The 57,671-nt window shown below is 69.9% G+C and carries 45 protein-coding genes, 8 tRNA genes, 1 other RNA gene and 1 pseudogene (2 of these 55 running past the window's edge); 32 read left to right on the top strand and 23 right to left on the bottom strand.

Translation table 11 applies throughout. From position 1 onward, the window contains the following. Together ACIGHB_RS10985 and ACIGHB_RS10980 are read right to left on the bottom strand one after the other, a co-directional pair. Window positions 1-95, bottom strand: the beginning of a protein-coding gene (locus ACIGHB_RS10985; RefSeq protein WP_399911554.1) for a hypothetical protein. Its footprint begins 592 nt before the window's first position; the window shows 95 of its 687 coding nt (coding positions 1-95); it begins with the start codon at window positions 93-95; the stop codon falls past the left edge of the window. Between the two features lie 248 nt (window positions 96-343). Then, window positions 344-694, bottom strand: coding sequence for a metallopeptidase family protein (locus ACIGHB_RS10980; RefSeq protein ID WP_189852474.1), 351 nt, complete (start codon window positions 692-694; stop codon window positions 344-346). 105 nt (window positions 695-799) lie between these two features. Between ACIGHB_RS10980 and ACIGHB_RS10975 the strand changes: the two genes are divergently transcribed. From ACIGHB_RS10975 to ACIGHB_RS10965, 3 genes are all read left to right on the top strand, one after another. Next, window positions 800-872, top strand: a tRNA-Glu gene (locus tag ACIGHB_RS10975). A gap of 40 nt (window positions 873-912) precedes the next feature. Then, window positions 913-986, top strand: a tRNA-Asp gene (locus tag ACIGHB_RS10970). Window positions 987-1,008: 22 nt separating this feature from the next. Continuing rightward, window positions 1,009-1,082, top strand: a tRNA-Phe gene (locus tag ACIGHB_RS10965). Between the two features lie 38 nt (window positions 1,083-1,120). On the opposite strand, the gene ACIGHB_RS10960 is transcribed toward ACIGHB_RS10965, so the two are convergent. Together ACIGHB_RS10960 and ACIGHB_RS10955 are read right to left on the bottom strand one after the other, a co-directional pair. Further along, window positions 1,121-1,963 (bottom strand): cytochrome c biogenesis CcdA family protein, encoded by an 843-nt coding sequence (locus ACIGHB_RS10960; RefSeq protein WP_399911551.1) that lies wholly within the window; start codon window positions 1,961-1,963, stop codon window positions 1,121-1,123. Next, on the bottom strand, window positions 1,960-2,712 hold the full coding sequence (locus ACIGHB_RS10955; RefSeq protein WP_399911548.1) for a DsbA family protein: 753 nt from the start codon (window positions 2,710-2,712) through the stop codon (window positions 1,960-1,962). Before ACIGHB_RS10955 ends, ACIGHB_RS10960 begins: the two co-directional genes overlap by 4 nt. Window positions 2,713-2,841: 129 nt before the next feature. Here ACIGHB_RS10955 and hrpA point away from each other — a divergent pair, with 129 nt between their 5' ends. Beyond that, complete coding sequence (gene hrpA / locus ACIGHB_RS10950) at window positions 2,842-6,831, top strand: ATP-dependent RNA helicase HrpA (RefSeq protein WP_360319088.1); 3,990 nt, start codon at window positions 2,842-2,844, stop codon at window positions 6,829-6,831. A gap of 85 nt (window positions 6,832-6,916) precedes the next feature. Beyond that, a tRNA-Asp gene (locus tag ACIGHB_RS10945) sits at window positions 6,917-6,990 on the top strand. A 436-nt stretch (window positions 6,991-7,426) separates the two neighbouring features. Here ACIGHB_RS10945 and bldC read toward each other — a convergent pair. Both bldC and ACIGHB_RS10935 read right to left on the bottom strand, forming a co-directional pair. After that, window positions 7,427-7,633, bottom strand: a complete 207-nt coding sequence (bldC, locus tag ACIGHB_RS10940; protein ID WP_003949541.1) for a developmental transcriptional regulator BldC — start codon at window positions 7,631-7,633, stop codon at window positions 7,427-7,429. 546 nt (window positions 7,634-8,179) lie between these two features. Beyond that, on the bottom strand, window positions 8,180-9,034 hold the full coding sequence (locus tag ACIGHB_RS10935; RefSeq protein ID WP_388875110.1) for a hypothetical protein: 855 nt from the start codon (window positions 9,032-9,034) through the stop codon (window positions 8,180-8,182). A 139-nt stretch (window positions 9,035-9,173) separates the two neighbouring features. On the opposite strand from ACIGHB_RS10935, the gene ACIGHB_RS10930 reads away from it, so the two are divergent. Both ACIGHB_RS10930 and ACIGHB_RS10925 read left to right on the top strand, forming a co-directional pair. After that, window positions 9,174-10,283 carry a Glu/Leu/Phe/Val dehydrogenase dimerization domain-containing protein gene (locus ACIGHB_RS10930; RefSeq protein WP_360319084.1) on the top strand — a complete coding sequence of 370 codons (1,110 nt, stop codon included), beginning with the start codon at window positions 9,174-9,176 and terminating at the stop codon, window positions 10,281-10,283. Between the two features lie 294 nt (window positions 10,284-10,577). Beyond that, window positions 10,578-10,829 carry a DUF3073 domain-containing protein gene (locus tag ACIGHB_RS10925; RefSeq protein WP_360319082.1) on the top strand — a complete coding sequence of 84 codons (252 nt, stop codon included), beginning with the start codon at window positions 10,578-10,580 and terminating at the stop codon, window positions 10,827-10,829. Between the two features lie 174 nt (window positions 10,830-11,003). On the opposite strand, the gene purM is transcribed toward ACIGHB_RS10925, so the two are convergent. Both purM and purF read right to left on the bottom strand, forming a co-directional pair. Then, window positions 11,004-12,071 (bottom strand): phosphoribosylformylglycinamidine cyclo-ligase, encoded by a 1,068-nt coding sequence (gene purM / locus ACIGHB_RS10920; protein ID WP_360319080.1) that lies wholly within the window; start codon window positions 12,069-12,071, stop codon window positions 11,004-11,006. A 45-nt stretch (window positions 12,072-12,116) separates the two neighbouring features. Then, window positions 12,117-13,643 (bottom strand): amidophosphoribosyltransferase, encoded by a 1,527-nt coding sequence (gene purF / locus ACIGHB_RS10915; RefSeq protein ID WP_360319078.1) that lies wholly within the window; start codon window positions 13,641-13,643, stop codon window positions 12,117-12,119. Between the two features lie 307 nt (window positions 13,644-13,950). On the opposite strand from purF, the gene ACIGHB_RS10910 reads away from it, so the two are divergent. Beyond that, a complete protein-coding gene (locus tag ACIGHB_RS10910; protein ID WP_360319076.1) occupies window positions 13,951-14,046 on the top strand; it encodes a putative leader peptide in 96 nt (31 codons plus the stop codon). 182 nt (window positions 14,047-14,228) lie between these two features. After that, window positions 14,229-15,644 carry a sulfatase-like hydrolase/transferase gene (locus ACIGHB_RS10905; protein ID WP_360319074.1) on the top strand — a complete coding sequence of 472 codons (1,416 nt, stop codon included), beginning with the start codon at window positions 14,229-14,231 and terminating at the stop codon, window positions 15,642-15,644. On the opposite strand, the gene ACIGHB_RS10900 is transcribed toward ACIGHB_RS10905, so the two are convergent. Continuing rightward, the gene (locus ACIGHB_RS10900) at window positions 15,638-16,456 is read right to left on the bottom strand and encodes an META domain-containing protein (protein ID WP_399911540.1); all 819 of its coding nucleotides are present in this window, start codon (window positions 16,454-16,456) and stop codon (window positions 15,638-15,640) included. The genes ACIGHB_RS10905 and ACIGHB_RS10900 overlap by 7 nt on opposite strands. Before the next feature lie 131 nt (window positions 16,457-16,587). Beyond that, entirely contained in the window at window positions 16,588-17,376 is a 789-nt protein-coding gene (locus ACIGHB_RS10895) for a sterol carrier family protein (protein WP_399911537.1), read from the bottom strand. 66 nt (window positions 17,377-17,442) lie between these two features. Here ACIGHB_RS10895 and ACIGHB_RS10890 point away from each other — a divergent pair, with 66 nt between their 5' ends. Beyond that, window positions 17,443-17,850 (top strand): nuclear transport factor 2 family protein, encoded by a 408-nt coding sequence (locus tag ACIGHB_RS10890; protein ID WP_360319068.1) that lies wholly within the window; start codon window positions 17,443-17,445, stop codon window positions 17,848-17,850. Between the two features lie 35 nt (window positions 17,851-17,885). Here ACIGHB_RS10890 and ACIGHB_RS10885 read toward each other — a convergent pair whose 3' ends face one another. From ACIGHB_RS10885 to purS, 5 genes are all read right to left on the bottom strand, one after another. Further along, window positions 17,886-18,737 (bottom strand): M23 family metallopeptidase, encoded by an 852-nt coding sequence (locus ACIGHB_RS10885; protein ID WP_399911534.1) that lies wholly within the window; start codon window positions 18,735-18,737, stop codon window positions 17,886-17,888. 20 nt (window positions 18,738-18,757) lie between these two features. Then, on the bottom strand, window positions 18,758-19,261 hold the full coding sequence (locus ACIGHB_RS10880) for a winged helix-turn-helix domain-containing protein (RefSeq protein ID WP_360319064.1): 504 nt from the start codon (window positions 19,259-19,261) through the stop codon (window positions 18,758-18,760). A 93-nt stretch (window positions 19,262-19,354) separates the two neighbouring features. Beyond that, the gene (gene purL, locus ACIGHB_RS10875; protein ID WP_360319062.1) at window positions 19,355-21,604 is read right to left on the bottom strand and encodes a phosphoribosylformylglycinamidine synthase subunit PurL; all 2,250 of its coding nucleotides are present in this window, start codon (window positions 21,602-21,604) and stop codon (window positions 19,355-19,357) included. Next, window positions 21,604-22,284: a phosphoribosylformylglycinamidine synthase subunit PurQ gene (gene purQ, locus ACIGHB_RS10870; protein ID WP_360319060.1), complete on the bottom strand. Its 681-nt coding sequence runs from the start codon at window positions 22,282-22,284 to the stop codon at window positions 21,604-21,606. The genes purL and purQ overlap by 1 nt, the downstream gene beginning before the upstream one ends. Beyond that, the gene (gene purS, locus ACIGHB_RS10865) at window positions 22,281-22,526 is read right to left on the bottom strand and encodes a phosphoribosylformylglycinamidine synthase subunit PurS (RefSeq protein WP_015035032.1); all 246 of its coding nucleotides are present in this window, start codon (window positions 22,524-22,526) and stop codon (window positions 22,281-22,283) included. The genes purQ and purS overlap by 4 nt, the downstream gene beginning before the upstream one ends. 367 nt (window positions 22,527-22,893) lie before the next feature. On the opposite strand from purS, the gene ACIGHB_RS10860 reads away from it, so the two are divergent. The 8 genes from ACIGHB_RS10860 to ACIGHB_RS10825 all read left to right on the top strand — a co-directional run bounded on the left by ACIGHB_RS10860 (window position 22,894) and on the right by ACIGHB_RS10825 (window position 27,483). Then, window positions 22,894-23,235: an Lsr2 family protein gene (locus ACIGHB_RS10860; RefSeq protein WP_360319058.1), complete on the top strand. Its 342-nt coding sequence runs from the start codon at window positions 22,894-22,896 to the stop codon at window positions 23,233-23,235. 148 nt (window positions 23,236-23,383) lie between these two features. After that, window positions 23,384-23,455: transfer RNA gene (locus ACIGHB_RS10855), tRNA-Gly, on the top strand. A gap of 81 nt (window positions 23,456-23,536) precedes the next feature. Continuing rightward, window positions 23,537-23,609 (top strand) — tRNA-Gly (locus tag ACIGHB_RS10850). Window positions 23,610-23,746: 137 nt separating this feature from the next. After that, window positions 23,747-24,697 (top strand): ABC transporter ATP-binding protein, encoded by a 951-nt coding sequence (locus tag ACIGHB_RS10845; protein ID WP_388875082.1) that lies wholly within the window; start codon window positions 23,747-23,749, stop codon window positions 24,695-24,697. Next, window positions 24,694-25,488, top strand: a complete 795-nt coding sequence (locus ACIGHB_RS10840; protein ID WP_399911528.1) for an ABC transporter permease — start codon at window positions 24,694-24,696, stop codon at window positions 25,486-25,488. Before ACIGHB_RS10845 ends, ACIGHB_RS10840 begins: the two co-directional genes overlap by 4 nt. Before the next feature lie 23 nt (window positions 25,489-25,511). Next, on the top strand, window positions 25,512-26,777 hold the full coding sequence (locus ACIGHB_RS10835; protein ID WP_360319052.1) for a histidine kinase: 1,266 nt from the start codon (window positions 25,512-25,514) through the stop codon (window positions 26,775-26,777). Continuing rightward, window positions 26,774-27,388, top strand: a complete 615-nt coding sequence (locus ACIGHB_RS10830; RefSeq protein ID WP_031011447.1) for a response regulator transcription factor — start codon at window positions 26,774-26,776, stop codon at window positions 27,386-27,388. The genes ACIGHB_RS10835 and ACIGHB_RS10830 overlap by 4 nt, the downstream gene beginning before the upstream one ends. Window positions 27,389-27,410: 22 nt before the next feature. Then, window positions 27,411-27,483, top strand: a tRNA-Gly gene (locus ACIGHB_RS10825). Window positions 27,484-27,596: 113 nt separating this feature from the next. Here the strand turns inward: ACIGHB_RS10825 and ACIGHB_RS10820 are convergent. From ACIGHB_RS10820 to ffs, 6 genes are all read right to left on the bottom strand, one after another. Next, complete coding sequence (locus ACIGHB_RS10820; protein WP_399911524.1) at window positions 27,597-28,505, bottom strand: phosphoribosylaminoimidazolesuccinocarboxamide synthase; 909 nt, start codon at window positions 28,503-28,505, stop codon at window positions 27,597-27,599. A gap of 85 nt (window positions 28,506-28,590) precedes the next feature. Then, on the bottom strand, window positions 28,591-30,051 hold the full coding sequence (locus ACIGHB_RS10815) for a N,N-dimethylformamidase beta subunit family domain-containing protein (protein ID WP_360319048.1): 1,461 nt from the start codon (window positions 30,049-30,051) through the stop codon (window positions 28,591-28,593). Window positions 30,052-30,291: 240 nt separating this feature from the next. Beyond that, window positions 30,292-32,142: a hypothetical protein gene (locus tag ACIGHB_RS10810; protein WP_399911521.1), complete on the bottom strand. Its 1,851-nt coding sequence runs from the start codon at window positions 32,140-32,142 to the stop codon at window positions 30,292-30,294. Window positions 32,143-32,393: 251 nt separating this feature from the next. Beyond that, window positions 32,394-33,644, bottom strand: a complete 1,251-nt coding sequence (gene purD, locus ACIGHB_RS10805; protein ID WP_399911518.1) for a phosphoribosylamine--glycine ligase — start codon at window positions 33,642-33,644, stop codon at window positions 32,394-32,396. Between the two features lie 61 nt (window positions 33,645-33,705). Further along, a complete protein-coding gene (locus tag ACIGHB_RS10800) occupies window positions 33,706-35,796 on the bottom strand; it encodes a DNA polymerase III subunit gamma and tau (RefSeq protein WP_399911515.1) in 2,091 nt (696 codons plus the stop codon). 160 nt (window positions 35,797-35,956) lie between these two features. Next, window positions 35,957-36,055, bottom strand: an RNA gene (gene ffs, locus ACIGHB_RS10795) — signal recognition particle sRNA small type. Between the two features lie 119 nt (window positions 36,056-36,174). Between ffs and ACIGHB_RS10790 the strand changes: the two genes are divergently transcribed. From ACIGHB_RS10790 to ACIGHB_RS10775, 4 genes are all read left to right on the top strand, one after another. Next, a tRNA-Ser gene (locus ACIGHB_RS10790) sits at window positions 36,175-36,262 on the top strand. A gap of 331 nt (window positions 36,263-36,593) precedes the next feature. Next, window positions 36,594-38,561: an N-6 DNA methylase gene (locus tag ACIGHB_RS10785; protein WP_399911512.1), complete on the top strand. Its 1,968-nt coding sequence runs from the start codon at window positions 36,594-36,596 to the stop codon at window positions 38,559-38,561. Then, window positions 38,558-39,814, top strand: coding sequence for a restriction endonuclease subunit S (locus tag ACIGHB_RS10780; RefSeq protein ID WP_399911509.1), 1,257 nt, complete (start codon window positions 38,558-38,560; stop codon window positions 39,812-39,814). Before ACIGHB_RS10785 ends, ACIGHB_RS10780 begins: the two co-directional genes overlap by 4 nt. 39 nt (window positions 39,815-39,853) lie before the next feature. Then, window positions 39,854-42,997, top strand: coding sequence for a type I restriction endonuclease subunit R (locus ACIGHB_RS10775; protein ID WP_399911506.1), 3,144 nt, complete (start codon window positions 39,854-39,856; stop codon window positions 42,995-42,997). A 119-nt stretch (window positions 42,998-43,116) separates the two neighbouring features. Here the strand turns inward: ACIGHB_RS10775 and ACIGHB_RS10770 are convergent. Further along, a pseudogene (locus ACIGHB_RS10770) lies at window positions 43,117-44,384 on the bottom strand (tyrosine-type recombinase/integrase); the annotation flags it as partial. Between the two features lie 484 nt (window positions 44,385-44,868). Beyond that, on the bottom strand, window positions 44,869-45,711 hold the full coding sequence (locus ACIGHB_RS10765; protein WP_399911503.1) for a PE-PGRS family protein: 843 nt from the start codon (window positions 45,709-45,711) through the stop codon (window positions 44,869-44,871). Between the two features lie 401 nt (window positions 45,712-46,112). On the opposite strand from ACIGHB_RS10765, the gene ACIGHB_RS10760 reads away from it, so the two are divergent. The 10 genes from ACIGHB_RS10760 to ACIGHB_RS10715 all read left to right on the top strand — a co-directional run. After that, complete coding sequence (locus ACIGHB_RS10760) at window positions 46,113-48,137, top strand: HNH endonuclease (protein WP_399911500.1); 2,025 nt, start codon at window positions 46,113-46,115, stop codon at window positions 48,135-48,137. Between the two features lie 8 nt (window positions 48,138-48,145). Next, the gene (locus tag ACIGHB_RS10755) at window positions 48,146-49,531 is read left to right on the top strand and encodes a hypothetical protein (protein ID WP_399911497.1); all 1,386 of its coding nucleotides are present in this window, start codon (window positions 48,146-48,148) and stop codon (window positions 49,529-49,531) included. Window positions 49,532-49,672: 141 nt separating this feature from the next. Next, window positions 49,673-49,900: a YozE family protein gene (locus ACIGHB_RS10750; RefSeq protein ID WP_399911495.1), complete on the top strand. Its 228-nt coding sequence runs from the start codon at window positions 49,673-49,675 to the stop codon at window positions 49,898-49,900. 138 nt (window positions 49,901-50,038) lie between these two features. Then, the gene (locus ACIGHB_RS10745) at window positions 50,039-50,842 is read left to right on the top strand and encodes a hypothetical protein (RefSeq protein WP_399911492.1); all 804 of its coding nucleotides are present in this window, start codon (window positions 50,039-50,041) and stop codon (window positions 50,840-50,842) included. Next, a complete protein-coding gene (locus ACIGHB_RS10740) occupies window positions 50,832-51,257 on the top strand; it encodes a hypothetical protein (RefSeq protein ID WP_399911490.1) in 426 nt (141 codons plus the stop codon). Before ACIGHB_RS10745 ends, ACIGHB_RS10740 begins: the two co-directional genes overlap by 11 nt. A gap of 91 nt (window positions 51,258-51,348) precedes the next feature. Beyond that, window positions 51,349-52,305 carry a hypothetical protein gene (locus ACIGHB_RS10735; RefSeq protein ID WP_399911487.1) on the top strand — a complete coding sequence of 319 codons (957 nt, stop codon included), beginning with the start codon at window positions 51,349-51,351 and terminating at the stop codon, window positions 52,303-52,305. A 342-nt stretch (window positions 52,306-52,647) separates the two neighbouring features. Continuing rightward, window positions 52,648-53,409 (top strand): hypothetical protein, encoded by a 762-nt coding sequence (locus ACIGHB_RS10730; RefSeq protein WP_360315767.1) that lies wholly within the window; start codon window positions 52,648-52,650, stop codon window positions 53,407-53,409. 130 nt (window positions 53,410-53,539) lie between these two features. Continuing rightward, complete coding sequence (locus ACIGHB_RS10725) at window positions 53,540-56,554, top strand: phosphotransferase (protein WP_399911482.1); 3,015 nt, start codon at window positions 53,540-53,542, stop codon at window positions 56,552-56,554. A gap of 436 nt (window positions 56,555-56,990) precedes the next feature. Then, window positions 56,991-57,404, top strand: coding sequence for a hypothetical protein (locus ACIGHB_RS10720; protein ID WP_388875052.1), 414 nt, complete (start codon window positions 56,991-56,993; stop codon window positions 57,402-57,404). Window positions 57,405-57,463: 59 nt separating this feature from the next. After that, window positions 57,464-57,671, top strand: partial view of an ABC transporter ATP-binding protein gene (locus ACIGHB_RS10715; RefSeq protein WP_399911478.1) — the beginning only. It continues 467 nt past the right edge of the window; the window shows 208 of its 675 coding nt (coding positions 1-208); it begins with the start codon at window positions 57,464-57,466; its stop codon lies off the right edge, out of view.

Genomic DNA, 57,671 nt, shown 5'->3' with positions numbered 1-57,671 from the left:
GGAGCCCCGGAGCCGCCGTCCGGCCGGGCCGACGCGCCCGGCTTCCCCCCGCTCGCACCCGGCGCCGGCCTGGCGCCCTCGTCGCTCACACTCATACAGCCGCTCAAGGAGGCGCACGCGGCGACCGCGAGAGCGGCGGCGGCCCATCGAACGCGGGTGGGGAAATGGCGCACGGAGGCACCTCCAGGACACAGAAGGCGGGGAAGAAAAGCGTCCCCCTGCCCAACTCCCCAGGCGTCACAAGGGACACGGCGCGACGGCCTCCTGTTCGACAGCGATCTCCGGCCACGGCCCGTCCCGCCGACCCCCCGCCCAGGCCCGCCACCCTCGCCCCGCCGGTCGCTCAGCCGTAACCCAGCGCGTGTAGCCGTTCGTCGTCGATGCCGAAGTGGTGGGCGATCTCGTGCACCACGGTGATCTCGGTCTCCGCCACGACGTCCTCGCGGGACTCGCACATCCGCAGCGTCGGCCCCCGGTAGATGGTGATCCGGTCGGGCAGCACCCCCGCGTACCACTCGCCCCGCTCGGTCAGCGGTGTCCCCTCGTAGAGCCCGAGCAGGTCGGGATCGTCCGGAGACGGCTCGTCCTCCACGAACACCGCCACGTTGTCCATCAGCCGCGTCAGCTCCGGCGGGATCCGGTCCAGGGCCTCGGCGACAAGCTCCTCGAACTCCTCGCGCGTCATCTCCAGCACGAGCCCATTCTCCCCTCCCCGGAAACCGTTTTGGCGATAGCGCCCGCCATCCCATATGCTTCAGACGTCCCCGAGGCGCTGAGAAGCGCCCAGGTGGGGCCGTTAGCCCTCATCGTCTAGTGGCCCAGGACGCCGCCCTTTCAAGGCGGTAGCACGGGTTCGAATCCCGTTGGGGGCACGCACCACCGTGTGCGAGACTGGTTCTCGTACACAAGCAAGGCTCTGTGGAGCAGTTGGTTAGCTCGCCACCCTGTCAAGGTGGAGGTCGCGGGTTCAAGTCCCGTCAGAGTCGCCGAAGCTGGAAACAGCTTCGTGGCTGGGTAGCTCAGTTGGTACGAGCGATCGCCTGAAAAGCGATAGGTCGCCGGTTCGACCCCGGCCCCAGCCACAGGAAAAGGGCCCCGTTCGCGAGAACGGGGCCCTTCCTCATTCCGGCTCCCCCTCCCGCTCCCGGCCCCGGCCACGGCTCCGCGCCGCCGCCACCAGACCGGCCACCGCGACCACCGCCACGAGCAGCGCCCAGTCCGGCACCGCCCGGCCCCACTCGGCCACCCGCTGCTCGACGGCGAAGGAGTCGTCCACCGACAGCAGCCCCGGCAGCGCCGTCGTCCCGTCGAAGACCAGGAACAGCGCGCCCAGGCCCACGAAGAAGAGGCCCGACACCAGCGAGGTCGAATGGACCTCGAACCGCCCGGCCCGCAGCGGCCGGCCCCGCAGCCAGCGCCGCCGCCCCAGGTCGTACCGCTCCCACAGCAGCGCGAGCACGAAGAGCGGCACCGCCATCCCGAGCGCGTACACCGCGAGGAGCAGGCCGCCGTAGGCCGCGCTGCCGCTCAGCGCCGCCACCGTCAGGACACCGCCGAGGATCGGGCCCGCGCAGAACCCGGCCAGGCCGTAGACCAGGCCGAGGGCGTAGACCGAGAACGCCGAGGTCGGACGGATCCGGCCGCTCGCCTCCGCCATCCGGCGGGAGGCGAACCCCAGGCCCAGGATCTGGAGGACGCCGAGCCCGATGATCAGCCAGCCGCCGACGGCCACCAGCAGGTCCCGGTGACCGTAGAAGAACCGTCCCGCCAGCGAGCCGGCCGCGCCCAGCGGCACGAGGGTGGTGGCGAGGCCCGCGTAGAGGATCGCGGTCCGCGCCACCAGCCTCGCCCGGCTCTCGATCGAGTACGCGAAGAAGGCCGGCAACAACAGGGCGCTGCACGGACTGAGCAGGGCGAGGAGACCGCCGAGGAAGGCCGCGAAATAGCCGATCCCGGACGTCACCGGCCGGCCTTCCCCGAGGTACGGGCCGCGTCGGCCGCCGCCTCGATCGCCTCCGTGAAGGTCTCCAGGGGCTGGGCGCCGGCGATCGGCCGCCCGTTGACCAGGAACGACGGGGTGGAGGTGGCGCCGAGGGCGTACCCCTGCTCCTGGTCCTTCCGGACCGCCTCGCGGGCCGCCTCGCCCTCGCTGTCCTTCGCGAACCGGGCGAGGTCCGGGACGCCGGCCTCCGCCGCGAGGGCGCGCAGCCGCTCCTTGCCGAAGCCCTTCTCCTTGGCCCCGTCCGCGTACGCCGCCTTGTGGAACTGCCAGAAGCGGCCCTGCTCCCCGGCGGCCCAGGAGGCGCGCGCCACGGCCTCCGACTCCTCGCCGAAGATCGGGAAGTTCCGCCACTCGATGCGCAGGGTGCCGTTCTCGACGTACTTCTTCACCAGGACGGGCTCGGTGTCCCGGGCGAACTTCCCGCAGTAGCCGCACTTGAAGTCGGCGTACTCGACGAGGACCACCGGCGCGTCCGCGCGCCCCAGGGCGAGCCGGTCGGACGCGTCCCTGCGGGCGTACTTCTCCAGCTCCGGATAGACCCCGGAGGCCGGGTCGGCGCTGACCCCGGCGACGGCGGAGGAACCGGCGGCGGACGGGCCGGCCGGCCGGGTGGCGGTGTACGAGGCGAGGGCGGCCAGCGCGGCGGCGACGGCCACGCCGGCGACGATCAGCGCGGGACGGGTCTTGGAGGAGGTCTTGGGGCTGGACATGAGGTGCACTCTAGACACGGGCCCGGAACACTCCGTGAGCAAGGTGCCCAATCCACCGCAATCCGGCCACGGAGAGACTCGTAAATCGGTTCGCCGCTTCTCGGCCGCAGGTGCGATCCTGGATTCCGTATGTCTACTTCCTTCGCCGCCCTCCAGTCCGTCCTGGCCGAGGTCTCGCTGCGGGACTCCCACCGGCTCGGCCGCCGTCTCGAAGGCGCCCGCCGCATCCGCAAGCCCGAGGCCCGCGCCGCCGTCCTGGACGAGATCGCCGCAGAGGCGGCCAAGGCCAAGGAGCGCGTCGACGGGCGCGCCGCCCGCGTGCCCGCCGTCACCTATCCCGAGCAGCTCCCGGTCTCACAGAAGAAGGACGAGATCCTGGAGGCGATACGCGACCACCAGGTCGTGATCGTCGCCGGTGAGACCGGTTCCGGAAAGACCACCCAGATCCCGAAGATCTGTCTGGAGCTGGGCCGGGGCGTCCGGGGCATGATCGGGCACACCCAGCCCCGCCGGATCGCCGCCCGCACGGTCGCCGAGCGCGTCGCCGAGGAGCTGCGGACCCCGCTGGGCGAGGCCGTCGGCTGGAAGGTCCGCTTCACCGACCAGGTGAACCCGGACGCCACCTTCGTGAAGCTGATGACGGACGGCATCCTGCTCGCCGAGATCCAGACGGACCGCGAGCTGCGCGCGTACGACACGATCATCATCGACGAGGCCCACGAGCGGTCCCTCAACATCGACTTCCTGCTCGGCTACCTGGCCCAGCTGCTGCCCCGGCGCCCCGACCTCAAGGTCGTGATCACCTCCGCGACCATCGACCCGGAGCGCTTCTCCCGCCACTTCGGCGACGCGCCGATCGTCGAGGTCAGCGGGCGTACGTATCCGGTCGAGGTCCGCTACCGGCCGCTCCTGGAGGAGGACTCCGAGGAGTCCGACCGGGACCAGATCACCGCCATCTGCGACGCCGTCGACGAGCTCCGGAAGGAGGGGCCGGGCGATGTCCTGGTCTTCCTCTCCGGCGAGCGCGAGATCCGCGACACGGCGGACGCCCTGACGAAGAAGAAGCTCCTCGGCACCGAGATCCTGCCGCTGTACGCCCGGCTCTCGCACGCCGAGCAGCACCGCGTCTTCCAGGCGCACTCCGGCCGCCGGATCGTCCTCGCGACCAACGTCGCCGAGACCTCGCTGACCGTCCCCGGCATCAAGTACGTGATCGACCCGGGCACCGCCCGCATCTCGCGCTACTCCCACCGCACCAAGGTCCAGCGGCTCCCGATCGAGGCGATCTCGCAGGCCAGCGCCAACCAGCGCAAGGGCCGCTGCGGCCGTACGAGCGACGGCATCTGCATCCGGCTCTACTCCGAGGACGACTTCCTCACCCGGCCGGAGTTCACCGACGCCGAGATCCTCCGGACCAACCTGGCGTCCGTCATCCTCCAGATGACCGCGGCCGGCCTCGGCGACATCGAGAAGTTCCCCTTCATCGACCCGCCGGACCACCGCAACATCCGGGACGGCGTCCAGCTCCTCCAGGAGCTCGGCGCGCTGAACCCGGCCGAGAAGGATCCCAAGAAGCGCCTCACCGAGCAGGGCCGGAAGCTCTCCCAGCTGCCCGTCGACCCCCGGCTCGCCCGGATGGTCCTGGAGGCCGACAAGAACGGCTGCGTCCGCGAGGTCATGGTGATCGCCGCCGCGCTCTCCATCCAGGACCCGCGCGAGCGGCCCTCCGACAAGCAGGCCCAGGCCGACCAGCAGCACGCCCGGTTCAAGGACGAGACCAGCGACTTCCTCGCCTTCCTCAACCTGTGGCGGTACGTGCGCGAGCAGCAGAAGGAGCGCGGCTCGTCGTCCTTCCGCCGGATGTGCAAGCAGGAGTACCTGAACTTCCTCCGCATCCGCGAGTGGCAGGACATCTACTCCCAGCTCCGCACGGTCGCCAAGCAGATGGGCATCCACCTCAACGAGGAGGACGCGCCGGAGCACTCCGTCCACGTCTCCCTCCTCTCCGGCCTCCTCTCGCACATCGGCCTGAAGGACGTGAAGGAGTCCAAGGACGGCGCCCCGAAGGAGGGATCCCGCCGCGAGGGCGGCCGGGGCGAGTACCTGGGCGCGCGGAACGCCAAGTTCGCGATCTTCCCCGGCTCCGCGCTCTTCAAGAAGCCCCCGCGGATGGTCATGTCCGCCGAGCTGGTGGAGACCTCCCGGCTCTGGGCGCGGGTGAACGCCCGGATCGAGCCCGAGTGGATCGAGCCGCTCGCCCAGCACCTGGTGAAGAAGACGTACAGCGAGCCGCACTGGGAGAAGGACCAGGCGGCCGTCATGGCGTACGAGAAGGTGACGCTGTACGGCGTCCCGATCGTCGCCGACCGCAAGGTGAACTACGGGCGGATCGACCCCGAGGTCTCCCGCGAGCTGTTCATCCGCAACGCCCTCGTGGAGGGCGACTGGCGCACCCACCACAAGTTCTTCGCCGACAACCGCAAGCTGCTCACCGAGGTCGAGGAGCTGGAGCACCGCGCCCGGCGCCGGGACATCCTCGTCGACGACGAGACGCTCTTCGACTTCTACGACAAGCGGGTCCCCGAACACGTCGTGTCCGGCGCCCACTTCGACTCGTGGTGGAAGCACAAGCGCCACGAGGCACCGGAGTTCCTCGACTTCGAGCGCGAGATGCTCATCAACGAGAAGGCCGGGGCCGTCACCAAGGACGACTACCCGGACTCGTGGCGGCAGGGCGCGCTCAAGTTCCGGGTGACGTACCAGTTCGAGCCCGGCGCGGACGCGGACGGCGTGACCGTCCACGTGCCGCTCCAGGTGCTGAACCAGGTGACGGACGACGGCTTCGACTGGCAGATCCCGGGCCTGCGGGAAGAGGTCGTGACGGAGCTGATCCGTTCCCTCCCCAAGCCCATCCGCCGCCACTACGTGCCCGCGCCGAACTACGCCGGCCGGTTCCTGGACGCGGTCGTGCCGGTCCAGGAGCCGCTGACGACGGCGCTGGCGCGCGAGCTCCAGCGAATGGTCGGCGTCCCGCTCACCCCGGAGGACTTCGACTGGGCGAAGGTCCCCGAGCACCTCAAGATCACCTTCCGGATCGTCGACGAGCGGCGCCGGAAGCTGGCCGAGGACAAGGACCTGGAGACGCTGCGCCTGAAGCTGCGCCCCAAGGCCCGCCAGGCGCTCTCCAAGGCCGCCCAGGCGGCGACGGCGGGCCCGGACGGCTCCGGGCCCTCCCTGGAGCGCTCGGGGCTGAAGGACTGGACGATCGGGACGCTGACGAAGGTCTTCGAGACCAAGCGCGGCGGGCAGCCGGTGAAGGCGTACCCGGCGCTGGTCGACGAGGGCGAGAGCGTGGCCGTACGGCTCTTCGACTCGGAGGCCGAGCAGGCGCAGGCGATGTGGCGGGGCACCCGGAAGCTGATCATGCTGAACATCCCGGTGAACCCGGCGAAGTTCGCCTCGGAGAAGCTGACCAACCAGCAGAAGCTGGCCCTGTCGGCCAACCCCCACGGCTCGATCCAGGCGCTCTTCGACGACTGCGCCACCGCCGCCGCCGACCGGCTGATCGCCGACCACGGCGGCCCGGCGTGGGACGAGGAGTCCTTCAGGAAGCTGTACGACAAGGTCCGCGCCGACCTGGTGGAGCTGACCATCCGCACGGTGGGCCAGGTCCAGCAGGTCCTGGCGGCCTGGCAGGCGTGCGAGCGGCGCCTGAAGGCCACCACGAGCCCCGCGCTGCTGCCGAACCTCCAGGACGTGCGGACGCAGCTCTCGTGGCTCGTGCCGGCCGGTTTCGTGACCCGTACGGGGCTGAAGCGGCTGCCGGACCTGATGCGCTACCTGGTGGCGGTGGACCGGCGGCTCCAGCAGATGCCGACCGGGGTCCAGCGGGACACCACCCGGATGGAGAAGGTCCACGAGATGCTCGACGAGTACGCGTGGCTCCTGGAGCAGTTGCCGAAGGGGCGGCCGGTGCCGGCCGAGGTCACCGACATCCGCTGGATGATCGAGGAGCTGCGGGTGAGCTACTTCGCGCATGCGCTGGGGACCGCCCATCCGGTCTCGGACAAGCGGATCGTGAAGGCCATCGACGCGGCCGTGCCGGGGCCCGCGCGGTAGCGGGGGCCCTCGCCGTCGGTGAGTTCGACCAGACCGCTGACCTGCTGTACAGTTCTTCTCGCAGCCACGGAACACCGGCTGCGAGGGCTCTGTGGAGCAGTTGGTTAGCTCGCCACCCTGTCAAGGTGGAGGTCGCGGGTTCAAGTCCCGTCAGAGTCGCCTGAGAAGAAGGCCCGCATCATCGCGATGCGGGCCTTCTTCGTGCGCCTCGACCCATGTTCCAGCTCCACTCGAACGGGGGACCTTAGTCCCACGGGCCGGTGACCAACGGCGGGTCGAGGGAGGATCCCGTAGTGGCAGGCTGTTCAGTGACAAGGCTTCGGGAGTGTGACGGGAGTCACTGAAAGTCCTTCAGAAACCCCCTCGTTTACGCCACCCCTACAACAGCTCAATTTAATACGTGCAATTGCACCCATGTTCGACGGGTGGGGCCGGGCACAAAAAGACGATCGCGCTGGACCCGGCGGAGTCCAGCGCGATCGGTGACGGTGGCCTGTTGGGGCAGGAACCGCCGGCAGAGCTGTGGGATGGGCGACCGGATTGGGGGATCCGGACGGGCCCGGTGTTACGGGGTGCTGCGGGTGACGCCGAAGCCTCAGGCTTCGCTGCGCTGCTGCGGAATGCCCGCCAGCAGGGCGCGAACCTCGGCCTCGCGGTACCGGCGGTGCCCACCCAGGGTGCGGATGGACGTGAGCTTGCCGGCCTTGGCCCAGCGCGTGACCGTCTTCGGGTCCACGCGGAACATCGTGGCGACCTCGGCAGGGGTCAGCAGCGGCTCGGCATCAGGGGTGCGAGCGGTCATGAGCGGCCTCCTCGGGAGAACCGAACCTTCTCGGTTCTTTCCTCTAAATTCTGCACCTTGACCCGCCTTGCCCGAAATGGCAGAAGCGGGCCGAGTCGGTTATAGGACGAACGGCTTGTCCTCGGCACTACAACTACACCATCCGTCCAGCCGCGTCGGCCAAACCGATGGAATTGCCCTCGCAGGTGTTCATCAGCGGCGGAAGTCGACTGACCATGCCATAACGGACAGTCACGCCACTGTGACGATCAGTCACAGAGCGATCAGGAGTCCTCAGACCCCCCATAGAGTGCAATGCTGAGCGTTCCGCCCAAAGTTGGACGGAAGGAACCCTCCCCGGACTCCTTGTCCTATTTTGGCACGAGGGTAGGTGATCGACGCAAGGGTACGTTTAGTGCTGTCCGTCACCCTTGAGCCAAAGGCCCGGTTCAGGACCAACGTCCCACCGGATCTGGCCAGAACGATCCGGCCAGACACCCTGAAGATCATTTACCCCGGAGGTACGGGTCTTGTCCATGCACACCTGACGAAGATGCCCGACCTATGTCAATTCGCGTGACGCAGGTCCCTGACGGCGCGCCAGCGCTCCGACAGCCGCGCGTACACCTCGGCCGCCGCGTCGTCGTCGCCCTCCCGCAGCGCCGCGAGCCCCTCCGCCACGTCCGCCGCCGACCGGTCATCCGCCAGCCGCTCCTCCGCCACCGCGTGCACGAGACCGCCGTAGTCCAGCTCCACCAGCGCCCGGGGGTGGAACTCCTCCAGCCAGCGGCCCACCTCGACCAGACCCTGGACCAGCACGCCCTCGTCCACCGAGTCCCGCAGCGCCCGCAGCGCCCGCGCCAGGCGGCGCCGCGCCTGCGCCATCGTCGTCCGGTAGCGCAGCACCGGCGCCCGCCCCGCCGCCCGGTCCCCCGGCTCGTACCGCCGCTCCTCCTCCCCGAAGAGCGCGAACCAGCGCAGCGGCACCTGCCACACCGCCGTCCTGATCCACGGCCGCGCGTCCGGGTTCCGCTCCAGCCACCGCTCGTGGTCCGCCTCCACCTGGGCCCGCACCACCGGCGGCACCATCGCGTCGAGCACCGGCGCCGGCAGCCCGCTCTCCGCCACCAGCTCGCGCAGCGCCAGCCACCCCCGCAGCCGGGTCCGCCACGGGCAGACCACCACGACGCCGTCCAGGTGCGCCACGAACGCCTCGCCGCTCTCGTGCACCGGCACCGGCACCGGCGGCACCGGCACCAGGTCCGCCAGCGAGCGCCGCAGCTCGTCCTGGGCGCCCGGGGCGCGCGACCCCCGCGCGTACCGCGACCAGTGGGTCCGCTCCGGCTCCGGGAACGCGGCCAGCGGCTCGTACACCCGGAGATACGAGGCGTACGGGACGAGCAACGTGGAGTCGACCGACATGCCGCGAATCCTTCCACGCGGGTACTCCGCGAGGAGGTGATCCGGCCCACTCCGTCCTCCTTACGCCCAGGTAGGACTTAATCTCATGGCGCAATGGGTCCTCCCCCACCCGCACGGGGGGCCCTCCGCCGCATCTTCCTTGGGAGTCACCACAGTGACCGCAACAGGCGCTGCTTTCGATGTACTGCACACCCTGTTCCACTCGGAGCAGGGAGGCCACGAGCAGGTCGTGCTCTGCCAGGACCGCGCCACCGGCCTCAAGGCCGTCATCGCCCTGCACAACACCGCCCTCGGCCCCGCGCTGGGAGGCACCCGCTTCTACCCGTACGCCACCGAGGCCGAGGCCGTCGCCGACGCCCTCAACCTGGCGCGCGGCATGTCGTACAAGAACGCCATGGCCGGGCTCGACCACGGCGGCGGCAAGGCCGTGATCATCGGCGACCCCGAGCAGATCAAGACCGAGGAACTGCTCCTCGCCTACGGCCGCTTCGTCGCCTCCCTCGGCGGCCGGTACGTCACCGCCTGCGACGTCGGCACCTACGTCGCCGACATGGACGTCGTGGCCCGCGCCAACCAGTGGACCACCGGCCGCTCCCCCGAGAACGGCGGCGCCGGCGACTCCTCCGTCCTGACCGCCTTCGGCGTCTTCCAGGGCATGCGCGCCTCCGCCCAGCACCTGTGGGGCGACCCCACCCTGCGCGGCCGGAAGGTCGGCGTCGCCGGCGTCGGCAAGGTCGGCCACTACCTCGTCGAGCACCTCCTGGAGGACGGCGCCGAGGTCGTCATCACCGACGTCCGCGAGGAGTCGGTGCGCCGGATCACCGAGAAGTTCCCCCAGGTGACCGTGGTCGCCGACACCGAGGCCCTGATCCGCGTCGAGGACCTGGACATCTACGCGCCGTGCGCGCTGGGCGGCGCGCTCAGCGAGGACACGGTTCCGTTCCTCACGGCGAAGGTCGTCTGCGGCGCGGCCAACAATCAGCTCGCCCACCCGGGCATCGAGAAGGACCTGGTGGAGCGCGGCATCCTCTACGCCCCGGACTACGTGGTGAACGCCGGCGGCGTGATCCAGGTCGCGGACGAGCTCCACGGCTTCGACTTCGACCGCTGCAAGGCGAAGGCCACGAAGATCTTCGACACCACCCTGGAGATCTTCGCACGTGCGAAGGCGGACGGCATTCCGCCGGCCGCGGCCGCCGACCGCATCGCCGAGCAGCGGATGGCGGACGCACGGCGACTCGGGGCCTGACCGCTCACGGGGAGTGACCGACCCGCCGACCGGGCGCCGAGCGCGAGACTTCGCTCACGCCGGTCGGCGGGTCGGCCCCCGAGAAGAGGTTAAAATCGCGATTGACCAGCGAGGAAAGGGCACCTCGATGGTTCTGTACCGGGGTATGTGATGCGCGCGGCGTACCGTAGACCCGAGGAAACAGGTACCGTTGAAGCCCTACGGACCGGTCTCTCCACCGAGAGCCCGTTTCGCATCATGAACGCGTGTCAAGACTCTGGGGCCAGCGAGCCCCGTCACCGAGGGGGTCGAGCCATGGGGCGCGGCCGGGCAAAGGCCAAGCAGACCAAGGTCGCCCGCCAGCTGAAGTACAGCAGCGGCGGGACTGACCTGTCGCGTCTGGCCAATGAGCTGGGCGCTTCGACTTCGAGCCAGCCGCCGAATGGCGAGCCGTTCGAGGACGACGACGAGGAAGACGACCCGTACGCGCAGTACGCGGATCTCTACAACACGGATGACGAGGACGAGGACGACGAGTCCGGTCCGCAGTCTCCGCGTCGCGCTTGACCTTCTGAACGCCGAAACTCGGTCCGGAACCCTCGGACCGAGTTTTCGTGCTGCTCAGGGCCGCTCCGAGCGGCTCGGGAAGGCTGATGTCCTCGGGGACACGCCGAGCGCTTCAGGGACATGAGGAAGGGGCACCCCGCCGGGCGGGGTGCCCCTTCCTTCGTCCGTGCGTGACTACTTCGCGTAGTCGCCGACCAGCTCCGCGCCGGAGTCCTTGTCGCCGCGCTCGGTGATCTCACCGGCGACCCAGGCGTCGAGTCCGCGGTCGGCCAGCGTGGTGAGGGCGGCGTCGACCGACTCGGCGGGGACGACGGCCATCATGCCGACGCCCATGTTGAGGGTCTTCTCCAGCTCCAGGCGCTCCACCTGGCCGGCGGTGCCGACGAGGTCGAAGATCGCGCCCGGGGTCCACGTGGAGCGGTCCACGGTGGCGTGCAGCCCGTCCGGGATCACCCGGGCGAGGTTGGCCGCGAGGCCGCCGCCGGTGATGTGGCTGTAGGCGTGCACCTCGGTGGTCCGGGTGAGCGCCAGGCAGTCCAGCGAGTAGATCCGGGTGGGCTCCAGGAGCTCCTCGCCGAGGGTCCGGCCCAGCTCCTCGACCTGCTGGTCGAGGCGCATGCCGGCACGGTCGAAGACCACGTGGCGGACGAGCGAGTACCCGTTGGAGTGAAGCCCGGAGGAGGCCATGGCGATGACCGCGTCCCCCGTACGGATGCGATCGGCGCCGAGGAGGCGGTCGTGCTCCACGACACCGGTGCCGGCGCCGGCCACGTCGAAGTCGTCCGGGCCGAGGAGGCCCGGGTGCTCCGCCGTCTCGCCGCCGACCAGGGCGCAGCCGGCGAGGACGCAGCCCTCGGCGATGCCCTTGACGATGGCGGCGACCCGCTCCGGGTGGACCTTGCCGACGCAGATGTAGTCGGTCATGAAGAGCGGCTCGGCGCCGCAGACGACGATGTCGTCCATGACCATGGCGACCAGGTCGTGGCCGATGGTGTCGTACACGCCCATCTGGCGGGCGATGTCGACCTTCGTGCCGACGCCGTCGGTGGCCGAGGCGAGCAGCGGACGCTCGTAGCGCTTGAGGGCGGAGGCGTCGAAGAGGCCGGCGAAGCCGCCGAGGCCGCCGAGGACCTCGGGGCGCTGCGTCTTCTTCACCCACTCCTTCATCAGCTCGACGGCGCGGTCGCCCGCCTCGATGTCGACGCCCGCAGAGGCGTAGCTGGCACCAGTGGTCTCAGGCATGCTGAAGAACTTTCGTGTCGTGTACTGCGGGTGTGCAGCGGGGTGTCACGGACGGCGCAGGGCGTCGGCTGCCGCGGTGGCGGCGGGGCCGGCGGCCAGCTCCGTCTCCAGGAGCTGCTTGCCGAGCAGCTCGGGGTCCGGCAGCTCCATCGGGTACTCGCCGTCGAAGCAGGCGCGGCAGAGGTTCGGCTTGGCGATGGTGGTCGCCTCGACCATCCCCTCCAGGGAGATGTACGAGAGCGAGTCCGCGCCGAGCGACTTGCCGATCTCCTCGACGGACATGCCGTTGGCGATCAGCTCCGCGCGGGTCGCGAAGTCGATGCCGAAGAAGCACGGCCACTTGACCGGCGGCGAGGAGATCCGGATGTGGACCTCGGCCGCGCCGGCCTCGCGGAGCATCCGCACCAGGGCGCGCTGGGTGTTGCCGCGGACGATCGAGTCGTCGACGACCACGAGCTTCTTCCCCTTGATGACTTCCTTGAGGGGGTTCAGCTTCAGCCGGATGCCCAGCTGGCGGATGGTCTGCGAGGGCTGGATGAAGGTGCGGCCGACGTAGGCGTTCTTCACCAGGCCGGCGCCGAACGGGATGCCGGACGCCTCCGCGTAGCCGATGGCGGCGGGGGTGCCGGACTCCGGCGTCGCTATGACCAGGTCGGCCTCGACCGGCGCCTCCTTGGCGAGGCGGCGGCCCATCTCCACGCGGGAGAGGTAGACGTTTCGGCCGGCGATGTCGGTGTCGGGGCGCGCCAGGTACACGTACTCGAAGACACAGCCCTTGGGCTTCGCTTCCGCGAATCGAGAGGTACGGATGCCGTTCTCGTCGATCGCGATCAGCTCGCCCGGCTCGACCTCGCGGACGAAGCTGGCGCCGCAGATGTCGAGGGCGGCGGACTCCGAGGCGACCACCCAGCCGCGCTCCAGACGGCCGAGGACCAGCGGGCGGATGCCCTGCGGGTCACGGGCGGCGTAGAGCGTGTGCTCGTCCATGAAGACGAGGGAGAAGGCGCCCCGGACCTCGGGGAGGACCTTCGCGGCGGCCTGCTCGATGGTGAGCGGCTTGCCGTCCTCGTCCACCTGGCCGGCGAGGAGCGCCGTGACCAGGTCGGTGTCGTTGGTGGCGGCGACCTGGGTGGCGCGGCCGTCCTTCTTGGGAAGGTCGGCGACCATCTCGGCCAGCTGCGCCGTGTTCACCAGGTTGCCGTTGTGGCCGAGCGCCAGGGACCCGTGGGCGGTGGCCCGGAAGGTCGGCTGGGCGTTCTCCCACACGGAGGCTCCGGTGGTCGAGTAGCGGGCGTGACCGACCGCGATATGACCCTGGAGGGAGCCGAGAGAGGTCTCGTCGAAGACCTGGGACACGAGGCCCATGTCCTTGAAGACGAGGATCTGGGAGCCGTTGCTGACCGCGATTCCCGCGGATTCCTGACCCCGATGCTGGAGGGCGTAGAGCCCGAAGTACGTGAGCTTTGCGACCTCTTCACCCGGAGCCCAGACACCGAAGACGCCACACGCGTCCTGGGGGCCTTTCTCGCCGGGGAGCAGGTCGTGATTGAGTCGACCGTCACCACGTGGCACGTCTTCGAGTCTAGGGGACCTCGACCGCTGGGCCGAATGGGAGAACGGCGCACGGACGCCTCCCGTAGGATCGCACCAAAAGATCGCCATGAGCTTGGAGGGGCCTACAAGGCAGGCGCCGGAAGGGCTCCCGCCGCCCGGCCCCTCCGCGGCGGCCCGCTCGTACCACCCCGGAACACCCCCCGCGATGTGACGCAGAACGCACGGACCGGGGGTTTCACCGGCGTTTCGATCACGCGAACTACGCGCGTGGACCCGGGGTCCGGGCGTTGACGCGTCCCCTTCGGTGCGACGAGGCTCCTGGCCCATGCAGCCCCGCAGTGACCGAGCGGTCACCCTCGTCCGGCGCCGGCACGTGGACCTCGTCCGTGTCGCGAGCGCGAGCTGTCGCCGCGCCGCCTGAACGAGACCGGCGCCCCCGTTGTGGGCGCCCGAGCGGCCCCTTCCCCGCCGCGCCCGGGTTCTCGCGCCTGAACACCCAGCCCCATGCGCGGCCGCATCGCGAGGTGCGGTGACCACCCTCCGTACCGCCCTCCGTGCTCGCCCTCCGTGCTCGCCCTCCGTACCGCCCTCTGGAGTTCCGCCATGCCCACGCCCCTGTCCCGCCGCGCCCTCGGCGGTGCCGCCGCCGGTGCCGCCGCGGCGGCCGCCCTCGGAACCGGCCCCGCCCACGCGGCCCCCGCCCACGCCCCCGCCGATGCCGCCCGCGCGGCCGAGCGGCCCTTCCGGGCCGCCCACCCCCGCCGCCACTCCCGGCGGCCGAACATCCTCGTCATCCTGGGCGACGACCTCGGCTGGGCCGACCTCTCCTCCTACGGCTCCCCGCACATCCGCACCCCGCACCTCGACCGCCTCGCCCGCGGCGGCGTCCGCTTCACCGACGCGTACTCCGGCTCCGCGACCTGCTCCCCCACCCGCTTCAGCCTCTACACCGGCCGCTACCCGGGCCGTACGAAGGGAGGGCTCGCCGAGCCGATCGCCGACAGGTCCGTCGGCCTGGAGCCCACCCACCCCACGCTCGCCTCGCTGCTCCGCGACTCCGGCTACGCCACCGCCCTCATCGGCAAGTGGCACTGCGGCTACCTCCCGGACTACTCCCCCACCAAGTCCGGCTGGGACGAGTTCTTCGGCAACTTCGGCGGCGCCCTGGAGTACTACTCCAAGCTCGGCCTCGGCGGCGAGTACGACCTCTACGAGGGCGACGCCCCGTACAAGGACCTCCGCTACTACACCCGGATCCTCACCGAGCGCGCGAGCGAGTACGTGAGCCGCGACCACGACCGCCCGTGGCTGCTCAACCTCAACTTCACCACCCCGCACTGGCCGTGGATCGCCGACGGCGACGAGGAGGCGAGCGCCGAGATCGTCCGGCGCGTCAAGGCCGGCGACCGCTCCGCGCTGTGGCACCAGGACGGCGGCTCGGTCGAGAAGTACAAGGAGATGGTCGAGGACCTCGACCGCTCGATCGGCACGGTGCTCGGCGCGCTCCGGCGCTCCGGCCGGGAGCAGGACACCCTCGTCCTCTTCGCCAGCGACAACGGCGGCGAGCGCTTCTCCTACAACTGGCCGCTCGCCGGCAACAAGGGCTCCCTCCAGGAGGGCGGCATCCGCGTCCCCACGATCCTGCGCTGGCCCGCCCGGATCGACGGCGGCCAGGTCAGCGGCCTCCCGGTCTTCACCCCCGACTGGACGGCGACCCTGCTCGACCTGGCCGGCGCCCGCCCCCACCCCGCCCATCCGCTCGACGGCACGAGCCTCGCGGGGCACCTGCTGCGCGGCGCCGGGGTGCCCGAGCGGGACCTCTTCTGGCGGGTCAGGGGCGAGCGGGCGCTGCGCCGCGGCGACTGGAAGTACTACCGGGGCAGGTCCGGCCGCGACCAGCTCTTCGACCTCTCCTCGGACGCCCGCGAGCAGGCGGACCGGGCGCCCTTCGAGCAGGCCAGGCTCGCCGGGCTGCGGGCCGCGTGGGAGCGGATCGACGCGGGGCTGCTGCGCTACTGAGCCGGCGGCTCGGCCCGTGCGGTCAGGCCCTCGCCGGCGCCGTCGGTGAGGGTCAGCGTGCGGTGGTCGAGGCGGTAGGCGAGCGGTCCGTCGAGGAGTTCGTACAGCCGCGTCTCCAGGGTCATCCGCGGGCTCTCGCACATCATCCGGGTGGTGGCGGCGGGGCCCTCGACGGTGAGCGTGCGGGCCTTCTCGTCGATCTTCGCGGTGGCGGAGAAGTCGTTGCAGCCGAGGTTGCCGGTGACCTTGCCGTCGGCGCCGATCACCAGGCGGGCCTTGCCCTCCGCGCCCGCCGGGAGGGAGGCCGCGGTGTCCTGGGAGACCAGCCCCTCGACCTTCCAGGTGGTGCCGCGGAGCGGGGCGGACGGTTCGGCGGCCAGCTCGACCTTCCGCGTGCCGTCCGTGGAGACGAGGGTGAGCGCGCCGTCCTCCAGGGTGCCCGTCAGGGGGCCGGTGAAGGCGGCGAGGAACGCGGTCTCGAAGCGCTGCCGGTCGCCGGGGCAGCCCATCTCGGTGACCTCGTTCGCGGAGACGGTGACGGTGGCGCCGGTCACGGCGACGCCCGCGCCGAAGTGGTTGCAGCCGGTACTGCCCTGGGCGCGCCCGTTCTCGGCGAAGCTGACGCGGGCCCCGTCGGGGGCCGGGGACCGGCCGCCGTCGACGGTCACGGCGCCGACCGTCCAGTGGGTGCCGGTGAGGGGGAGGTCGGGGTCTCCTGCGCCGCCGCTTCCGCCGTTCTCCCCCTGTCCGCAGGAGGTGAGCGCGGCGAGCAGGACGGCGGCGGTGGCGAGGGTGCTGCGCGGCTTCGGCATGCCGGTGGGACGCGGAAGGGCCGCACCGGGTTCCCCGGCTCGGCCGACCGGGGGAACGGGCTCGGCTCCTCATGGGCCGGGACCGCCCGGCGGGCTCAGCTCGCCCGACGGCCCCGGACCGCCCGGCGGGCTCAGCTCATCAGGGGCAGCAGCGCCGCCAGGTCGGCGCGCTCGCCGCTGGCGGCGATGCGGGCCGCGTCCAGCTCGGCCGCCCAGTCGGTACGCCCGGTGGCCAGGCGGATCCAGGTCAGCGGGTCCGTCTCGACGACGTTCGGCGGAGTGCCCCGGGTGTGCCGGGGGCCCTCCACGCACTGGACGACCGCGTACGGCGGGATCCGGACCTCCACCGCGCCGCCCGGGGCCTTCGCCGCGAGCGCGTCCGCGAGCAGCCGGGTGCAGGCCGCGAGCGCCTGCCGGTCGTAGGGGATCTCCGTACCGGTCGCGGCGGCGAGGTCGTCGGTGTGGACGACCAGCTCGACGGTCCGGGTGACGAGGTGGTCGGCGAGCGTCATGGCGCCGAAACGGGTCGGCAGCAGCCGCTCCCCGTCCGCGCCGGCCAGCGCCTTCGCGAAATCGTCCGCCACGCGCGCGTAGAGCCCGGGAAGGTCGGCCGCGTCGAGGGCCCGCACGTCCTCGTCGATCGTCGCGGCGCCGGTCGCGGTGGCCAGGGGCCAGTCGAGCAGGGCGAGTTCACGGCGGGCGGGTTCGGGCCCGGCCAGACCGCGGACGACCGTGCCGAGCGCCATCGTGAGGTGTGCGGCCAGTTCCCGCACCGTCCAGGTCCCGAGCCGGGTGGGCCGGTCGAGCGCCTCCGGCGGGAGGGCGAGCACCGCGTCCCGTACGTGCCCGAACTGGGCGGTGACGGCGGCCCGGATCTTGTCGGGGTCGTAGCTGCGGGGGCGTTTCCTGGCGGGTGGCATGGCCCGAGGCTAGCGCCGAGACTTGAGGAAGGGGGAACACCCCTCAGGAAAGGCAGTGGCGGGACCATGACCCATCACGAGCACCCCGACGCGGCTGTCGTACGCCGGGGCTACGAAGCGTTCGCCGCCGGCGACATGGAGACGCTCGCCTCCCTGATGACCGGCGACTGCACGCACCACTCGCCCGGCGAGAGCCGGATGTCCGGGCACTTCAAGGGCAGGGACAACGTCCTGGACCACTACGGGCAGCTCGCCGAACTGACCGACGGCACGTTCCGGGTGGAGCTGAAGGGCGTCTACCCGGACGGCAGGGGCCATGTGATGTCCGTCCACCGGTGGCACGGAGACCGGGGCGACCGGGGCATCGAGATGGACGGCGGCCTCTTCTTCACCCTCATCGGCGGCAAGATCTCCGACATCGACGAGTGCGTGGCGGACATCCCCGAATCGGACGCCTTCTGGGGCACCGCCTAGCCGCCCGGCCGCCGCCCGCTCAGACCCCCGGCCGCCTAGCGCGGGCAGTCCTCCCGGGCCGCCACCGTGAAGGTCTCGCCGTTCCGGGGGACGCCGACGCCCCGCCAGACGAACGGGATGCCGGAGGCGGTGTCCAGGTCCGGGCCGTCCATCAGGTGGAAGTGGACGTGCGGCTCCGTGGAGTTGCCGGAGTTCCCGCAGGCGGCGAGCGGCTGCCCGGCCGTGACCCGGTCGCCTGCGGCCACCCGCAGCGAGCCGCGCCGCAGATGGGCGTAGACGGCGTACGTACCGTCTCCCAGGTCGAGGACGAGGTGGTTGCCGGTGACCCGGCGGGGCCCGGCCACCGCCCGTACCGCCGACTCGACGAGCAGCAGGTAGGCGAGGGCGGGCAGCGAGGCCCGGCCGAGGTGGTCGCGCTGCCGGTCCTCGGCGTGGACGACGGTGCCGTCCGCGACCGCGAGCAGCGGGGCGCCGAAGGCGGGGTACGCGTCGGGGCGGCGGGCGAGCGGGGCGAGGGCCGCGAAGGCCGGCCGGGGCCGGTCCGGGTCCTCGGCGACGATGTCGACGGCGTACGCCTGCCCGTAGGCGCGGGTGCCGTGGCTGGGCACGCGGTCGGCGGGGCTGTTGAGCGCCGACCAGGTGCCGCCGACCGGCGGATCGATCTCCACCGGCTCGGCGGGGGCGCGGGCGGCGGCGCGGCGGGCGGTCACGGAGAGGCCCGTGCCGAGCGCGGCCGCGGCGAGGAAGGGCAGCCAGCCGACCCAGTACGGGTAGGGCGGTTCGACCACGACCGAGACGAGGGCCTGGACGACGAAGAGCGCCCAGAGCAGCCGGTGCAGCACGGCGCAGGTCTTGCGGGCCTTGCGGGTCTTCCGCGCGGACGTCATGCGGGTACCTCCGGGGCGGGTCAGCGGCGGGCGGCGGCGAGGACGACGAGCAGGGGGACGACGCGCTCGGCGGGCACCTCGTGCCGGCCCCGGCCGCCGGGGCGGAGCCAGCCGGCCGCGGTCAGCTGGCGCAGGTGGTGGTAGATCTGGCCCGTCGTGCCGAGGTCCGCGAGTTCGGACAGCTCGGCCGCCGTGCGCCGGCCGCCGAGGATCTCGCGCAGCAGCCGAAGCCGTACGGCGTGGCCGAGCGCGGCGAGCGCCTCGACCGGTCCCTCGTCGTCCAGGACGTCCTCGGTGAGGGCGCCGGTCTGCCACTCGTACCGCTCCCCGGTGGGCAGGCGTACGGCTCCGGTGAAGAGGACGCCGCCGTCGGCGGCCTCGGCCCCGGCCGCGGCCAGGCGGTCCTTCCAGCCGTCGAGCGCCCAGAAGTCGCCCTCGTACGCGGCGGCCGGCGGGTTCGCGCCGGCGGACTCCAGCGCGGCGACCCGCGCTTCCAGTGCGGCGACCCGCTCCTCGATCTCCATGCCTCCGAGATTACGTCATCACGTAATTCCGTACAACGCGGTACGGAAAAACCCCCGCCCGAGCGGAGCGGGGGTTTCTCCTACGGCGTGGACTCAGGCCAGCAGACCCGGAATCGTCGCCTCGTGCGCGCTGCGCAGCTCCTCCAGGGAGAGCGTGAACTCGCCCTGGACGTCGACCGCGTCGCCGTCGACGACACCGATGCGGGTCGCCGGCAGGCCACGGGCGCCGCACATGTCGGTGAAGCGGAGCTCCTCGCTGCGCGGGACGGCGACGACCGCGCGGCCCGCCGACTCCGAGAAGAGGAACGTGAAGGCGTCCAGGCCCTCGGGGACGACCAGGCGCGCGCCGTTCCCGCCGCGCAGGCAGGACTCGACGACCGCCTGCACGAGACCGCCGTCGGACAGGTCGTGCGCCGCGTCGATCATGCCGTCGCGGGAGCCCGAGATCAGGATCTCGCCGAGCAGCTTCTCCCGGTCGAGGTCCACGGCCGGCGGCATGCCGCCGAGGTGCTGGTGGATCACCTCGGACCAGGCCGAACCGCCGAACTCCTCCTTGGTGTCGCCGAGCAGGTAGAGGAGCTGGCCCTCTTCCGCGAAGGCGATCGGGGTGCGGCGGTTGACGTCGTCGATCACACCGAGGACGGCCACGACGGGCGTCGGGTGGATCGCGACCTCACCGGTCTGGTTGTACAGCGAGACGTTGCCGCCGGTGACCGGGGTGCCCAGCTGGAAGCAGCCGTCCGCGAGACCACGGGTGGCCTCGGCGAACTGCCACATCACGGCCGGGTCCTCGGGCGAGCCGAAGTTCAGGCAGTCCGAGATGGCGAGCGGCTTGGCACCCGAGGCGGCGACGTTGCGGTACGCCTCCGCCAGCGCGAGCTGCGCGCCGGTGTACGGGTCGAGCTTGGCGTACCGGCCGTTGCCGTCGGTCGCCATGGCCACGCCGAGGTTGGTCTCCTCGTCGATGCGGACCATGCCCGCGTCCTCGGGCTGCGCCAGGACCGTGTTGCCCTGCACGAACCGGTCGTACTGGTCCGTGATCCAGGACTTCGACGCCTGGTTCGGGGAGGAGACGAGCCTGAGGACCTGGTCCTTCAGCTCGGCGCCGTCCTGCGGCCGGGGCAGCTTGCCGGCGTCGTCGGCCTGGAGCGCGTCCTGCCACTCCGGGCGGGCGTACGGCCGGTGGTAGACCGGGCCCTCGTGGGCGACCGTGCGCGGCGGCACGTCGACGATCTGCTCGCCGTGCCAGAAGATCTCCAGGCGCTCGCCCTCGGTGACCTCACCGATGACGACCGCGATGACGTCCCACTTCTCGCAGATCTCCAGGAAGCGGTCGACGTGCTGCGGCTCGACGATCGCGCACATCCGCTCCTGCGACTCGCTCATGAGGATCTCCTCGGGCGAGAGCGTCGCGTCGCGCAGGTGCACCTTGTCGAGGTCCACGCGCATGCCGCCGGAACCGGCGGAGGCCAGCTCGGAGGTGGCGCAGGAGAGCCCGGCGCCGCCGAGGTCCTGGATGCCCGCGACGAGCTTCTCCTGGAAGATCTCCAGGGTGCACTCGATGAGGAGCTTCTCCTGGAACGGGTCGCCGACCTGGACCGCGGGGCGCTTGGTGGGCTTGGTGTCGTCGAAGGTCTCGGACGCGAGGACCGAGACGCCGCCGATGCCGTCGCCGCCCGTGCGGGCGCCGTACAGGATGACCTTGTTGCCGGGGCCCGACGCCTTGGCGAGGTGGATGTCCTCGTGCTTCATCACGCCGATGCAGCCGGCGTTGACCAGCGGGTTGCCCTGGTAGCAGGAGTCAAAGACGACCTCGCCGCCGATGTTGGGCAGGCCCAGGCAGTTGCCGTAGCCGCCGATGCCGGCGACGACACCGGGCAGCACGCGCTTGGTGTCGGGGTGGTCGGCCGCGCCGAAGCGCAGCGGGTCGACGACCGCGACCGGGCGGGCGCCCATGGCGAGGATGTCGCGGACGATGCCGCCGACGCCGGTGGCCGCGCCCTGGTAGGGCTCGATGTACGAGGGGTGGTTGTGCGACTCGACCTTGAAGGTGACCGCGTACCCCTGGCCGACGTCGACGACGCCCGCGTTCTCGCCGATGCCGACCAGCATGGCGTCGTTCTCGGGGGTCTTCTCGCCGAACTGCTTCAGGTGGACCTTGCTGCTCTTGTAGGAGCAGTGCTCGGACCACATGACCGAGTACATGGCGAGCTCGGCGCCGGTGGGACGGCGGCCGAGGATCTCGCGGATGCGCGCGTACTCGTCCTCCTTGAGGCCGAGCTCCTTCCAGGGCTGCTCGCTGTCCGGCGTCTCGCTCGCGTGCTTGACGGTGTCGAGGCTCATCAGGCGTTGACCAGCTTCTTGAGGATCGAGGTGAAGAAACCGAGACCGTCCGTCTTGCCGGTGCCGATCAGCGGTTCGACGGCGTGCTCGGGGTGCGGCATGAGGCCGACCACGTTGCCCGCGGCGTTGGTGATGCCCGCGATGTCGCGGAGCGAGCCGTTGGGGTTCATGTCCAGGTAGCGGAAGGCCACCCGCCCCTCGGCCTCCAGCTCGTCGAGCACGCGCTCGTCGGCGACGTACCGGCCGTCCATGTTCTTGAGCGGGACCTCGATCTCCTGGCCCGCGGTGTAGTCCGAGGTCCAGGCGGTCTCCGCGTTCTCCACCCGCAGCTTCTGGTCGCGGCAGATGAAGTGGAGGTGATTGTTGCGCAGCATCGCGCCCGGCAGCAGATGGGCCTCGGTGAGGATCTGGAAGCCGTTGCAGATGCCGAGGACCGGCATGCCGGCCTTCGCCTGCTCGATGATGGTCTCCATCACCGGCGAGAAGCGGGAGATGGCGCCCGCCCGCAGGTAGTCGCCGTACGAGAAGCCGCCGGCGAGGACGACCGCGTCGACCTGCTTGAGGTCCTTGTCGCGGTGCCACAGCGAGACCGGCTCGGCGCCCGCGAGGCGGGCGGCGCGGAGCGCGTCCTGGTCGTCGAGCGTGCCGGGGAAGGTGACGACGCCGATGCGAGCGGTCACGACTCGACCTTCACGACGAAGTCTTCGATCACGGTGTTGGCGAGGAAGGTTTCGGCCATCTCATGGATGCGGGCGAGGGCGGCGTCGTCGACCGGTCCCTCCACCTCCAGCTCGAAGCGCTTCCCCTGACGGACGTCGGCGATTCCGGCGAACCCGAGGCGGGGCAGTGCACGCTGCACCGCCTGTCCCTGCGGGTCGAGGATCTCCGGCTTGAGCATGACGTCGACTACGACGCGTGCCACTGGCACTCCCGGTGGTGTGTTGCGTGGGCGGTTCCCTCAGCGTACCTGCCTCCAAATTCTACGCGGGTAGAGATCTGAAGGATCCTCCAAATGCCCAGGCCGGAAGCCGCCCCCGGCGAAGATCCACCCCAAACCCCCCACACCCCCGCCCGCACATGAAATGCGAGTGAAATATCGGGCTCCTCAATGCCCCGGGACACGCTGAGACAATTGCCAGGGCTTCACAATGCGAGCCCCATCGCTGTACAAAGGAATCCAGAGGAAAACAGCATTGTCCCCGGGCAGTCAGCGGCCTGGTGTCACCGCACGTCAGAGGCGCACCCATAGCCTTGGGCAGGTGGCGGGCCACAGGAAAGGACCGATATCCGTGGCGCAGCGAGTGGTGGTCACCCTCTCCGACGACATCGACGGCGGAGAAGCGGCGGAAACGGTCGCGTTCGGTCTCGACGGGAAGATGTACGAGATCGACCTGAATGCTGCCAATGCAAAGAAACTCCGCAAGGCCCTCGCGCCCTACCTCGCGGCCGGGCGGAAGCAGACGGGCAAGGCGGCTGCCGGTGTGACCGGAACCACCGTCGCGTTCAAGCACACCGCCCTCGCCCCCGATCCGGCGGCCGTCCGGGCCTGGGCCCAGTCCAACAAGATGGACGTGCCGGCCCGGGGCCGCATCCCCAAGCGGGTCTACGAGGCGTTCCGCGAAGCGAGCTGACGGGCGGCCGGCGGCGGGGTGCGACAGCGGGCCGGGGCGGGGCGCGACGGCGACCTCCGGAGCCGATTTGCAAACCACCCCCCATGATCCGCTAGAGTCTGGAACACGCCGAGGGGCGAGGCCGAAAAAGCCGAACCCCCAGCAGCGTGCGGGTGTAGTTCAGTAGTAGAACGTCCCCCTTCCAGGGGGAAGGCGCAGTGTGCGATCCCTGTCACCCGCTCTGCATCACGGTTACCGACCACTCCGGTGGATCAGGTACAGTGGTGCTCGCACCGACCAGTGAGAGCTGGTCGGGAGCAATGCGGACGTGGCTCAGTTGGTAGAGCATCACCTTGCCAAGGTGAGGGTCGCGAGTTCGAATCTCGTCGTCCGCTCAGGGTTGAAGGCCCCGGTTCATCGAACCGGGGCCTTCGTCGTTCTTCCGTCTTTTCCGCCGCTCATGACATTTGTCAGTCGGAGGTGCTGACAGCGAGCACTGTCCTTCCCCCTTTACGGACGGGAGGCTGGAGCCATGACAGCTGAAGCCCCCACACCGGCCATCGAGGCGACCGACCTGAGCCGCACCTACGGCGGCGGTTTCGAAGCGGTGCGCGGCATCTCGCTCACCGTGCCCCGGGGCGAGATCTTCGCCCTCCTCGGCACCAACGGCGCCGGCAAGACCTCCACCGTCGAACTCCTGGAGGGCCTCGCCGCCCCGACCGGCGGCACCGCCCGCGTCCTCGGCCACGACCCGTACCGGGAACGCTCCGCCGTCCGCCCGCGCATCGGCGTCATGCTCCAGGAGGGCGGCTTCCCCTCCGACCTCACCGTCGCCGAGACCGTACGCATGTGGGCCGGCGTCACCAGCGGCGCCCGCCCCGCCGGCGAAGCCCTCGCCGCCGTCGGCCTCACCGGCCGCGAGAAGGTGCGGATCAAGCAGCTGTCCGGCGGCGAGCGCCGCCGCCTCGACCTCGCCTGCGCCCTCCTCGGCCGCCCCGAGGTCCTCTTCCTCGACGAGCCCACCACCGGCCTCGACGCCGAGGGCCGCCGCGACACCTGGGAACTCGTCCGCTCCCTGCGCGCCCAGGGCACCACCGTCCTCCTCACCACGCACTACCTGGAGGAGGCCGAGACGCTCGCCGACCGGCTCGCGATCATGCACGCCGGCCGGATCGTCCTCTCCGGCACCCCCGCCGAGGTCACCGCCGCACAGCCCGCCCGGATCCGCTTCACGCTCCCCGCCGGCGTACCGGCCGCCCGGCTGCCGCTCGGCCTGAAGGCCGCCGCCGACGGCGACCGGATCGAGATCCGCACCCACGCCCTCCAGGACGACCTCACCGGACTCCTCGACTGGGCCCGCGACCACGACATCCGGCTCGACGGGCTCGACGCCCGCTCCGCCTCCCTCGAAGAGGCGTTCCTCGACATCGCCTCCCGCACGGAGGACACCCCCGCCGGCCCGAAGGAGACCGTGAACCGATGAGCGCCACCGCCCCCACCACCGGACGGCCGTCCACCACCCTCACCCGGCTCGCCGCCCTCGGCCGCGCCGAACTCACCCTCCTCGGCCGCAACCGCAACAACCTCTTCATCGCCGCCGCCATGCCGCTGCTGATGATCTTCCTGCTGCGGTCCTCCCTCAAGGGCATCGACGAGGCCACCCTCGGCATCTCCCTCGGCTCCGCCACCCTCATCGGCGGCACCGGCATGGTCCTGCTGCTCGTCGTCTACATGAGCCTCACCTCCAGCCTCGTCGCCCGCCGCGAGGAACTCGTCCTCAAGCGGCTGCGCACCGGCGAGGCCACCGACACCGAGATCCTCACCGGCGCCGCCCTGCCCGCCACCGCCATCGCCCTGCTCCAGTGCGCGATCCTCACCATCGGCGGCTTCACGCTCCTCGGCGCCGACGCCCCCGCCCGCCCCGACCTGCTCGTCCTCGGCCTCGCCGCCATGATCGCGCTGCTCGCCGGGCTCGCCGCCCTCACCACCACCATCACCAGGACCGTCGAGAGCGCGGGCCTCACCACCCTGCCGCTCTTCCTCGTCTCCTCCTTCGGCTCCGGCCTCTTCGTCCCCCGCGACGCCCTGCCCGGCATGGCCGCCGACCTCGCCCAGCTCCTCCCGCTCAGCGGCGCCATGGAGTTCGTCCGGGCCGGCTGGCTCGGCACCGCCGACGCGGGCAGCCTGCTCACCGCCGCGCTCAATACAGTGGCCTGGGGCGTCCTGACGGCGTGGGCGGTCCGCCGCTGGTTCCGCTGGGAGCCCCGGCGCTAGCGGAACCGGAGGGAACGGATCGGATGCCCACGATGACGGGATGGTGGTCGCGGCGCAGCGTCGCCGGGAAGGTCGAGCTGTACACGCGGTGGACCTTCCACCTCATGGCGCCCGTCGAGCTGGTCGCGCTCGGCGGGCTCCCGCTCAGCCGCGACGAGGACAGCGGGCTCGGCACGGCCGGCGTGATCGGCCTCCTCCTGTGGATCCTGCTCCACTGCGGGCTCTGCGTGACGCTCGCCTCGCGGGCCTTCGACCACACCAGCGGCACCCGGCCGCGGCCGGTCCGGCTCGCCGTCGTCCTCGCCGCCGCCACCGCCGCGGCCGACCTCGCGATCGCCGTGCTGTGGGCGACCGGCGCGCTGCCCGACGCCTCGGTGAACGCCGGCGTCATCGTCGTCACCTCGATCTTCACCGCCGGCGCGCTCGTCCTCTGCCTGGACCGGGTACGGGAGATGGCGTGCGCCGTCCTCGCCACCGCCGTGGCCGCCGCGCTGCCGCTCGCCGTCACGGGCCACGGCCTGCCGGTGTCCGTGGCCACCCTCGTCGGCATCCTCATCGGAGGCGGTGGCTACGCCGCCGCCTGCGGCTTCTCCTCCTGGCTGCTCGGCGTCGTCCAGGAACTGGAGCGCTCCCGCGACCTCAAGGCCCGGCTCGCCGTCGCCGAGGAACGGCTCCGCTTCGGCCGCGACCTGCACGACGTCATGGGCCGCAACCTCTCGGTCATCGCGCTCAAGAGCGAGCTCGCCGTCCAGCTCGCCCGGCGTGGCCGGCCCGAGAGCGTCGACCAGATGGTCGAGGTCCAGCGGATCGCCCAGGAGTCCCAGCGGGAGGTCCGGGAGGTCGTCCGCGGCTACCGGGAGGCCGACCTCCGGGTCGAGCTGGAGGGCGCCCGCGGTGTCCTCGACGCCGCCGGCATCGACTGCGCCGTCGACGCGCCCGCCCTCGACCTCCCCGCCGGAGTGCAGTCCGCGCTCGGCTGGGTCGTCCGCGAGACCACCACCAACGTGCTGCGGCACGGCGACGCCCGCCGCTGCGCGATCACCCTGCGGCGGACGGCGGACGCGGTGCTGCTCACCGTGGAGAACGACGGGGCGGCGGTACGGGACGGGGCCGGCGGCCCCGGACGTACCGGCTCCGGCCTCGCCGGGCTCCGCGAACGGCTCGGGGCGGTGGGCGGCACCCTGGAGGCCGGCTTCGCGGATCCGCAGTCCTTCCGCGTCACCGCCCGGGTGTCGCTGGCCGTGCCGGAGACCACCGGCAACCGACAGGAGAAGGAGACGGTCGCGTGACCGAGCCCGTACGCGTCCTGCTCGCCGACGACGAGCACCTGATCCGGGGCGCGCTCGCCGCCCTGCTCGCCCTGGAGGACGACCTCGTCGTCGTCGCCGAGGCCGCGACCGGACCCGAGGCGCTCGCCATGGCCCGCGCCCACCGGCCCGACGTGGCCGTCCTCGACCTCCAGATGCCAGGGGCGGACGGTGTGACGGTGGCCACATCGATCCGGGATGAACTCCCGGACTGCCGCACGATGATCGTGACCAGCCACGGCCGCCCCGGGCACCTCAAGCGGGCCCTCGCGGCGGGCGTCCGCGGCTTCGCCCCGAAGACCGTCAGCGCCCAGCGGCTGGCCGAGCTGATCCGTACCGTGCACGCCGGAAACCGTTACGTGGACCCGGAGTTGGCGGCCGACGCGATCGCCGCCGGGGACTCCCCGCTGACCGCGCGCGAGGCCGAGGTGCTCGAACTCGCCGCCGACGGCGCCCCCGTCACGGAGATCGCCCGGCGGGCCGCGCTCTCCCCCGGCACGGTCCGGAACTACCTCTCCTCCGCCGCCGCGAAGCTCGGTGCGGAGAACCGTCACGCGGCCGTGCGTCTCGCCCGGTCGAAAGGTTGGGTATAGTTAGCAGCGCGCTACGGCGCATGCGGACGTGGCTCAGTTGGTAGAGCATCACCTTGCCAAGGTGAGGGTCGCGAGTTCGAATCTCGTCGTCCGCTCAGAGTCGAAGGCCCCGGTTCATCGAACCGGGGCCTTCGTCGTGTCCACGGGACGCGGTCGGCGCCGCCGTACGGGCCCGGGTCGGGGCCCGTACGGGACGGGGTCGCGTCGGCTAGAAGCTGTCGGACCAGGACTGGCCGGTCAGCAGCTCGTACGCCTCCAGGTACTTGGCGCGGGTGGCGTCCACGATCTCCTGCGGGAGCGCCGGCGGCGGCTGCTCGCTCTTGCGGTCCCAGCCCGAGGCCGGCGAGGTCAGCCAGTCCCGGACGAACTGCTTGTCGTACGAGGGCTGGGCCCGGCCCGGCTGCCACTGGTCGGCCGGCCAGAAGCGGGAGGAGTCCGGGGTCAGGACCTCGTCGGCGAGGACCAGCGTGTCGCCCTTGAAGCCGAACTCGAACTTGGTGTCGGCGAGGATGATGCCCCGCTCGCGCGCGATGTCCCGGGCCCGGCCGTAGACGGCGAGGGTGGTCTGGCGCAGCAGGGCGGCGGTCTCGGCGCCGACCTCGCGGGCCACCTCCTCGTACGAGACGTTCTCGTCGTGGTCGCCGACGGCGGCCTTGGTCGCCGGGGTGAAGATCGGCGCGGGCAGCTCGGAGCCGTCGGTGAGCCCCTCGGGAAGGGCGAGGCCGCAGACCGTGCGGGACGCGTCGTACTCGACCAGGCCGGAGCCGGTGAGGTAGCCGCGCGCGACGCACTCGACCGGGACCATGTCGAGGGACGTGCAGACGAGGGTGCGGCCCGCCCAGTCGGCGGGGGCGCCGGCCGGCAGCTCGGTGGAGAGGACGTGGTTCGGCGCCAGGTCGGAGAGCTGGTCGAACCACCACAGGGAGAGCTGCGTGAGGACGCGGCCCTTGTCCGGGATCTCGGTGGGGAGCACCCAGTCGTACGCGGACATGCGGTCGCTCGCCACCATCACGAGCTCGCCCGCCCCGTTCCGGTACAGGTCGCGCACCTTGCCCGTGTGCAGGTGGGTCAGGCCCGGGACCTCGACGGGCTCGGGCTTTTCTACGAATCCGGACACGGTTCCTCCGCGTAGGTTGATCCAGGAACGGTCCGATTCTCTCGCACGCGCGACCGGGCCCGCCGACCGGGGCGGCGCGCCCGGGTCAGTCCCTCTTACAGATCCGGTCGAGGAGGTTGGCGGTGGCGCGCTGCACCCGGGTGTCGACATGGCCCGGCCGGTCCAGCGCCGGTGACCAGGCGAAGGTGCCGGAGGCGAAGACCCAGGCCCCCGAGGGCGCCCGGTAGAGGCTGGTCTCCTGGTGGCGCAGCGCGCCGTCGCCGTCGCGGTAGGGCGAGTGGGCGAGCAGGATGCGGCTGTCGTGCTCGGGGAGCGCGGTGCGCGGGAAGTAGCGGTCGGCCTCGCCGGCGACCAGGCCGGGGAGTTCGTCGCCGTCGCCGGCGCCGGTCGCCTCCCAGAGCCAGTGCTCCGCGTTCCGCACGACGAGCGGGTGCGGTTCGGGCACCCGGCCGGCGTACTGGATGCCGAGGAGCTGCTGCTCGGGGCGGTCCACCTCGCGCCAGAGCGCGGGGCGGCCGGGGCCGCGGCGCTTGCGGCAGGTGAGCAGCCGGTCCGGCACGCCGGACGGCGAGGGGCCGAGCTCCACGTGCCAGTACATGGTGTTGGCGGAGAGGAAGACGAGCGAGGTGCCCTGGTCGCGGGCGCGCTCGGCGGCCCGGCGCATCGGGGCCGACCAGTACTCGTCGTGGCCGGGGAAGACCAGGCCCCGGTAGCGGGTCGGGTCGACCCGGCCGGCGTGCAGGTCGCGGGTCTCGGCGTAGGCGAGGTCGTAGCCGTACCGCTCCGCCCAGCGGATGAAGTCGTAGGCGTGGCCGACGTGCAGGGGCAGCCCCGCGCCCGCGTACGGCCGGTCGAAGGAGACGGTGGTCGCCGCCTCCTCCTCGCCGAGCAGCCGGCCCTCCTCGTCCCAGGCGTGGTAGAGGCTGGCGCCGGTGCGGCCGTCCTCCGGGTACAGGTTGTACGCCTGCCAGGTCACGTCCGGGAGGACGAGGAGGAGGTCCGCCGGGTGGGAGTCGCGGACCGTGAAGGGGATGTGGGAGCGGTAGCCGTCGGCGGTCGTGAGGACGGCGACGTACGCGCCGATCGACCAGTAGCTCGGCACCTGGAGCCGCCACGACTGCCACCAGTGGTGGCAGGAGACCGTGCGGTCTGCGGTGAGCGGGGGCGGCTGGACGATCCCGGAGAGCCGCGGACTCGTGGTGATCTTCGCGGCGCCGTCACCGCCGTAGTGACCGATCCGGTAGACGTCGACCGAGAACGGCTGCGGCGGGTCCACGGTGACGTGGAAGTCGATCGACTCGCCGGGCGCCACCGCGCCGCCGGAGGCGAAGCCCTTGATCTGGCGGCGCATGTCGTCGGCGGTGCGGGGGCCGCCCGCGCCGCCGCCGGCCAGGGTCTCGTCGGCGTACCAGGGGACCAGCTGTCCCGTGTCGTCGAAGTAGTTCTCCGAACCGCGCAGCCAGGGCAGCGGGCCCTGGCCGAAGGGATCGGAGACCGCGTGCGCCAGCGCGCCCGACTCCCATCGCCTGATCTGTTCCGCCCCCATCGACGCGCCCCTCCTCGACTCCCCCGGTCAGTGCCGCCGGCTCCTGCCCGCGGACGGTGCCCCTGCGTGGTGCCCCGCCGCGGTGCCTCTGTGCGGTGCCCCGATGCGGTGCCTCTGTCAGTGCCGGTCTCCAGCACATCACATAACGCACGCGGTCCGTCACCGTTCGTCGTGAAATCGATGAAGGTGGAACACGACCCTCCGGTAGGGGAGGCGGGGGCCTGCGCCGGCCGGCGGGCGTCAGACGAGACGGACGGGCTTCTCGGGGCGCACGCCGGTGGTGCTGAGCCAGGCGCGCAGCGGAGCCGGGTCGCCCTCCTCGACCAGGGCGAGCACGCGCGGCCCGAGGTCGGCCGCCCGCTCGCCGCGGACGAGCAGCGCGGGTCCGTCGAGCCAGTCCAGGCCGGGCGCGGCGCCGGTGGTGTCGACGGCGGCGCAGCAGACCAGCGCGGTCACGTGGTCGGCGAGCAGGTCCCGGCCGGTACGGGGCGGGAGCAGCGGACAGAGGGGCCAGGGCCCGTCGGGGCCGGTGAACCCGGCGGGGTCGCCGCCGGCCGGGGCGAGGGCGGCGACCCGGGCCTCCCGCTCGGCCTCCTCCCGGGCCACCTGGGCGCTGAGCGCGGCGGCGAGCACGTCGGCGGCGGGGTTGCCGGGCTCGTACCCGTCCTCGTCCTGGAACTCGGCCCCGTCCTCGCCGTGGACGTCGGTCCCGTCCCCTTCGGCTTCCGTCTCCGCGAGCGGGGGTACGACGGGGAGGTCGTCGTCCTCTCCGGCGCGGCCGGGCGCCGGCGCTGCCGTGAGGTGGCCGAGGACGCGGGTGAGGGTCGGGCCCTCGTGGGTCCGGGGGGTGGTGCTCGTGGCCAGTCGGTCGAGGACGTCGTGGAGGCGGGCCGCGTCCGCGCGCCACTTCCGGTCGACGACCTCCTCCGGGTACCGGCTCCAGTCGACCGGCGCCCAGTCCGGGCCGGGCTCGGCCGGGCCGCCGTGGAAGAGCCGGGCGGCGAGCAGCGAGGCGGCCTCGTCGACGACGCCGGGCTCCTCCAGGAGGTCGCACGCCGGGCGCTCGCCGAGCCGGGAGGAGAAGCCCTCGGCGAGGCGGTCGCGGTTCGACAGCTCGGTCAGGGCGGAGACCACGCCCGCGTCGAGGCGGGACGGCCAGCGGCCCATCCGCCAGGCGGGCAGCGCGACCCGGGTGAGGAGCCGGTCCCAGCCCGCGTAGGCGAGGCCGACCTGCTCCTGGGCGACGATCCGGGCCCCTTGGTCGACGGCCTGGGCCCGCTCGGATCCCGCGGCGGCGACTCCGCGCTCCATCTCGGCCGCGTGCGTGCCGCAGGCCCGCAGCAGCAGCCGGGCGACCCGGCTCACGCCCCGCGCGCCGAGCCGGCGCACCGGGCCGAGGCCGGGCTCGCCGGGGACGGCGACGGCCGCGTCGAGCCCGCGGACGAAGCGGCGGGCGGCGGCTATGTCGGGGTCGGCGGCCGGGCCGGTGCCGGCGACGACCGGGGCGAGGACCGCGCGCAGCTCGCCGACGCGCATCCACCAGAGGAAGGGGGAGCCTATGACCAGGACGGGCGCCCCGCTCGCGGCTGCGCCCCGGGCACCGCCGGCCGCTCCCGCCGCTCCGGCCCGGGCGTGCGCCGGATGGGAGCGGTCCTCCAGCCAGCTGTCGCAGTCCGGGGTGAGGGCTATCGCGGAGGGCGCGGGCACGGCGAGCCGGTCGGCCAGGTCCCGTACGAGGCGGTGCAGATCGGGGGCGGCGGCCTCGGTGAGCTCCACCGTCGGCGTGACGGCCGGGCGGGCGCGGGCGACGACGAGGGCGACGGCCGTGGCGGCGAGGAGGACGACGACCGCGAGGACGGTGGTGATCCAGCGGGCGGCGGCCCACCCCGTACCCGTGAAGTGGCCGGTGACCTCGCCCGCGTACAGCACGACGGCGACGGCGGCCGGGAGGATCGCGGCGCCGAGCGCCCGCCCCCGGACGCGGAGGACGGCGAGGGCGCGGGAGCGCGCGGCCCGCACGCCCCACTCCTCGCCGAGGCCGCTGTCGCTGCCGCCGTTTCCGAAGCCGCTGCCGGACACGCCGTACCTCACCCCCTCTGCCTGTCCTCGACGGGACTCTCCGTGGTGGTGTTGCTCACTCCCCCACTGTGGCACCCGCCACCGACATCGCAATGCCGGTGGGCCAAGTGCCGGAACGCCTGCGCCGCACCCTAGTTGGGGCCTCGGCGGCAGTCATCCAGATGGGCGAGTCGTCACCCGAACGAATGGCTTTGGGTAAAGGTGGTGCCGGTGGCGCGGCCGTGCGCTTGACGGCGCGGCCGCGCCCGTACTCCCGTTCCGGATCAGGCCCCGGCGGCCTTGAGCGCGATGTCCGTACGGTGCTGGGACCCGTCAAGGCGGATGCGACCGACTGCCGCGTAGGCACGCTCGCGGGCCTGGGCCAGGTCCGAACCGGTGGCGGTGACGGAGAGGACCCGTCCGCCGGCGCTCACGACCGCGTCGCCGTCCCGCTTGGTGCCGGCGTGCAGCACGTACGCGTGCGGGGCGTCCCGCTCCGCGATCTCGACAAGGCCCTCGATGAGGTCGCCAGTGCGCGGGGTGTCCGGGTAGTTGTGCGAGGCGACGACCACGGTGACGGCGGCGTCGTCGCGCCAGGCCAGCGGGGCCTGGTCGGCGAGGGTGCCGTTGGCCGAGTGCAGCAGGACGCCGGCGAGCGGGGTCTTGAGGCGGGCCAGGACGACCTGGGTCTCGGGGTCGCCGAAGCGGGCGTTGAACTCGATGACCCGCACACCGCGGCCGGTGATCGCCAGACCGGCGTAGAGCAGGCCGGAGAAGGGGGTGCCGCGGCGGCGCAGCTCGTCGACGGTCGGCTGGAGGACGGTCTCCATGACCTCGTCGACCAGCTTCGGGTCGGCCCACGGCAGCGGCGAGTAGGCGCCCATGCCGCCGGTGTTGGGGCCCTCGTCGCCGTCGAGCGCGCGCTTGAAGTCCTGCGCGGGCTGGAGCGGGAGGACGGTGGTGCCGTCGGTGATCGCGAAGAGCGAGACCTCGGGGCCGTCCAGGTACTCCTCGATGACCACCCGGTCGCAGGCGAGCGCGTGGGCGCGGGCCGCCTCGACGTCCTCGGTGACGACGACGCCCTTGCCGGCCGCGAGACCGTCGTCCTTGACGACGTACGGGGCGCCGAAGGCGTCGAGGGCCTCGTCGATCTCGGCGGGGGTGGTGCAGACGTAGCTGCGGGCGGTGGGGACGCCGGCGCCGGCCATGACGTCCTTGGCGAACGCCTTGGAGCCCTCCAGCCGCGCCGCCTCCTGGGAGGGGCCGAAGACCGGGATGCCGGCCGCGCGGACGGCGTCGGCGACACCGGCGACGAGCGGGGCCTCCGGGCCGACGACGACCAGGTCGGCGCCGAGGCCGGTGGCGAGCGCGGTGACCGCCCCGCCGTCCAGCTGGTCGACGGGGTGCACCTCTGCGACCTCGGCGATTCCGGCGTTGCCGGGCGCGCAGTGCAGAGCGGTGACGTCGGGATCGAGGGAGAGAGAGCGGCACAGGGCATGTTCGCGGGCGCCGCCGCCGATGACGAGGACCTTCACGCCAGCCAGGGTAGCCGGATGGCCGGGACGGCCCTTGTGCGGGCCACCGAGCGAGACGGCCCTAGTCATTCGTGTATTCCTCCACAACGGTGGCACCGAGCTCGCGCACGATCAGCTCGTGCCCGGAGAGCGCCGACTCCACGAGGTCCGGATCGTCCTCCTCCGGCACGTCGTCCTCGGGCGCGACGGGCTGCGGGTGCGGCTGGGCCTGCGGTACGGGGGCGGGCGCCGGGGCCTGCGCGGGCGCGGCGGTCCGAGCGACGGGCGGGGCCTGTACGGGCGGGGGCGCGGGCGCCGCCGGAGCGGGGGCGGGCGACGGCGCGGGCGCGGAGGAACGGCCGAAGCCGCCGCCGCCCGGCCCGTTCCCGCCGCCGCCGCCGCCGCCGGAGAAGTTACCGGCGCCGGGCGGGGGCGCGGAGCCGCCCGACGGGTCGACGATGGCCTCGACCTTCCAGTGCACGTTGAACTGCTCGGCGAGCGCGGCCTTGAGGACGTCCTCGCTGCCGCTGCTCGCGAAGTTGTCCCGCGCGCCGGCGTTGAGGAACCCGAGCTGGAGGGTGGTGCCGTCGAAGCCGGCCACCTGCGCGTTCTGGCTCAGCAGGATCCAGGTGAAGCGGCGCCGGTTCTTGACCGCTTCGAGGATGGAGGGCCACATGTTCCGCACCTGGACGGCACCGGCGGCCATGTCCCCGGAGGGAGCGGCGGCCTGCGGCTGGGCCTGCGGCTGCACGGGAGCGGGCGCGGGCGCGGGCGCCTGCGGCGCGGCGGTCGGCCACCCGCCGGGACGCGCGGCCCCGGGCCAGGCACCGGGCCGTGCGGCATCGGACGGCGGCTGTACGGGGGCGGGTGCCGGCGCGGGTGCCGGCGCGGCCTGCTGCGGAGGAGGCGGCGGGGCGATCGGCGTATGGGCCTCGGGCCCGGGGACGTACCCCATCGGCGGTCCGGCGGGCGGGGCCGGGGTGAAGACGGGGGCGGCGGCCGGCGGCGCGGCGGCGGCACCGCGCTCCAGCCGGTCGAGGCGCGCGAGCAGCGACCGCTCGTCGTCGAAGGCGGCGGGCAGCAGCACGCGCGCGCAGATCAGCTCCAGCTGGAGACGCGGCGAGGTGGCGCCGCGCATCTCGGTCAGCCCCTCGTTGACGAGGTCGGCGGCGCGGCTCAGCTCGGCGGCGCCGAACACGGACGCCTGGGCCTGCATCCGCTCCACGACGTCGGCGGGCGCGTCGATGAGGCCCTTCTCGCCGGCGTCGGGCACGGCGGCGAGGATCACGAGATCGCGCAGCCGCTCCAGGAGATCGGCGACGAACCGGCGGGGGTCGTTGCCGCCCTCGATGATCCGGTCGACGACCTCGAAGGCGGCGGCGCCGTCGCCCGAGGCGAACGCGTCCACGACGGAGTCGAGCAGCGATCCGTCCGTATAGCCGAGCAGGGAGGTGGCCATGCCGTACGTCACACCCTCCTCGGCGGCGCCGGCGAGGAGCTGGTCCATCACGGACATCGAGTCACGCACGGACCCGGCACCGGCGCGGACGACGAGCGGCAGCACCCCGTCCTCGACGGGGATCCCCTCCCGCCCGCACACCTCGCCGAGGTACTCCCGGAGCGTCCCCGGCGGCACCAGCCGGAAGGGGTAGTGGTGGGTCCGCGACCGGATGGTCCCGATGACCTTCTCGGGCTCGGTCGTGGCGAAGATGAACTTGAGGTGCTCCGGCGGCTCCTCGACCACCTTCAGGAGGGCGTTGAAGCCCGCCGAGGTGACCATGTGGGCCTCGTCGATGATGTAGATCTTGTACCGGCTGGAGGCGGGCCCGAAGAACGCCTTCTCCCGCAGGTCACGGGCGTCGTCCACACCACCGTGCGAGGCGGCGTCGATCTCGATGACGTCGATCGACCCCGGCCCGTTCCGCGCCAGGTCCCGGCAGGACTGGCACTCCCCGCACGGCGTCGGCGTGGGCCCCTGCTCACAGTTCAGACACCGCGCCAGGATCCGCGCGCTGGTCGTCTTGCCACACCCGCGCGGCCCGCTGAACAGGTACGCGTGATTGACCCGGTTGTTCCGCAGGGCCTGCTGCAACGGGTCGGTGACATGCTCCTGCCCGATGACCTCGGCGAAGGACTCGGGGCGGTAGCGGCGGTACAGCGCGAGAGACGACACGTATACGAGGTTATAGGCGCCCGCCGACAACCCGGGAAAAGAAGCCGGGCCGGCGCAGGGACGCCTGGCGCTTGGACGGGCGGGGGCTGGGCGCGGGAGGAGTCCGGGACGGGCGCGGGCTGGGATCGGGACGAGTCCCCTCCCCCCTCACCGCCCGGGGAACGCAAGCGCCCCCCACGCACCCGCCAGAGCCGACCTACCCTTGCTGCCTTCCGGCCCTGGGGGAGTTCAGTCAGATAGCGCCGCGTGAGGGGCTCCGCCCAGCGTACCCGATCCGAGCCCCTGCCCCGACCCCCTCCCCCACCTCGTCCCTCCCCCCTCCCCGACCTCACCGATCACGTTCGCGAGCACCCTCCGCGGTCATGTAATGTTCTCCACGGAGGATTCGCCTAGAGGCCTAGGGCGCACGCTTGGAAAGCGTGTTGGGGGCAACCCCTCACGAGTTCGAATCTCGTATCCTCCGCCAGTGCCTCACCGGGCACGTTGTCGAAGGGCCCCACCGTTCGCGGTGGGGCCCTTCTTCGTGCGTGGTCTCAGTTTTGGTCTCAGTAGGCCGGCGACCTGACAGGGCCTGGGCCGCTACAAGCGGCACGCGCCGGAGCTCCTACCCAGGGCATGCCGACGGTGAGAGGGCGCCAGCGCCCTACCCCGCCACCTCGACGAGACCTCGTGGCTAGCCAGAGAGATCAGCTGCATGCCGGTGACGTGATCACGAGGTCGCCGATCCGACTGATCATGCGGGTGCCCTCTGACATGCTTGCCCCCAACCACCGGCAGTCAGAGAGCAGGACCCTGAATTGAGCACCCTGGGTGGCCTCGTCTGGTCGATCGCCGACCAGCTCCGAGGCGTCTACAGGCCGCACCAGTACGGCGGCATCATTCTCCCGTTCACAATCCTGCGCCGCCTGGACTGCCTGCTCGAGCCCACCCGTGACGAAGTTCGCGCCCTGGCCAAGGAGTTCGAGGACGGCGCTCTGGACGTCCAGGTCAAGCGGAAGACTGGCCTGACCTTCTACAACACGTCGCAGTACGACTTCGCCAAGTTGCTCCTTGACCCTGCGGGACTCCGCGCCAACCTGATCGACTACGTCTCGCACTTCTCGGGGAACATTGACGTCTTTGAGCGCTTCGGCTTCGAGGCCGAGATCAACAAGCTCGACGAGAAGAACCGGCTGTACCTGGTCGTCTCCCAGTTCGCCAAGGTCGACCTACACCCCGACACCGTCCCCAACGCGGAAATGGGCGACCTGTACGAGCACCTGATCTACAAGTTCGCGGAAGCCTCCAATGAGGAAGCCGGCGAGCACTACACGCCGCGTGACGCGATCCGCCTCATGGTCGACCTGCTGTTCGCGGAGGAGAACGAGGCCCTGCTGGAGCCGGGCACCATCCGCACGATCTACGACCCCACCGCCGGCACGGGGGGCATGCTCTCCGTGGCCGAGGAGCGGCTGCTGGAGCGCAATCCTCGAGCCCGACTGCGCCTGTACGGCCAGGAGATCAACGACCTGTCCTACGCCATCTGCAAGTCCGACATGATCGGCAAGGGGCAGGACGTCGGCAACATCCGACTCGGGGACACCCTGGCCGACGACAAGTTCTTCGACAAAACCTTCGACTTTTGCATGTCTAACCCGCCGTACGGGGTGGACTGGAAGGCTTCCGAAGCTGCGGTGAAGGAGGAGCGCACGAAGGCTGGCCCGGACGGCCGTTTCGGCCCCGGCCTGCCGCCGATCTCGGACGGCCAGATGCTGTTCCTGACGCACCTGGCTCACAAGATGCGCCCCGCACACGAGGGCGGAGGCCGAGCAGGGATCGTCCTTAACGGATCGCCGTCGTTCACCGGCGCCGCCGAATCAGGTCCGTCGGAGATTCGCCGCTGGCTGCTGGAGAACGACCTGGTGGACGCGATCATCGCGTTGCCCACAGACATGTTCTTCAACACAGGCATCGCCACCTACATCTGGCTTCTGGACAACGCCAAGCAGAGCGAACGCCGCGGCAAGGTCCAGCTCATTGATGCCACCAGCATGTGGACCAAGATGCGCAAGGGCATGGGCTCGAAGCGCAAGGAGATCGACGCAGCCGCCCGCGAGCGGATCGTGAAGTTGTACGACGCCTTCACTGAAACCGAGCACTCCAAGATCCTGAAGAACTCCGACTTCGGATACTGGACAATCACCGTCGAGCGCCCCCTGCGCCTGAACTTCTCGGCATGCCGTGCAGCGGACCTGGACGGAAAGGCGCTGGCCAAGGCGTTCGGCAAAGACACCGACCCCTCGCCGTTCCTGGCCGTGCTGGCAGGCATGGGCAAGCACACCTACCTGAGTCAGGACAAGTTCATCGAGGCCGTCCGCGAGGAGTTCGCCACGGCTGGAATGAAGCTGACCCCGGCCCAGTACCGTCACCTTGCCGTCGCCCTCGGCGAACCCGACGAGGCAGCCGAAGCCGTCAAGGACGCCAAGGGCAACCCTGAGCCGAACGTACCCAAGCGGGACACGGAGAACGTCCCATTCACCTATGGCGGTAACACGCTCGGCGATGCTGGCCGAGATGCGACCGTCCAGGCTTACTTCGATGCCGAGGTGGCCCCATACGTGCCGGGCGCTTGGATCGACCCGAAGAAGACGAAGGTCAGCTACGAGATCCCGTTTACCCGAATCTTCTACACGCACACCCCGCCCCGCTCTCTCGAGGAGATCGATCGGGACCTGGAAGCACAGATCTCCAAGATCATGGGGCTACTGCGGGAGGTCGAAGCGTGACAGCACCGCAGAGTATCCGCCTGAAGTACCTCTACTCCCCTTCGGGGGACGCCAACCACCCGAAAGAACAGGTCCTCTCCGTCTACCGCGACCACGGAGTGATCCCCAAATCATCACGGTCCGACAACTTCAACAAGACCCCCGAGAATGTTGAGCGATACCTACTCGTTCACCCTGGCGACCTCGTGGTTAACAGGATGAAGGCTTGGCAGGGTTCCCTCGGCGTATCCGATCACCGGGGGATCGTGAGCGGGGACTACGAAGTTCTTCGCCCTACAACTGACTCAGTCTCGGGCAAATACATGCACTACGCGCTCCGATCGCGCCATATGATCGGCGAGTACAGGGTCCGCTCAACAGGGATCAGGCCCTCCCAGTGGAGGCTCTACTGGGACCAGATGGGAGACATTCGCATTTCGCTTCCCTCTCTGGCAGAGCAAGAGCGGATTGCGGACTACCTCGACCACGAGACTGCACAGATCGACACGTTGGTCACCGAACAGCAGCGCCTCGTCGAAATGCTTCAGGACCGCCGTTCCGCCCTCGTCGAGCGAACTGTCACAAAGGGCCTCGACAAGTCCGCCGAGGTGAAGGAAAGCACGCTCTCCTGGACAGACACGGTGCCATCCCACTGGCGGGTGGCAAATATCCGGCGGTTTGCCCAGATGAAGACAGGACACACTCCGAGCCGCAGCAACCCTGACTACTGGGAGAAGTGCACGATCCCTTGGATCACGCTCGCTGATGTCTGGCAGTTGCGCTCCAGCAAGCAGATGTACGTGGAGGATACCGAGGGACTTATCAGCGAACTCGGACTGGCGAACTCAGCAGCTGAACTACTGCCGGCGGGGACTGTTGTACTCTCGCGCACCGCCTCGGTCGGATTTGCTGGAATCATGCCCCAGTCGATGGCCACCAGCCAGGACTACTGGAACTGGGTCTGCGGTCCAGAGCTGATGCCCGAGTACCTGGTCTGGGTCTTCCGGGCGATGCGCCAGGAATTCAATGCACTGATGATCGGCTCAACCCACAAGACGATCTATCAGCCGGTAGCTGCAGCCATGCGAATCCCAGTCCCTCCTCTCGAGGAGCAAAAGGAGATCGTGACGCATATCGAGGACCACATCGCGCGCATCGACACATTGATCGCGGAGTCGGAGCGGCTGATCGATCTTTCCCAGGAACGACGCTTCGCCCTGATCACTGCCGCAGTGACAGGCCAAATCGGCACAGGAGAGGACAGTGGGATCTAAAAATGGAAAGTGCCGCCAGAAATGCGAGGCTCGCCTGAGATGGCGCAGCACAACGAAGTCCAGTTCGAAAAGGAGCTGGCCGAGCACCTGGCCGCAAACGGCTGGCTGTACTCCGAGGACGACAGCGGCTACGACCGTGAGCGTGCTGTGTTCCGAGCAGACATCTTCGGCTGGCTCAAGGACACGCAGCTAAAGGAACTAGGCAAAGTCGTCAAGGCCGGCGCCGTCGACGAGGTCAAGCAGCAAGAGCAGGTTTTGGACCGGCTGGTGAAGTTACTGACGATCGACATGGAGAACGGTGGCGGCACACTGAACGTGCTTCGCCACGGGTTCAAGCACCTGTCGGCCAGGTTCCAGATGTGCCAGTTCAAGCCCGAGTCCACCTTGAACGCTAAGACGGTGGAGGACTACGGGAAGGTCCGCCTGCGTGTGATGCGGCAGGTCCACTTCTCCACGGCTGACCAGCGCAGCGTTGACCTGGTGTTCTTCGTCAACGGCCTGCCGGTGGCTACGGCCGAGCTGAAGACCGACTTCACCCAGACGGTCGAGGACGCCAAGCAGCAGTTCAAGAGCAGCCGGCATCCAAAGGACCCCGGCACGAAGCACGTGCAGCCGCTGTTCACCTCTGGGCGCGGCGCACTGGTGCACTTCGCGGTGTCCAACGACGAGGTCTGGATGACCACGAAGCTGGCCAGCGAGAAGACGATCTTCCTGCCGTTCAACCGGGGTACCGAGGACGGCGGGGCTGGCAACCCGCTCAACGCGGAAGGGTCGCCGTCGTCGTACCTGTGGGAGCGCGTGCTGCAGCGGGACGCGTGGCTGAGCATCTTCGGCCGGTTCATGTACATCAAGCACGACCAGCACACCGATCCGATCACCGGCAAGAAGACCCGCTCAGCAACACTGCGCTTCCCCCGATTCCACCAGTGGGAGGCCGTCACCAAGGTGACCAACAAGGTCATCGAGGAGGGGGCTGGCCACCGGTACCTGATCCAGCACTCGGCGGGCTCGGGCAAGACCGACTCGATCTCCTGGCTAGCTCACCGCTTGGCGCGGCTGCAGGTGGACAACACCAAGCTCTTCGATTCCGTCATCGTGGTCACCGACCGCAACGTGCTGGACGGGCAGCTGCAGGACGCGATCAAGCAGATCGACAACGATCAGGGCATCGTGTTGGCCATTGACCGGAAGCAGGCCGCCCGTGAGGGCTCCTCCAAGTCGGGTGTGCTGGCCAAGGCCCTGGCCGAGGGCAAGCTGATCATCGTGGTCACGATCCAGACCTTCCCCCACGCTATGGACGAGATCCGGCAGTCCAAGGGGCTGAAGGGCAAGAGGTTCGCCGTCATCGCGGACGAAGCGCATTCCTCTCAGTCCGGGCAGGTGGCCAACAAGCTGAAGGCCGTGCTGACGTCCGAGGAGCTGAAGGAGATCGAGGAGGGCGGCGACGTCGACGTCGAGTCGGTCCTGGCCGCCGAGGCATCCGAGCGGGCCGCCAGCGAGAACATCTCGTACTTCGCGTTCACCGCCACGCCCAAGGGTAAGACGTTGGAGCTGTTCGGCCGGGTGCCCGCGGGCACGACCCTGCCGCCCCAGGCGTTCCACGTGTACTCGATGAAGCAGGCCATCGAGGAGGGGTTCATCCTCGACGTACTACGGGGCTACCACTCGTTCAAACTGGCGTTCCAGGTCGGGCAGAACGTGACCGGCGACTCGGAGGTCGACCAGAGCGAGGCGACCAAGCAGGTCATGCGGTGGGTGAAGCTCAATCCACAGACCATCGCACAGAAGGCCGCGATCATCGTCGAGCACTTCCGGTCCAACGTCGCGCACCTGCTGGGCGGTCACGCCAAGGCCATGGTCGTGGCCGACTCCCGCAAGGCGGCTGTGCGCTTCAAGCTGGCGATCGACGACTACATAGCCAAGAAAGGCCTCGGTTACGGCACTCTGGTGGCCTTCTCCGGCAAGGTCGACGACCCCGAGTCCGGCCCAACGGACTTCACCGAAACCTTGATGAACCCGGGGATATACGACCTGCGTACCGCGTTTCAGGGCGACGAATACAAGGTCATGATCGTCGCTAATAAGTTCCAGACTGGCTTCGACCAGCCACTGCTGTGCGCCATGTACGTCGACAGGCCGCTGTCGGGCGTGACGGCCGTTCAGACGCTCTCTCGCCTCAATCGCACTTACGTCACCCCGTCGGGCATCCACAAGAGCTCTGCGATGACGCAGATCGTGGACTTCGTAAACCCTCCGGACATCATCCAGGAGGCATTCGAGCCCTACTACACCGACGCGCACCTGGAACAGTCCACCGACCCGAACCTCGTCCACGACCTGTCCGCCAAGCTGGACACCTTCGGGATCTACACGCCAGCCGAGATCGACCAGTGCGCCGAAGCTTTCGTGCTGAGCAAGGGCAACAACGCCCTGACGGCCGCTGTGAACCCCGGGAAGAAGCGGTTCCAGGACCGGTATACCGTCGCTCTTGGCGCGAACGGCGGCGAGGGGGACAAGGCCCTCCTGGAGGAGCTCGACATGTTCCGCAAGGACGTCGGCACCTTCGTGCGCCTCTACGACTTCATGGGCCAGATCATCGACTACGGCGACGCAGACCTGGAGAAGCGCAGCATCTACCTACGGCTGCTGGCCCGCAGGATTCAGCCCGACAACTACACCGCCCCGATCGATCTCTCCGACGTGGTGCTGCAGAACGTCAAGCAGATCGACAAGGGCAAGGTCGACATCTCCCTGGGTGGCGAGGACGTCGGGCTCAAAGGCATGACCGGCGCGGGATCAGCGAGCAAGAAGGACCCCAAGATCGTCGCGTTCCAGACCGTCCTGGAGCGGCTCAACGATCTCTTCGGCAACGAGGACTTCACGACCACCCAGAAGGTGTCCTTCCTGGAGGCCCTCCTCGGCTCTCTGCTGGAGGACCAGGACCTCGTGCAGCAGGCCAAGGTCAACAGCCCCACCCAGTTCGCCGAGTCCCCGGATTTCGACGATGCCGTCACGGGAGCAGTCGCGGACAACCAGGGCGCGCACAACAAGATGAGCGACTACTTCTTCACCAGCACCCCGGGGCGGGCCCAGCTCGTCGTCGAGTTGGCCAAGTGGTTCTACACCGTGGTGGTCGATCAGGTGGAGAGCAGCGCCGAGGGCACGGATCCCGTCTCGCAGTAATGCTGGTGGTTGGACACCCAAGGAGCCTGCTCCGCTGAGACGCGGCAGGGGGTGGGATGGTGCTACCTCCCCATCCCACCCCCTGCACTCTTGGCCTGACCGTTAGCGCGCCGCCGGCGCTACCACTCGTCGGTGTCGCCGTACTTTCCCGGGTGACGGGCGCGATCCACAGCCTGTGCACATGCTTCGGCGAAGGCCGCCTCGACGGCCGTCTTGTCCGTGCCTCGCACCTGGGCCTCGACCTCCTGGCCCGTGCCGGGGCGCCGGGCCGTGCGCCAGGCCGAGGTCCGGTCGGTGTAGCGGTCGGTCTCAAAGTCCCAGGCCGGCACCGCCCACTGCTCGGGAAGTCCGGTCGCCGCGCGCTCCCCACCAGGGAGGAACAGGGCTCGGGCGTGGAAGACCACGGCCCGCTCCGGCACACCGTCGCGGATGGCGCTCGCGCCACCGGGGCCCTGGTGTTCCCAGCGCCAGCGGTCCCACTCCTCGACCTCGGCGGTGTGGTCGGGCCAGTCGTCGCTCCACCGTGCGACGACCTCGTCGGCGTGTTCGCGGTGAAGGAAGGGCACGCGCCGCTCGCCAAGGCGGGCGACGTGGACCATCAGCTCGGCGGGGACGGGGCTTTGGCCGGCCTCCGGAGCTGCGCTTCCCGCAGTCTGGTCCGTGCCCCACAGCAGGCCGCCGACCTTGGCTGCGGTGTCCTTGAGGACGCGGCTGGTCAGGTGCTGGTAGCGGCGGCGCATTCGGGCGGACTTGCCGGGTTCCCAGCCCATGATGGCGTCGACGCGTCGGAGACGCCGAGGATGAGCAGGACCGTCGCCGCGGTATGGCGGGCGTCGTGGAGGCGGGCGTCGCGGACGCCGGCGGCTTTCAGGAGCTCCTTCCATTTGTGGTAGTCGGTGTTCGGGTTCAGGGGCTCGCCGGTGGGCGAGGTGAAGACGTACCCCTTCTCCGTCCAGAGGTCGCGGGCCAACGTTCGCTCACGGGCCTGGTCCTTCTTGTGTCGGCGCAGGAGCTGGAGCAGCTCTTCGGGTACGCCGATAGGCCGCTGGCCGGCGCGGGACTTGGCGTTCTTCGTCTCGCGGCGGGTGTTGATCTTCTGGGGGCAGAAGCCGGGCTTGCGTCCGCAGCGGTCGCCGCAGCCGTGCTTGTAGCGGGGCCGCAACCGTCCTCGCCGTACGCGGATGACACCGAGCTCGAAGTCGACGTCGTCCCACTGCATGCCGAGGACCTCGCCCTGGCGCAGGCCCAGGGCCAGCGCGATGACCCAGCGGGCAGTGTTGCGGTGCTTGCCCGCTTCGGCGAGGAGGCACTGGACCTCCTCGACCGTGTACGGCTCGACCTCCTCCTCTTCGACCTTGGGGGCCTTGGCGATGGAAGCCGGGTTCGAGGAGGGACGCCGCCGACGGGAGGCCGAGGAGCAGGAGGAGCGCCGCCGGAAACAGGAGAAGAAGAAGGAGCGTACGCAGCGAGAGTGGGAAGCGGCGATCAGCGTTGCGACGATCAAGGCAGTGGATGCCGTGCGGGTCGACCGTTTCGGCACGGCCCTGGCGCAGTGGCGGGCCGCAGGGGAAATGCGGCCTTCTGCGCCGCGCTCGATGAGGCCGCCTCCGCCGCGAACGACGCCCACGAAGCCGAGCGGCTGCGCGAGTGGTCTACGTGGGGAAAGGCGGAAGCCGACCGGCTCGACCCGACCGTGGCCGGAAGAAGCCTGACCGCCCACGGCCTCCACGCGGAACCCACCGGCGACCAGCTACGGCCCTTCCTCAACGGGTGGCATCCGCAGCGGCCGGAGAAAGAGAAGCCTCCGCAGAATGAAGAGCCCAAGGTGGAAGTCGACCCGCCCAAACCGGAGCCGGAGCGGTGGCGTGGCTTCACCGACGAACGTCTGGACCAAGGCTGGAGATATGGACCCCGAGGTCGCGCTCAATGGTGGAGGCAATGACACCGTGCCCACGGTCGCGTAGGGCCTTCACCGACTTCTCCACGAGCTTCCCGAGCCGGACAACCTCCTCGCGTAGGGCGACCAGCTCGTCGTACCGTTCGGCCTTGTCCTGGCCACACCACTCCCGGACGGTCCGCAGGACCGCCGCTTCCGCGTCCAGCTTGCGGTCATCCCGGCGGCTGTAGGAGTACCAGGAGGACTGCGTGCGCTCTTGGTCGATGGCCTGCTGCCTGCGATCCACCTCCGGAAAGATGTCCTCGGCAAGGCGGCCGGCCACAAGGCGTGCGATGCGCTCGGTGACCGGCCACCCGGCCAGACACCTGCCGTAGCGGTTCTCGAAGACCATCGGATCGCCTCGCAGCACCGCGGGATCCATACCGACAAGGGGACCGCTGCCGTCGAGACTGCCCATCTCCAGGATCCCTGCGTCCGCGACACTACGCCGCAGCCGCAGCTTGCTCTTCGGACGGACGAACCCGAGGATCAACCGGGCAGCCTCAAAGTCGGCACTCCCCCGCACGTGCCGTGACACCTCGGCCAGAGCGAGCTCACTCGCATCATCCGCGCGGAACGCCTCAACGTCCTCCCAGCGCGCCACAAGGGACGTCGCGTCGACCCACTCCTGCAGCCCGGCGTCGTCACCGTCGAGGAACCGCACATGGAGCCAATCAGCCCGGCCACGACCACCTACCCGTACGACCTCGACCCGACGAACCGGGCCGCCCAGCTCCTTCGGCCTCGCTCGGTAGGCCCAGTGCTCACCCATCTCCATGGGTCCATTGAGCCAGGTCTGCTGATCCCATCGCCCGGCGATCGCCGAATCCACCAGAAGGAGCGGAGCGGCCCCGGAAGTTCCTTCAGAGACGAGGACCGGCCGCCAGGCGGCTTGCCCGCCTGCAGTTGAACGCCACGTTGAACTGCTGCGGCGGGTAGTCAGCGGCCATGCAGCCCAGACGAGACCCGCCTCGGCCATCTTCATGACCAACCCACACGACTCGGGGACTAGCGAGACCGCGCCAGGCGCAGTTGTGGACCGGTCAGGGCCTACGGCGAGCACAGAGAAACGTTCCGCTAGGGATCAACTCTCCCTATGTGCCGACTCGTTGTCAGTGCCGACGATTAGTGTGCTTCACGGCAGGCTCGTTATGTCCAAGCAAGGCAAGGAGGCGGCCTGTGCCCGGATTTGGCACTCAACGGTTCTTCAACGTACGGCAGCGGCAGTTGATCTACGAACAGGCCGAGGGCCTGTGCCAACGCTGCGACATACCGCTTGGCGCTAGCTGGCACGCAGATCACCGCATCCCCTGGGCCGAAGACGGGCCCACGACCGTCGAGAACGGGCAGGCCCTGTGCGAGGGCTGCAACCTGAGAAAGGGACAACAGATGCAGTACACGGACAGCTTCGTGCCCCGGCCCTTCCAGCGGGAGGTCAGCACAGTCGTCCTCGAAAGCATCAGGGCCAACAAGGACCGCACGATCGTCCTTGCGTCCCCAGGTTCAGGGAAGACGCTCGCCTATCAGTCGTTGGCCACCCGACTGATCCGTGAAGGGCTGATCGACTACGTCGCTGTCTTCGTCCCCCGTGTAGCACTCGCCCAGCAGTGCGAGACCAGCTGGATGCACAAGGGGCTCGACGGAGCTGTCGGCGGCTTGTGCTTGCTCTTCGACAGCACCAAGCGCCTGGGGATGATCCGCCACAAGATCAGCGATCCCCCGCTGACGCATCCGAACGAGCCGGGAAGTGGCTTCGTGGCCACCTACAGCGCGCTTGTCAGCAGCGAGCGCCTGTTCATCGAATGGGCCCGAAAGCACGAGGGCCGATTCCTTCTGATCGCTGACGAAGCTCAGTTCTGCGGTGCCGCCGGCGACAAGGAGGACGGCGGCACTAAGGCTGGTGGACTCATCGAACGCGTTCACGCCTTCGCGCGCCACACCCTCCTGCTGACCGGCACTCCCTACCGAGCTGACAATCAGCACCTCATCCTGGCGGACTACGAGCCTGATCCGACGGACCCGCGGCGGATGAAACTGGTTCGCGACGCCGAGGCGACTTACGCCGACGGCATCGCAGAAGGCTACTTGCGCCGGTTCGAGATGCACCTCACCGAGGCACGTGTGACGCGACGAACCGTGGGTGCTCTTGATGCGCCTACTGGGGACAACGTCCTGGAGTACAACCTTTCGGACGATGGAAGCGAGCTCGTCCCCGTACTGCGGGACGAAAAGATCTGGCAGCCACTCGTCGACCGCGTCGTCGGAGCGGTGAAGGATAAGCAGAAGTTCAACCCCGCGTACCGGGGCCTCATCTCCTGCATGGGTCAGAGCGAAGCGAAGAAGGTCCAGAGGTACCTGCACGAGCGCTACCCCAACCTGCGTGTGGGGCTTGCTATCTCCTCCGACAACGGCGCCCCCCAGGAACTGAAGAACTTCAAGCACAAGCCGATGGACATCCTCGTCACCGTGCGAATGGCCTTCATCGGCTACGACTGCCCGGAGATCACTGTCGTCGGCGTCCTCACCCACTACCGCGACGGCGGGCATCTGATGCAGCTCGTCGGCCGTGGGCTGCGGGTGTGGGACAAGATGCCACCGCGGGAGCAGTCCTGCGTGATCGTCGCTCCCGACGACCCCAAGATGCAGGGATTCCTCTCGCTCCTCCGTGACGAGAACGAACAGGGTCTCAAGCTCCTGGATGAACGCGAGGACCGCGAGGCCGGCTCTGAGCCGGTTCAGGAGTCGCTGTCGTACGTCGAGGCAGCCGTCGCAACCACGACCAGAGCAGCAGGCAACGAGAGCGAGATGGACGCGGATGAGCTCCAGCTGGTGGAGTACATCAAAGCAGCGGTCGACTCAGCCGAAACACCGCTCAAGCTCAAGGACGTCGTCGAACTCGCTGGGATCATGCTGAAGGCCGCTCCGAGCGTTCCCGAACAGCGCGCCGAGCCGGACGGACCGCCCATCTACGAGCCGCCCAAGACCGAGAGAGAGCAGATCGCCGACATCAAGGCCCAGACCGCAGAGGCCATCAAGCAGTACCTGTACCAGCGCGGCGTCTCGCCCGACTCGACCGGTTACCAGGAGGCGATGATGCAGGCGACGAAGCGTGTGAACGATGCCGCTGGATTCAACGCCCAGCAGGCCAACACGCTGGAGAAGGCCAACAAGAGGCTGCGGGCCGTTCTAAGCGCCCTCAAATAGGAGTCCCCATGTCTGTGCGCGTTGAGTCAAACAGCTACCTGACCGACGAACAACACCGCGTTTACACCCTCCGGGAGGCTCTCGAACGAAATGGCGGCACGCCTTCGGGCTTCCTCGAGCTACTCGCCGCAGTGATCGACGACGAAACCTGGCGGAAGGTCCCGACCGGCGTCAACAGCGACGAGCCCTTCGAGGACTTCGCCTCCTTCGTCGAGGCGAAGCCGCCGTTCGGCCTTGGGGCCAAGGTCGAGGATGTGCGCGTCCTTCTTCAGATCAAGCACCCTCATGAGGGGGTCCGCCGCGTCCGGGAACAGATGGACCGGATGCGCGCGGAGGCCAACAAGCTCCTCGGGACCGGCCCCGAGGAGGATCCAGTCACGCGCGATGCCCGCAATTTCGGGGGGTACGCAAAGACTGGCGGCTGGCTGTTCGGCTTGATGGTCGCCCGTTGCGTGGAGCCGGGCTCGAATCAGGGAGAAAAGTCCGAATCGTCACCTCGTGTCAGCCGCCACGAGGTGACGAAGGTGTCGGCAAATGAATTCGGGCGCCGCGCAGGCTGCTCAGCCAACCGCGTGATGCGCTTCTACCGCGCCTGGTCCAGGGCTGTCGAAGACGCCCTCGTCCCCGGCTTCGAAGACCTGCAGCCGGGAGTCGACATCGATTTGCCCGACGCTGACACCTGGAGCCAGTACTACACCACCCGTTCCAGCGGTGAGTCCGAGCGTGGGACGCGCATCAGTGCCGCTGCACAGGCTGAGGGTATCCGGCCTACCAAGGCCCTAGAGGTAGCGGAGAACCCAACAGCGCTGCGCGTCGCCATCCTCTCGGACTCCGGCACTGCGGAGGCCGCAAGGAACGCACTCATGGATCGTCTGGAGGAAGATCCCGACCTCCAAGCAGCGATGGCGAAGCACATCTCCGACACGGCCACGCTCAAGAAGGCGGTTGCCGCAGAGACCAAGCGCGCAGGGCAGGTCGAGTACGTTCGCACTGCGCTCGAGGAAGGTACGGTCAAGACGCCTGCCGGCCAGATCATTCCGCTCCCCGACGACGTCAAGGCCGATGCTGAACAGCGGCTGATGCCTTCCAATCACGCTGGGCAGAGCGGCCCGGCCGAGGCTGCCGCGGCCTACGAGGTCCTACACCAGTTCGTGGTCCAGTCAGTCGACAAGAACCCGCACGTGAATGTCCAAGAGCGCAGGGCCGCATTGCACAGCCGTGTCCGCCAAGCATCCAAGGCATTCGAGCAGCTAAGCCTGGACGAGGTCGGGGAGCTCTACGACGAGGAACTGATCGAGAGCTTGGAGCAACTCAACGGGTTCCTGGCAACTTGCATCCAGAGCATGAAGGCCGCGGCGCAGCGGCCCCCGCTCCGCGCCGTGAGGGAGGCATAGCCAAACCGTTCCTCGTTCGGGCCGGCATGCCACCCAGCAGGCACTATTCGACATTGCCGCACCGAGCACTTCGGTGCGTGATAGGCGTTGAGCAAGGGATGCCGGTCAGAGGGGTCGGCATCACTAAGCCCGGGGGTACGTATGTCCAACGAGCCGAGCGATTTTCGAGCCTGGCTTATGCGTCACGTCGACGAACAGTCGGCCATCGGCGACCTCGCCCGTGACGCACGGGATGACGCCGAATGGCCCGAGGGCGAACCCGAGTCGCTCGAGCTCTACAACGAGTACCTCGACTCCATGAACGCCTGTGAAGGTGCGCTGGAGGCCCTTGAGAAGGCGTGGAGCCGCTACGACGGGATTCGGACGTGAGCCTCGGCGTACTGAAGTCCTCCGCGCGGTGGCAGTGATCTGGTCCACGGCACGGAGGCTTCAGCAGCCGAGTCACAACCAGATCGACTGAAATCTGCGGTGCGATCCGACAACTTACGTGGGGCCGAGAGGAGCCAGTTGAACTCGTCGCGCAACAGAGCCAACTCCCGGAAAGGGCAAACCCAGCAGGCCGAGGACGCGGTCACTCGTGCCCTGACCAAGGCGCCCACCAACCAGCGACGACTTACAGACGGCCGCGACACGAGGACCGTCCTCCTCGGCATGATCCGCGAGTGGGAGGAGATTCGAGGCGGCACATTCGAGTGCAGGCTGGTCGGCAGTCGTTGGGCTCATCTGTCCGACGACTCCCTGGCGATCGGCGACTACCGCCCGCTCGGTCTCAGCACCGACATGTGCGCCGTGAGCGACCATTCCACGGCACGCACCTTCGGATCTGGATACCGGGACTTCATCGTCGGGAACGCCGCGCCCGTGTCCTACTGGAGCGCGCTCACGACACTCGACGACATGGTTCCCGTCATGCTCGCTGTCCTCGACCGCGAGCTCACCGGCGGCATAGCGTGCCTCGACTGGTACCTGCAGACCTCATGCTCGGCCAGGCTCTGCCGAGAGCATCCTGCCGAGGACGGCATGGCCTTCTGCGGCTCGTTGAGCTGCGCAGGAGCATCACCGGGGACGCCCTGCGACTGCTCTTGTGGGGGCGCGAACCACGGAATGGGCGAGGAAATCTTCCAGGCTCTGCGTCCCAAGGTGCCAGACTGGTCAACAGCACCGGCGCCGCTGTGGCACCCAGGCGCCGGCAGTGTGGAAGTCGATCGCGAACACCGCCGGATCGTGGGGCGAGACCCCTTCAGCAGGCACGGCGCTCGCGTACGGCCGGCCTCGATGGCGTGGACCTCAAGGACGAAACATGGCGCATGAACTGATCGCCATCTGCGACGAATGCAAGCAAGCCGTCGCCGACGGTGAGGGAAGCCTCTGGGTCGACATGGCGGAGGTTGACCAGCACACGATCAACGTCCGTGCATGGAAGCAGCTGGAGGCTGAGCCAGCGACAGACAGGCTGCAGACCTACTCCTTTTCAAGCCTCCTCTCATACCCAGAACCAGCTCCCTGGCGTGTTCATCACGCTGCCTGCGACCCGGACCCGAACGCCAACGCGTACGCAATCGAGGTCCACCGCTGCCGCAGCTGGGCAGACCTCGTCGTCTGGACCTCGCACCTGATGGGCAAGGCGTGGCTCGCGCACACGGACTGGAGCAAGGTGCTTGAGGGCGCCGGTGAGTCTCTCGGCAAGCGAATCGTGCCGACCGTACCCCCAACGTTGCACCGCTAGAGCCGCCCGGGTGGTCTCACTTCTGGCCTCAGCTGCACCCGTCCGCCCCGGCTGCTGGCTTGTCCACACTCCGCTCCACCGAGGAACCCGAATGACGCAGAGCACACCCGTCCCGGTCGGTCACTTCCGCACAGGACGTTTGGCCGAGGGCCGCCCTCATGCTCTGGACGCCTGGCGTGTCACGACCGACGACGCAGAGGTGGCCGCCCGCGTCGCCAGCCTTCTGGGCGGCCAGCCTCAACCGAACGAGGGGGGAGGAGAACTTGCCCACGAAGTCCTGACAAAGGTTGAGACGGTACGCGTACTCATGGATGGGCCTGACGCAGTGGCGGCTCACATGATCCTGTGGGGGAGTAAGGGGATCCTCCACCAATGTGATGGCTTGGAGTTCCTGTCGCCAGAAGAGAAGAAGGGCCAGCCATGCGGCTGCCCTCCACGATTCGAGGACCGAAGGCTGGCCGCGAAGGAGGGCCGCGGCCCGATGCCCTCCATCAACCTCACCTTCCGGATCGCGGCAGAACCCGGGCTCGGCGAGTTCCGCTTCATGACCAGCTCGTGGCAGATGGCCGCGCAGCTCTCCGACTTGACGGACGCGCTGGAGCAGGTCAACGGCCCGGCCATCTGCGACCTCACGCTGGAGCTCGTCGTCTACACCACCAAGACGGGTAGGGGTGTCTGCTATCGGAAGCCGGTAGTCAGAGTGCTCGGCAGCCGCGATACCGTGACGACCGAACCCCCGCCGCTGGCCGAACCCACACCCGCGCCGGCACCATCCCAACTCCGCCGCAAGGCCAGGCCGACCCCTGAACCCACCATCCCGTCCGCAATGGAGTCGAGCCACTCGGTAAGCGTGAGCGCCGCTCTGCTCCGCCAGGCCGCCGAGGTGCTCGGCACCGCAGGACACGAGGAAACCGTCATTGCCGCCCTGTCCGAGGTCGTGGCGGGACGGCAGCAGAGCGCAGAACTCGTCCGGCTGCGAGAGCAGGTCGGAAAGATCGCCGCCATCGCGGAGCAAGTACTTCAAGGCAGGGATTCGTCACTCACCTGATCGGCCTCGACTGTCTCGCAGTGATCACCGGCAGCTGGCGCAGGATGGTCTCAGTTCTGGTCTCGTTCGCCTCCGCCCGCGACCGTTCGGGCAGGTGTGAAGCAACCACTCCGCCGCAGGTCAGGACACGTACGACCCCCGCCGGACCCCCGTACGAACATTTGGAAAGCGTGTTGGGGGCAACCCCTCACGAGTTCGAATCTCGTATCCTCCGCCAGTGCCTCACCGGGCACGTTGTCGAAGGGCCCCACCGTTCGCGGTGGGGCCCTTCGACGTTTCCCTTACTCCGCGGTGCACGGCGTCGGTACATTGGCACGCCAACACCACGCGGAGGGGGACCCAGTGGTCGAGAAGATCGTCGGTGGGCTCATTCTTGCCCTGCTCACCTTTGTGGGCCGCACCCTCTGGCAGAACCGGCGGCACCTGAAGCTGCTGCTGGTCCTTCTCACACCGTGGCGCCGCACCCGGGTGTCGGTGGCGGTGCTGCTGCGGGTGCACGAGGAGGACACCTTCGTCCTGTTCGCCACGCCCTCCCGCCCCGGCGCCTTCGGTCCGCCGGGTGGAGTGGTGAAGTACCGCGAGACGGCCCGGTCCGCTCTGGAGCGGCTCGGTTTTGAACCCGAGCAGCGCGGCCGTGCGGTGATGCGGCTGGACCTGCGGGGGTTCCTCCCCGGCAGCCGGGTCCTCGCGTTCGCGCGCTGGCTGCACCGCGGGGACGGCCGGGAGCCGGCGACCGAGTGCCTGCGGCGCGAGCTCGTCGAGGAGCTGGGCGAGGTCGGGCACGAGGAGCTGGTGGACCTCGCCAAGGCCGTGGCGTTCCAGCACGTCCGGCGCGTCATCGACGGCCCCATGAAGGTGGCCGGGGAGACGTACCGGCAGCTTCGCTTCCTCGACGTGTACGACCTGCTGACGGACCGGCCCGAGGCCGAGGAACTGCGTTCCGCACTGATCGCCCTCGCGAAGGAGCAAACGGAGACCGAGGTCGTCTGCGCCAACCGCAGGGAGATCACGCTCGGCCGGGCCGGCGTCCACGTGGTGCTTCCGCAGTCCGCCTTCCTGGTCGGCGACCGGCGCCACCGCGAGGATCTCCACCCCGCGGGCTGACCGTTCCGACGTTTTCGTCCGAATCCATGGCGGCGGCCCGACGACTCTGCTGGGATATGGCGACCAGGGCGTGAGTCGCATCGACAAGCCCTGTTCAACCAGCACTTGAGGGGGCTCAGTGACCGGTGGCGTGACCCAGGACATCCTCAGGCATTCGGCGGACTTACTCGAACGGGCGCTGGACGAAGCGCTCCACGCGGATCCCTCACGGGAGGTGCGCCTGCGCAAGGCGCGCGAGGGTCTGCTCAGGACCCGGGAGCAACTCGACAGCGGCTACCGGTACACCCCCGGGTACCGCATCGCGAACGGCGCGTCGACCGTCGCCGATTACTACATGCAAACGAACACCGAACGGGCGCGCGAACTGCTGGAACTCGCCGTCCTCCTCCTGGAGTCCGAGCGGAACGACGACGGCAGGTACACGCCGACGATCGAGTACTGCCGGGAGCGGCTGGGCCGGCTCGGCCCGGCGCCCGCCGCCGCGGAGCGTACGGGACCCGCGCCAGGGCCCGTACCGGGACCCGTACCGCCCCCTGCCGGCCTGATTCCTCAGCAGACCACGAACACGGGCGCGGGTGCAGGAGCAGGTACGGACACGAGCGCGGGCACGGGTATCGCGGAGGGCGGGCCCGCCGTGGCGGTCACCGCCGCCGTGGCCGCGGTCGCCCCGGCGCCGGAGGGCGGCGTCGTCACCGCGGCGGCGGACGCCGTGGCCGGTGGCGGAGCCGTCACCGCCGCGGCGGACGCCGTGGCCGGAGCCGGGGTCGCGGTGACGGTGGCCGCCGGAGGCGAGACGACCACCGTCGGCTTCGGCGCCTCCCGCTTCTCCTCGCAGATGAGCCCGACCCGGGACTGGGACACGCTGCTCGGCGACTGGCGGTCCGGCCCGCCCGACGACGACACCGTCCGGCGCCTGGTGGCGGAACTGGGCGCGCGCATCACCGAACTGTTCGGCAAGCACGCCCCCGTATCGTCCGAGTCGCTCCTCCCCGTCCTCGACGAGGACCTGCAGGAGCTCCCCGCTCTCCTCGCCCTCGTGTCCGTGCCCGGCGACGACGCCCAGGCGCTGCACCAGCGGGCCAAGGACGCGCGCAGCACCTGCCGTTCGGAGATGATCTCGTACGCCAAGGGCGACACGGTGGTCGACGTCCGGATACTGCGCCGGCACTGGCTGGCCAGCGCGCTCTGGAACTACGCCGTCGAAGGCCACTGGCACTCCAGCAGCTACCAGACCCTCGCCGACATCCTCGGGTACCTCCAGCTCATCCAGATCTCCTACCGGTACCACGAGGCCAAGCGCGAACAGCTGCTCGACGTCACCGAGACGGCGGTCCTGCTGGCGCTCGGCGAGCTGCGCGACCCCGAGCTCAACCGCGTGCAGTACGTGTACAGCTGGCTGCGGCACGCCATCGGTATCCACCTCCTCGTCGGCGGCCCCGACCCGACGGCGCCCAAGGAGCTGCGGTTCAACGAGCTGATCCAGGACTCCAGGTTCTCCGACCGGCACATCTACGCCGAGTACTGGGCGGTCCGGGTCCTCAACCGCTGGACCGAGGAGAACCGGCACCGCAGCAGCGTCGCCCTCACCCTGCTCAAACTGTCCGGCTGGAAGGTCGACCGGCTGGACCGCCTGCTCGACCTCCTCTACTCCTCCACCGGCTACTACGCCGACACCGGGACCCCGGAGGAACAGCAGGCGGCGCACACCTTCTGGCGCAAGGCCGGCCGGGACATGCTGGCCACGATCCGGATGGTGCGGGTCGCGAGGAACCCCTGGGAGTCCGGCTCCGCCACGGCCACCGGCTTCCTGTCCATGGGCGACCAGGACGCGTCCGTACAGGTCTCGAACCGGCTGCTCCAGGGCATCGCCGCCGAACTGGCACCCGGTCCGCAGGGAACCATGGTGCAGGGCGCGCTGTTCGCCGGACGACCCGTGCCGACCTTCCTCGCCCTCGACAGCTTCGGCCCGGTCGGCGTGCTCAAGATCGACGAAGTGGCCAAGGTCCGCCGGGAGAAGGAGAACTTCGACCGGTTCGCGGAGGCGTACCTGCGCCCGGTGTACCGGGCCAGCAAGTGCGTCGTGGGCAGCACCACCATCGCCAACAGCAGCAACGGCGACCTCTACCAGGGCATCTTCACCTCGTACGTCTTCCGGCACCGCGACGAGCCGAAGACGCTGCGGGACTGGGTGCGCACCGCGAACCCCGACGCGCTCCAGCCGGTCATCGAGGAAGTCTTCATGGACGCGCTCGGCCCGTGGCTGAGCCAGGCCCAGCGGACCATCGGCGACCTGCGGGGCGAGTACCCGGCCCTGCGTCCCGTCGCCTTCGAGCTCACCAGCTACGCGCCGGGCAAGAACGTGGAATCCGAGCTGGAACACTTCCGGCTGCCCGAGGTCGCGGAGACCTTCGGCATCGACGGCGGACTGCCCTGGCAGCACCGCACGCTGGAGTACCTCCTGGGCAACTCCGCGCTCGGCTCCAGCCCCTTCGCCGCCGACCCCGCCTACAAGTCCGTCACGAACCCGCTGTGGCTGGTCGCCCACATGGCGGAGACAGGGAAGCGGGACCCCGGCACCGAGGACCTCTTCGAACGGCTCCTGTACGACCGCCAGTACGGCGTCACCACCGCCTCCTACCTGACCTGCATCTGCCACGGCGACCTCCACGGCGAGAACGTGCTGGCCAGCGGGCCGGACGGCGGGCGCCCCGACCTCTACGTCATCGACTTCGAGACCACCCACCAAGGGCACATCTGCAAGGACTTCGCCCGCCTCGAATCGGCCCTGTGGTCCCGCACGTTCTCCTGGAACCAGCGGCAACTCCAGCAGGTGCGCTCCTGGTTCGTCGGCTCCCTGCGCGGCACGAGCATGTGGGAGCCGGACATCCCCGAGGACACGGACCCCGACGTGCGGCGGGTGCTGCTCTGCATCGCGAAGCTGCGCGCCATCCTCAAGGGCTGTGAGCAGAAGAACTGGCCATTCGGCGAGGCCGAGTACCAGTGGGCCCTGCTGGCGTCCCTGCTCCCCTTCGCCCGCTATCGCGACCACGAGGCCCAGGTCAACCGCCACTTGCCCTTCCTGCTGGCGGCTGACGTCGCCGACGTGCTGGTGGAGCACGCGGAGGGGGCGACCTCCGGGACCTAGCGGACGGGCGGAGTGCGTGTCGGGCACCCTCGCATGAGCCCGCCCCTCGTCTCTCCCCCGCCGGCCACGCGGGCAGGCCCGTTGGTCGGCGGGGGGCGTCTGCCTGGGGGGCCGGTTGACGGGGGAGGAGGGCCGGTTGACGGGGGTGCCGGCCCGGACCGCAGCACGCGGCCGCACGCAGTCGCACGCGGCCGCACCGATGATCACTCCTCCGCACCCGCCCCTCGCGAGGGGTTCCGCGCGTTGACCCCGTCTGACCTGCGGTTTTGCACCGTCACAGGCGGGAAACCGCCATGAAAGAGATGCTTTTTCGACGTTCCGTTCACCGGATCGGGCGTGAACGGGACGGAGGCACGTTCCTGCGCCCCTCGCTCCGTAGCGAAGCCGATACGTTCTGTGACGACCAGTCGGCTCACCAAGCGATCAGGGGCAACTCATGGGGAAGTTGAGGAAGTCGGTAACCGCGGCGGTCGTCGCGGGGCTGTTCTTCGGCGGGGCGGGGGTGGCGGTGGCGGACTCCTGGAAGAAGTTGGAGATGCGGTCTTCGGGCGTCTTCTTCAAGGGGTCCTACAAGTGGGAGCCCAGGTCCGTGCATCGCGGAGGGTTCCACATCGACGGAGACCTGTACGACGTCGACCCCGATGACGGGCACAACGTCTATCTCCGCGCGAGGGTGGAAGCCTACGGCTGGACTCGGGTGAAGGGCGTCCAGAAGAAGACGGTTCACGTGAACCACGTCTTCTTCGACGGCGCCGTGCACGAAACCGGTGACGCCTGGATCCAGGCGTGCCGGGACCGTGGCTCGCTGCGGCCGGACAACTGCTCGAAGGTTCGAGAGTTCCACCGCTGACCTTGACCGTCCAGGGGAGCCGCGTCCAGCGGCTCCCCTTTTTCAGAGGGCCCGGCATCATGGACGTCATTCTCCGCGCCGAGGGCGTGGACTTCTTCTACGGCGAGCAACAGGTGGTCGACAACGTCGACTTCGTCCTCGCGCGCGGCGAGGTGGCCGCCATCATGGGGAGCAGTGGCTCCGGAAAGACCTCGCTTCTGTACTGCCTCGCCGGTGTGCTTCCGCCCGCGAGCGGTGCGGTGACCTTCGACGGGGTCGAGCTGTCGT

The sequence above is a fragment of the Streptomyces sp. NPDC085460 genome, from assembly GCF_044541975.1.
GTDB lineage: Bacteria > Actinomycetota > Actinomycetes > Streptomycetales > Streptomycetaceae > Streptomyces.
This window is presented reverse-complemented; position numbering and strand designations above follow the sequence as displayed.

What these genes read in the sequence shown, in the direction of transcription:
- ACIGHB_RS10925 (WP_360319082.1), top strand. Translation starts at nt 10,578, where the DNA reads ATGGGGCGCGGCCGGGCAAAGGCCAAGCAGACCAAGGTCGCCCGCCAG.
- ACIGHB_RS10880 (WP_360319064.1), bottom strand. Translation starts at nt 19,261, where the DNA reads ATGGAGATCGAGGAGCGGGTCGCCGCACTGGAAGCGCGGGTCGCCGCG.
- ACIGHB_RS10955 (WP_399911548.1), bottom strand. Translation starts at nt 2,712, where the DNA reads ATGTCCAGCCCCAAGACCTCCTCCAAGACCCGTCCCGCGCTGATCGTC.
- ACIGHB_RS10910 (WP_360319076.1), top strand. Translation starts at nt 13,951, where the DNA reads ATGCAGCCCCGCAGTGACCGAGCGGTCACCCTCGTCCGGCGCCGGCAC.
- ACIGHB_RS10840 (WP_399911528.1), top strand. Translation starts at nt 24,694, where the DNA reads ATGAGCGCCACCGCCCCCACCACCGGACGGCCGTCCACCACCCTCACC.
- ACIGHB_RS10775 (WP_399911506.1), top strand. Translation starts at nt 39,854, where the DNA reads ATGGCGCAGCACAACGAAGTCCAGTTCGAAAAGGAGCTGGCCGAGCAC.
- ACIGHB_RS10720 (WP_388875052.1), top strand. Translation starts at nt 56,991, where the DNA reads ATGGGGAAGTTGAGGAAGTCGGTAACCGCGGCGGTCGTCGCGGGGCTG.
- ACIGHB_RS10740 (WP_399911490.1), top strand. Translation starts at nt 50,832, where the DNA reads ATGGCGCATGAACTGATCGCCATCTGCGACGAATGCAAGCAAGCCGTC.
- hrpA (WP_360319088.1), top strand. Translation starts at nt 2,842, where the DNA reads ATGTCTACTTCCTTCGCCGCCCTCCAGTCCGTCCTGGCCGAGGTCTCG.
- ACIGHB_RS10835 (WP_360319052.1), top strand. Translation starts at nt 25,512, where the DNA reads ATGCCCACGATGACGGGATGGTGGTCGCGGCGCAGCGTCGCCGGGAAG.
- ACIGHB_RS10895 (WP_399911537.1), bottom strand. Translation starts at nt 17,376, where the DNA reads ATGCCACCCGCCAGGAAACGCCCCCGCAGCTACGACCCCGACAAGATC.
- purM (WP_360319080.1), bottom strand. Translation starts at nt 12,071, where the DNA reads ATGCCTGAGACCACTGGTGCCAGCTACGCCTCTGCGGGCGTCGACATC.
- ACIGHB_RS10815 (WP_360319048.1), bottom strand. Translation starts at nt 30,051, where the DNA reads ATGGGGGCGGAACAGATCAGGCGATGGGAGTCGGGCGCGCTGGCGCAC.
- ACIGHB_RS10935 (WP_388875110.1), bottom strand. Translation starts at nt 9,034, where the DNA reads ATGTCGGTCGACTCCACGTTGCTCGTCCCGTACGCCTCGTATCTCCGG.
- ACIGHB_RS10755 (WP_399911497.1), top strand. Translation starts at nt 48,146, where the DNA reads ATGTCTGTGCGCGTTGAGTCAAACAGCTACCTGACCGACGAACAACAC.
- ACIGHB_RS10845 (WP_388875082.1), top strand. Translation starts at nt 23,747, where the DNA reads ATGACAGCTGAAGCCCCCACACCGGCCATCGAGGCGACCGACCTGAGC.
- bldC (WP_003949541.1), bottom strand. Translation starts at nt 7,633, where the DNA reads ATGACCGCTCGCACCCCTGATGCCGAGCCGCTGCTGACCCCTGCCGAG.
- ACIGHB_RS10885 (WP_399911534.1), bottom strand. Translation starts at nt 18,737, where the DNA reads ATGACGTCCGCGCGGAAGACCCGCAAGGCCCGCAAGACCTGCGCCGTG.
- ACIGHB_RS10900 (WP_399911540.1), bottom strand. Translation starts at nt 16,456, where the DNA reads ATGCCGAAGCCGCGCAGCACCCTCGCCACCGCCGCCGTCCTGCTCGCC.
- ACIGHB_RS10905 (WP_360319074.1), top strand. Translation starts at nt 14,229, where the DNA reads ATGCCCACGCCCCTGTCCCGCCGCGCCCTCGGCGGTGCCGCCGCCGGT.
- ACIGHB_RS10765 (WP_399911503.1), bottom strand. Translation starts at nt 45,711, where the DNA reads ATGGAGATGGGTGAGCACTGGGCCTACCGAGCGAGGCCGAAGGAGCTG.
- purL (WP_360319062.1), bottom strand. Translation starts at nt 21,604, where the DNA reads ATGAGCCTCGACACCGTCAAGCACGCGAGCGAGACGCCGGACAGCGAG.
- ACIGHB_RS10735 (WP_399911487.1), top strand. Translation starts at nt 51,349, where the DNA reads ATGACGCAGAGCACACCCGTCCCGGTCGGTCACTTCCGCACAGGACGT.
- ACIGHB_RS10750 (WP_399911495.1), top strand. Translation starts at nt 49,673, where the DNA reads ATGTCCAACGAGCCGAGCGATTTTCGAGCCTGGCTTATGCGTCACGTC.
- ACIGHB_RS10890 (WP_360319068.1), top strand. Translation starts at nt 17,443, where the DNA reads ATGACCCATCACGAGCACCCCGACGCGGCTGTCGTACGCCGGGGCTAC.